This window comes from Gymnodinialimonas ulvae, from assembly GCF_037543845.1.
Lineage (GTDB): Bacteria > Pseudomonadota > Alphaproteobacteria > Rhodobacterales > Rhodobacteraceae > Gymnodinialimonas > Gymnodinialimonas ulvae.
Genome location: NZ_JBBIFX010000001.1, coordinates 731,432 through 786,737 on the forward strand (window position 1 = coordinate 731,432; position 55,306 = coordinate 786,737).

56 protein-coding genes and 1 tRNA gene (1 of these 57 only partly in view) are annotated in these 55,306 nt (G+C 63.7%); 39 read left to right on the plus strand and 18 right to left on the minus strand.

The annotated features are described in order from the left end of the window. From V8J83_RS03525 to mazG, 3 genes are all read right to left on the minus strand, one after another. Window positions 1-366: the beginning of an OmpP1/FadL family transporter gene (locus tag V8J83_RS03525; protein ID WP_339983536.1), read on the minus strand. 738 nt of this gene lie to the left of the window's left edge; the window shows 366 of its 1,104 coding nt (coding positions 1-366); it begins with the start codon at window positions 364-366; the stop codon falls past the left edge of the window. Window positions 367-520: 154 nt separating this feature from the next. Beyond that, a complete protein-coding gene (locus V8J83_RS03530) occupies window positions 521-1,417 on the minus strand; it encodes a DMT family transporter (RefSeq protein ID WP_339983538.1) in 897 nt (298 codons plus the stop codon). Between the two features lie 66 nt (window positions 1,418-1,483). Beyond that, the gene (gene mazG, locus V8J83_RS03535) at window positions 1,484-2,281 is read right to left on the minus strand and encodes a nucleoside triphosphate pyrophosphohydrolase (RefSeq protein ID WP_339983540.1); all 798 of its coding nucleotides are present in this window, start codon (window positions 2,279-2,281) and stop codon (window positions 1,484-1,486) included. Between the two features lie 130 nt (window positions 2,282-2,411). Here mazG and V8J83_RS03540 point away from each other — a divergent pair, with 130 nt between their 5' ends. Next, window positions 2,412-3,572 (plus strand): M20 aminoacylase family protein, encoded by a 1,161-nt coding sequence (locus tag V8J83_RS03540; protein ID WP_339983543.1) that lies wholly within the window; start codon window positions 2,412-2,414, stop codon window positions 3,570-3,572. A gap of 34 nt (window positions 3,573-3,606) precedes the next feature. Here V8J83_RS03540 and V8J83_RS03545 read toward each other — a convergent pair whose 3' ends face one another. Beyond that, window positions 3,607-4,113: a flavin reductase family protein gene (locus V8J83_RS03545; protein WP_339983545.1), complete on the minus strand. Its 507-nt coding sequence runs from the start codon at window positions 4,111-4,113 to the stop codon at window positions 3,607-3,609. Between the two features lie 132 nt (window positions 4,114-4,245). Between V8J83_RS03545 and speB the strand changes: the two genes are divergently transcribed. From speB to V8J83_RS03580, 7 genes are all read left to right on the plus strand, one after another. Further along, window positions 4,246-5,208, plus strand: coding sequence for an agmatinase (gene speB, locus V8J83_RS03550; protein ID WP_339983547.1), 963 nt, complete (start codon window positions 4,246-4,248; stop codon window positions 5,206-5,208). 89 nt (window positions 5,209-5,297) lie between these two features. Next, window positions 5,298-6,239: a lysophospholipid acyltransferase family protein gene (locus tag V8J83_RS03555; protein WP_339983549.1), complete on the plus strand. Its 942-nt coding sequence runs from the start codon at window positions 5,298-5,300 to the stop codon at window positions 6,237-6,239. Next, entirely contained in the window at window positions 6,239-7,051 is an 813-nt protein-coding gene (locus V8J83_RS03560; RefSeq protein ID WP_339983552.1) for a glutamate racemase, read from the plus strand. Before V8J83_RS03555 ends, V8J83_RS03560 begins: the two co-directional genes overlap by 1 nt. A 171-nt stretch (window positions 7,052-7,222) precedes the next feature. After that, complete coding sequence (gene argC, locus V8J83_RS03565) at window positions 7,223-8,251, plus strand: N-acetyl-gamma-glutamyl-phosphate reductase (protein ID WP_339983554.1); 1,029 nt, start codon at window positions 7,223-7,225, stop codon at window positions 8,249-8,251. Between the two features lie 12 nt (window positions 8,252-8,263). Then, window positions 8,264-8,710 carry a cytochrome c maturation protein CcmE gene (ccmE, locus tag V8J83_RS03570; RefSeq protein ID WP_339983556.1) on the plus strand — a complete coding sequence of 149 codons (447 nt, stop codon included), beginning with the start codon at window positions 8,264-8,266 and terminating at the stop codon, window positions 8,708-8,710. Between the two features lie 135 nt (window positions 8,711-8,845). Next, window positions 8,846-9,457 carry a holin-associated N-acetylmuramidase gene (locus V8J83_RS03575; RefSeq protein ID WP_339983558.1) on the plus strand — a complete coding sequence of 204 codons (612 nt, stop codon included), beginning with the start codon at window positions 8,846-8,848 and terminating at the stop codon, window positions 9,455-9,457. Further along, a complete protein-coding gene (locus V8J83_RS03580; protein WP_339983560.1) occupies window positions 9,448-9,993 on the plus strand; it encodes a holin family protein in 546 nt (181 codons plus the stop codon). Before V8J83_RS03575 ends, V8J83_RS03580 begins: the two co-directional genes overlap by 10 nt. Here the strand turns inward: V8J83_RS03580 and V8J83_RS03585 are convergent. Both V8J83_RS03585 and V8J83_RS03590 read right to left on the minus strand, forming a co-directional pair. Further along, window positions 9,990-11,357 (minus strand): M20/M25/M40 family metallo-hydrolase, encoded by a 1,368-nt coding sequence (locus V8J83_RS03585; protein WP_339983562.1) that lies wholly within the window; start codon window positions 11,355-11,357, stop codon window positions 9,990-9,992. The two genes, V8J83_RS03580 and V8J83_RS03585, sit on opposite strands and share 4 nt — an antisense overlap. Before the next feature lie 118 nt (window positions 11,358-11,475). Then, window positions 11,476-11,565 (minus strand) — tRNA-Ser (locus V8J83_RS03590). Window positions 11,566-11,752: 187 nt separating this feature from the next. Here V8J83_RS03590 and V8J83_RS03595 point away from each other — a divergent pair. The 8 genes from V8J83_RS03595 (at window position 11,753) to V8J83_RS03630 (ending at window position 19,511) form a co-directional block, all read left to right on the plus strand. Further along, complete coding sequence (locus V8J83_RS03595) at window positions 11,753-12,619, plus strand: hypothetical protein (protein ID WP_339983564.1); 867 nt, start codon at window positions 11,753-11,755, stop codon at window positions 12,617-12,619. A 270-nt stretch (window positions 12,620-12,889) separates the two neighbouring features. Further along, a complete protein-coding gene (locus tag V8J83_RS03600) occupies window positions 12,890-13,639 on the plus strand; it encodes a 50S ribosomal protein L21 (protein ID WP_339985968.1) in 750 nt (249 codons plus the stop codon). A gap of 6 nt (window positions 13,640-13,645) precedes the next feature. Then, the gene (rpmA, locus tag V8J83_RS03605) at window positions 13,646-13,915 is read left to right on the plus strand and encodes a 50S ribosomal protein L27 (protein ID WP_339983566.1); all 270 of its coding nucleotides are present in this window, start codon (window positions 13,646-13,648) and stop codon (window positions 13,913-13,915) included. Between the two features lie 231 nt (window positions 13,916-14,146). Beyond that, a complete protein-coding gene (locus V8J83_RS03610) occupies window positions 14,147-14,638 on the plus strand; it encodes a GNAT family N-acetyltransferase (RefSeq protein WP_339985970.1) in 492 nt (163 codons plus the stop codon). Between the two features lie 96 nt (window positions 14,639-14,734). After that, entirely contained in the window at window positions 14,735-15,769 is a 1,035-nt protein-coding gene (gene obgE / locus V8J83_RS03615; RefSeq protein ID WP_339983568.1) for a GTPase ObgE, read from the plus strand. Further along, on the plus strand, window positions 15,757-16,893 hold the full coding sequence (gene proB, locus V8J83_RS03620) for a glutamate 5-kinase (protein ID WP_339983570.1): 1,137 nt from the start codon (window positions 15,757-15,759) through the stop codon (window positions 16,891-16,893). The genes obgE and proB overlap by 13 nt, the downstream gene beginning before the upstream one ends. A gap of 68 nt (window positions 16,894-16,961) precedes the next feature. Next, a complete protein-coding gene (locus V8J83_RS03625; RefSeq protein WP_339983572.1) occupies window positions 16,962-18,230 on the plus strand; it encodes a glutamate-5-semialdehyde dehydrogenase in 1,269 nt (422 codons plus the stop codon). A gap of 90 nt (window positions 18,231-18,320) precedes the next feature. Then, window positions 18,321-19,511 (plus strand): trans-sulfuration enzyme family protein, encoded by a 1,191-nt coding sequence (locus V8J83_RS03630; RefSeq protein WP_339983574.1) that lies wholly within the window; start codon window positions 18,321-18,323, stop codon window positions 19,509-19,511. Here the strand turns inward: V8J83_RS03630 and V8J83_RS03635 are convergent. Next, entirely contained in the window at window positions 19,508-19,930 is a 423-nt protein-coding gene (locus V8J83_RS03635; RefSeq protein ID WP_339983576.1) for a hypothetical protein, read from the minus strand. The two genes, V8J83_RS03630 and V8J83_RS03635, sit on opposite strands and share 4 nt — an antisense overlap. 203 nt (window positions 19,931-20,133) lie before the next feature. Here V8J83_RS03635 and V8J83_RS03640 point away from each other — a divergent pair, with 203 nt between their 5' ends. From V8J83_RS03640 to phoB, 7 genes are all read left to right on the plus strand, one after another. After that, entirely contained in the window at window positions 20,134-21,171 is a 1,038-nt protein-coding gene (locus tag V8J83_RS03640) for an ATP-binding protein (RefSeq protein ID WP_339983578.1), read from the plus strand. A 126-nt stretch (window positions 21,172-21,297) separates the two neighbouring features. Next, entirely contained in the window at window positions 21,298-22,332 is a 1,035-nt protein-coding gene (locus tag V8J83_RS03645) for a substrate-binding domain-containing protein (protein WP_339983579.1), read from the plus strand. 51 nt (window positions 22,333-22,383) lie between these two features. Next, entirely contained in the window at window positions 22,384-23,874 is a 1,491-nt protein-coding gene (gene pstC / locus V8J83_RS03650) for a phosphate ABC transporter permease subunit PstC (RefSeq protein ID WP_339983581.1), read from the plus strand. Then, window positions 23,874-25,229 (plus strand): phosphate ABC transporter permease PstA, encoded by a 1,356-nt coding sequence (gene pstA / locus V8J83_RS03655; RefSeq protein ID WP_339983583.1) that lies wholly within the window; start codon window positions 23,874-23,876, stop codon window positions 25,227-25,229. Before pstC ends, pstA begins: the two co-directional genes overlap by 1 nt. A gap of 34 nt (window positions 25,230-25,263) precedes the next feature. After that, entirely contained in the window at window positions 25,264-26,052 is a 789-nt protein-coding gene (gene pstB, locus V8J83_RS03660) for a phosphate ABC transporter ATP-binding protein PstB (RefSeq protein ID WP_439649770.1), read from the plus strand. A gap of 20 nt (window positions 26,053-26,072) precedes the next feature. Then, window positions 26,073-26,783 carry a phosphate signaling complex protein PhoU gene (gene phoU / locus V8J83_RS03665; RefSeq protein ID WP_339983587.1) on the plus strand — a complete coding sequence of 237 codons (711 nt, stop codon included), beginning with the start codon at window positions 26,073-26,075 and terminating at the stop codon, window positions 26,781-26,783. A 3-nt stretch (window positions 26,784-26,786) separates the two neighbouring features. Next, window positions 26,787-27,473 carry a phosphate regulon transcriptional regulator PhoB gene (gene phoB / locus V8J83_RS03670; protein WP_339983589.1) on the plus strand — a complete coding sequence of 229 codons (687 nt, stop codon included), beginning with the start codon at window positions 26,787-26,789 and terminating at the stop codon, window positions 27,471-27,473. A gap of 13 nt (window positions 27,474-27,486) precedes the next feature. Here the strand turns inward: phoB and V8J83_RS03675 are convergent, their stop codons facing one another. The 3 genes from V8J83_RS03675 to V8J83_RS03685 all read right to left on the minus strand — a co-directional run bounded on the left by V8J83_RS03675 (window position 27,487) and on the right by V8J83_RS03685 (window position 30,824). Continuing rightward, window positions 27,487-28,470: an amidohydrolase family protein gene (locus V8J83_RS03675; RefSeq protein ID WP_339983591.1), complete on the minus strand. Its 984-nt coding sequence runs from the start codon at window positions 28,468-28,470 to the stop codon at window positions 27,487-27,489. A 114-nt stretch (window positions 28,471-28,584) separates the two neighbouring features. Beyond that, a complete protein-coding gene (locus V8J83_RS03680; protein WP_339983593.1) occupies window positions 28,585-28,926 on the minus strand; it encodes a RidA family protein in 342 nt (113 codons plus the stop codon). Continuing rightward, window positions 28,923-30,824 (minus strand): propionyl-CoA synthetase, encoded by a 1,902-nt coding sequence (locus V8J83_RS03685; protein WP_339983595.1) that lies wholly within the window; start codon window positions 30,822-30,824, stop codon window positions 28,923-28,925. Before V8J83_RS03685 ends, V8J83_RS03680 begins: the two co-directional genes overlap by 4 nt. A 108-nt stretch (window positions 30,825-30,932) precedes the next feature. On the opposite strand from V8J83_RS03685, the gene V8J83_RS03690 reads away from it, so the two are divergent. From V8J83_RS03690 to V8J83_RS03700, 3 genes are read left to right on the plus strand one after another with little or no spacing between them, the layout of a single operon-like run. After that, a complete protein-coding gene (locus tag V8J83_RS03690) occupies window positions 30,933-31,331 on the plus strand; it encodes a rhodanese-like domain-containing protein (protein WP_339983597.1) in 399 nt (132 codons plus the stop codon). A 59-nt stretch (window positions 31,332-31,390) separates the two neighbouring features. Continuing rightward, window positions 31,391-31,828: a type II 3-dehydroquinate dehydratase gene (gene aroQ / locus V8J83_RS03695; protein WP_339983599.1), complete on the plus strand. Its 438-nt coding sequence runs from the start codon at window positions 31,391-31,393 to the stop codon at window positions 31,826-31,828. 9 nt (window positions 31,829-31,837) lie between these two features. Beyond that, window positions 31,838-32,641 carry a helix-turn-helix transcriptional regulator gene (locus V8J83_RS03700; RefSeq protein ID WP_339983601.1) on the plus strand — a complete coding sequence of 268 codons (804 nt, stop codon included), beginning with the start codon at window positions 31,838-31,840 and terminating at the stop codon, window positions 32,639-32,641. 586 nt (window positions 32,642-33,227) lie between these two features. Here the strand turns inward: V8J83_RS03700 and tsf are convergent. The 3 genes from tsf to V8J83_RS03715 form a co-directional block, all read right to left on the minus strand. Then, entirely contained in the window at window positions 33,228-34,103 is an 876-nt protein-coding gene (gene tsf / locus V8J83_RS03705) for a translation elongation factor Ts (protein ID WP_339983603.1), read from the minus strand. 75 nt (window positions 34,104-34,178) lie between these two features. Continuing rightward, complete coding sequence (rpsB, locus tag V8J83_RS03710) at window positions 34,179-35,012, minus strand: 30S ribosomal protein S2 (RefSeq protein ID WP_339983605.1); 834 nt, start codon at window positions 35,010-35,012, stop codon at window positions 34,179-34,181. A gap of 244 nt (window positions 35,013-35,256) precedes the next feature. After that, complete coding sequence (locus V8J83_RS03715) at window positions 35,257-36,333, minus strand: Hint domain-containing protein (protein WP_339983607.1); 1,077 nt, start codon at window positions 36,331-36,333, stop codon at window positions 35,257-35,259. Window positions 36,334-36,504: 171 nt separating this feature from the next. Between V8J83_RS03715 and ppk2 the strand changes: the two genes are divergently transcribed. The 4 genes from ppk2 (at window position 36,505) to V8J83_RS03735 (ending at window position 40,073) form a co-directional block, all read left to right on the plus strand. Continuing rightward, the gene (gene ppk2 / locus V8J83_RS03720) at window positions 36,505-37,389 is read left to right on the plus strand and encodes a polyphosphate kinase 2 (RefSeq protein WP_339985973.1); all 885 of its coding nucleotides are present in this window, start codon (window positions 36,505-36,507) and stop codon (window positions 37,387-37,389) included. Window positions 37,390-37,470: 81 nt separating this feature from the next. Then, window positions 37,471-38,376, plus strand: a complete 906-nt coding sequence (locus V8J83_RS03725) for a PfkB family carbohydrate kinase (protein WP_339983610.1) — start codon at window positions 37,471-37,473, stop codon at window positions 38,374-38,376. Next, the gene (locus V8J83_RS03730) at window positions 38,373-39,281 is read left to right on the plus strand and encodes a pseudouridine-5'-phosphate glycosidase (protein ID WP_339983612.1); all 909 of its coding nucleotides are present in this window, start codon (window positions 38,373-38,375) and stop codon (window positions 39,279-39,281) included. The genes V8J83_RS03725 and V8J83_RS03730 overlap by 4 nt, the downstream gene beginning before the upstream one ends. A gap of 81 nt (window positions 39,282-39,362) precedes the next feature. Further along, window positions 39,363-40,073 (plus strand): DUF502 domain-containing protein, encoded by a 711-nt coding sequence (locus V8J83_RS03735; protein ID WP_339983614.1) that lies wholly within the window; start codon window positions 39,363-39,365, stop codon window positions 40,071-40,073. Between the two features lie 144 nt (window positions 40,074-40,217). On the opposite strand, the gene V8J83_RS03740 is transcribed toward V8J83_RS03735, so the two are convergent. Then, window positions 40,218-42,026, minus strand: a complete 1,809-nt coding sequence (locus V8J83_RS03740; protein WP_339983616.1) for an extracellular solute-binding protein — start codon at window positions 42,024-42,026, stop codon at window positions 40,218-40,220. A 290-nt stretch (window positions 42,027-42,316) separates the two neighbouring features. On the opposite strand from V8J83_RS03740, the gene V8J83_RS03745 reads away from it, so the two are divergent. The 4 genes from V8J83_RS03745 (at window position 42,317) to V8J83_RS03760 (ending at window position 45,243) form a co-directional block, all read left to right on the plus strand. Beyond that, window positions 42,317-43,102 (plus strand): 3-hydroxybutyrate dehydrogenase, encoded by a 786-nt coding sequence (locus tag V8J83_RS03745; RefSeq protein WP_339983618.1) that lies wholly within the window; start codon window positions 42,317-42,319, stop codon window positions 43,100-43,102. Window positions 43,103-43,132: 30 nt separating this feature from the next. Further along, on the plus strand, window positions 43,133-43,474 hold the full coding sequence (locus V8J83_RS03750) for a pentapeptide repeat-containing protein (protein WP_339983620.1): 342 nt from the start codon (window positions 43,133-43,135) through the stop codon (window positions 43,472-43,474). Beyond that, window positions 43,461-44,495, plus strand: coding sequence for a patatin-like phospholipase family protein (locus tag V8J83_RS03755; RefSeq protein ID WP_339983622.1), 1,035 nt, complete (start codon window positions 43,461-43,463; stop codon window positions 44,493-44,495). The genes V8J83_RS03750 and V8J83_RS03755 overlap by 14 nt, the downstream gene beginning before the upstream one ends. An 85-nt stretch (window positions 44,496-44,580) precedes the next feature. Then, on the plus strand, window positions 44,581-45,243 hold the full coding sequence (locus V8J83_RS03760) for an aquaporin (protein WP_339983623.1): 663 nt from the start codon (window positions 44,581-44,583) through the stop codon (window positions 45,241-45,243). Here V8J83_RS03760 and V8J83_RS03765 read toward each other — a convergent pair. After that, on the minus strand, window positions 45,240-45,881 hold the full coding sequence (locus tag V8J83_RS03765; RefSeq protein WP_339983624.1) for a helix-turn-helix domain-containing protein: 642 nt from the start codon (window positions 45,879-45,881) through the stop codon (window positions 45,240-45,242). The two genes, V8J83_RS03760 and V8J83_RS03765, sit on opposite strands and share 4 nt — an antisense overlap. 67 nt (window positions 45,882-45,948) lie before the next feature. Between V8J83_RS03765 and V8J83_RS03770 the strand changes: the two genes are divergently transcribed. Genes V8J83_RS03770 through V8J83_RS03790 form a run of 5 tightly spaced genes read left to right on the plus strand, consistent with a single transcriptional unit; the run spans window position 45,949 to window position 50,314 of the window. Next, window positions 45,949-47,430 (plus strand): class I adenylate-forming enzyme family protein, encoded by a 1,482-nt coding sequence (locus V8J83_RS03770; RefSeq protein ID WP_339983626.1) that lies wholly within the window; start codon window positions 45,949-45,951, stop codon window positions 47,428-47,430. Next, on the plus strand, window positions 47,417-48,073 hold the full coding sequence (locus tag V8J83_RS03775) for a DsbA family oxidoreductase (RefSeq protein WP_339983628.1): 657 nt from the start codon (window positions 47,417-47,419) through the stop codon (window positions 48,071-48,073). Before V8J83_RS03770 ends, V8J83_RS03775 begins: the two co-directional genes overlap by 14 nt. A 2-nt stretch (window positions 48,074-48,075) precedes the next feature. After that, window positions 48,076-48,552: a metal-dependent hydrolase gene (locus V8J83_RS03780; protein ID WP_339983630.1), complete on the plus strand. Its 477-nt coding sequence runs from the start codon at window positions 48,076-48,078 to the stop codon at window positions 48,550-48,552. Then, window positions 48,549-49,094 (plus strand): methyltransferase family protein, encoded by a 546-nt coding sequence (locus V8J83_RS03785; RefSeq protein ID WP_339983632.1) that lies wholly within the window; start codon window positions 48,549-48,551, stop codon window positions 49,092-49,094. Before V8J83_RS03780 ends, V8J83_RS03785 begins: the two co-directional genes overlap by 4 nt. Continuing rightward, entirely contained in the window at window positions 49,091-50,314 is a 1,224-nt protein-coding gene (locus V8J83_RS03790) for a multidrug effflux MFS transporter (RefSeq protein ID WP_339983634.1), read from the plus strand. Before V8J83_RS03785 ends, V8J83_RS03790 begins: the two co-directional genes overlap by 4 nt. Window positions 50,315-50,340: 26 nt before the next feature. Here the strand turns inward: V8J83_RS03790 and V8J83_RS03795 are convergent, their stop codons facing one another. From V8J83_RS03795 to V8J83_RS03805, 3 genes are all read right to left on the minus strand, one after another. Beyond that, on the minus strand, window positions 50,341-51,066 hold the full coding sequence (locus tag V8J83_RS03795) for a DUF2306 domain-containing protein (protein ID WP_339983636.1): 726 nt from the start codon (window positions 51,064-51,066) through the stop codon (window positions 50,341-50,343). A 109-nt stretch (window positions 51,067-51,175) separates the two neighbouring features. Further along, window positions 51,176-54,625 (minus strand): transcription-repair coupling factor, encoded by a 3,450-nt coding sequence (gene mfd / locus V8J83_RS03800; protein WP_339983638.1) that lies wholly within the window; start codon window positions 54,623-54,625, stop codon window positions 51,176-51,178. A gap of 65 nt (window positions 54,626-54,690) precedes the next feature. Then, complete coding sequence (locus V8J83_RS03805) at window positions 54,691-55,209, minus strand: component of SufBCD complex (RefSeq protein WP_339983640.1); 519 nt, start codon at window positions 55,207-55,209, stop codon at window positions 54,691-54,693. Window positions 55,210-55,306: the final 97 nt, after the last annotated feature.

Consider the following 55,306-nt stretch of genomic DNA (forward strand, 5'->3'; position numbering starts at 1 on the left):
CGCCGACACGCCGCTCAGCGTGGCGTTGAAGTTGCGGAACGGGAAGCCTGCGGCGGCGTCTTCGTAGCTGATGTCCGCGCCGAACGCGTCGTCATAGACAAAGGCCAGCGAAAGCTGATCGGTCAGGTCGGTGCGGTAGGCGAAGCCGAAGGTCGTGAAGTCTTCGGTCATGTTGCCCGACGACAGGGTTCCCGCGGCGTTGGTGCCGGAAACCTCGGGGCGCACGGCGCTGAAGCTGATCTCGGCGTAATCGCCATCTTCGAACAGCGGCGAGATGTTGAAGCCGTTGCGGTCGATGCCGCCGGCAGCTGCGATGGATGTGGTGGCCAGCAGCGCTGCGGCTGCGGTGATGGTGTAACGGGTCATGAATGCCTCCCCGACGTAATGTCCCAATCTCTCTTGCCCTCATCTAAGGCTGGAAAGGGCGGGCCCGGTCAATTCTTCCGCAACGTCAGACCGCCCGTGGCGCGCAGGTAGCGGAGGCCTGTGTCAAAGAAGTGACACAATCGGCAACGGCGCGTTAACGGATGATCGCGCGGCTGCGGCGATGTTCGGTCAGGATGTTGACGTAATTCGCCCCGAAGATCAGCGCGGCCCCCAGAACCACCGTCCATTCCAGCGGCTCCCCGTAGAGCACAAAGGCCAATCCGCCGATCACCGGCAGGCGGATGAAATCGATGGGCATCACCACCGATGCAGGCGCCAGCGCAATCGCACTGGTCAGGCTGAAATGCGCCACAAGCCCCGACACCGCCACCACCACGACCCAGGACCACGCGCTCAGCGCGGGCCAGGCCATCGCCCCATCGTACAGGCAAAACGCCAGACCCAGGGCCAGCTGGATCGCCGTCAGCCAGAACAGGATGCAGGTGATGGATTGGTCGCGCGTCAGCCGTTTGGTGAAGATCGCTGTGATCGCAAAGGCCAAGGCCGCACTCGCCGCCGCCACCATGCCACCCGACAGAGGGGCCGTGCCGGGCTGCACCACGATTAGCACGCCGATGAACCCCGCCAGGCCCGCCAGCCCCTTCACCCAGGTCAACCGCTCGCCGAGAAACACGGCCGCAAGCACCATCACCCAAAGCGGCGAGGTGAATTCCAACGCGAACACCTGGCTTAGCGGGATCACCCCAACCGCCCAAAACCACAGGTTCTGGCCGGTGAAATGGAACACGTTGCGCAGGGTGTGATCGCGCATCCGGTTCATCCTGATCTGCGACAGCGTTCCCGCCGCGGCCCCAATCACCAGCACCAGAACCATGCCGATGGCCGAACGGTAGGTCATCAATTCGAACGTGCTCAGCTCGGTCGACAATTCCCGCCCGGCAATCGCCATCGACGAAAACGCCACCACCGCGCCGGTCATCCAAAGGGCGGCAAGGGGGACATTGGATGGGGGGGCGGCAGGCGCGGACATGGGGGCACTCTATCTGCGCAGCCGCCACTGACCAGTGCCAAAGCGCGCCGCCGGTTGAAATGCGCGCTAAAGCCCGTCGCGCTTGGCGGCGTCCCAAAGCGCGTCCATCTCATCAAGCGTGCTGCGCTCGGGGCTGCTGCCACGGTCGGCCAGCGCGCGTTCGATATATTCGAACCGGCGCACGAATTTCGCATTCGCCCCGCGCAGCGCCACCTCCGGGTCGACCTTCAGGTGCCGCGCAAGGTTGGCCATCACGAACAACAGATCCCCCATTTCCTCGGCGATCTTCTCCTGCGGCAGGTGCGCACGCGCCTCGGCCAATTCGCGCGCCTCCTCGGAAATCTTGTCCAGGACCTGCCCGATCTCGGGCCAATCGAACCCGACCCGGCCCGCGCGTTTTTGCAGCTTTTCCGCCCGCATCAACGCCGGCAGGCCCAGCGCCACATCGTCCAGCACGCCGCCTTTCGCCTTGGCCGCACGTTCGGCGGCCTTCACACTTTCCCAATCGGCCACCTGCTGTTCGGCGGATTTCGCGTTGCTCTCATTGCCGAAGACATGCGGGTGGCGCGCGATCATCTTGTCGCCGATGGCGCGCGCGATGTCGTCGAAATCGAACAGGCCCGCATCCTGTGCCATTTGGGCGTGGAACACCGACTGGAACAACAAATCGCCCAGCTCGCCTTTCAATTCCTCCATATCGCCGCGCTCGATCGCGTCTGCGACCTCATAGGCCTCTTCGATCGTGTAGGGCGCAATGGAGGCGAATGTCTGCGCCACGTCCCAGGGGCAGCCATGCTCGCGGTCGCGCAGCCGCGCCATGATCGCGCGCAGACGGTCCATCGGGTCTTGGGGCAGATCATGCATGCAAGCGTGATGCGCCATGGCAAAGGCCGGGGCAAGTGGATTTCCGGGCGGCGGTGCAGTTGCATCCCGAGCCGCGCGGCGTGATGGTGCAGGCGTCGGTAACCGTACCCCCGCCCACAGGAGTCTTGTCATGCCCGTCATCAATTCCATCGCCGCCATGGCCGACGACCTCAAGACCTGGCGGCGGCACCTGCATACGATCCCCGAGCTGGAATTCGACTGCCACCAAACCGCGGCCTTCGTGGTCGCGCGGCTGCGCGACTTCGGCATCTCCGCGATCCACGAGGGCATCGCCACAACCGGCGTCGTGGCCATCATCGACAGCGGGCGACCCGGGCCCACCATTGGCCTGCGCGCCGATATGGACGCGCTCCCGATGCAGGAGGTCACCGGCGTGGACTATGCCTCGACGATCCCCGGCCGCATGCACGCCTGTGGCCATGATGGGCATACGACGATGCTTCTGGGGGCCGCGAAATACCTTTCGGAGACCAAGAATTTCTCGGGCCGCGTCGCGCTCCTGTTCCAACCCGCCGAAGAAGAGGGCGGCGGCGCCGAGGTGATGGTGCGCGAGGGCGTGATGGACCGCTTTGGCATCACGCGCGTCTTTGGCCTGCACAATGTGCCCGGCGCGCCTTTCGGGCAGATCTTCACCCGCCCCGGTCCGATCATGGCCGCCGTCGATACGTTCGACATCCGCCTGACCGGGCGCGGCGGGCATGGCGCGTATCCGCAGGATTGCCTCGATCCGATCCCCCCCGCGCTCGCGATCGCGCAGGCCATGTCGACCATCGTGTCACGCAACCATCGCCCCTCGGACGAACTGGTGATTTCCGTCACCCAGATCCATGCGGGCTCGGCCAGCAATATCATCCCCGAAGAGGCCATGGTGAACGGCACCGTGCGCACCTTCGACCCGGACGTGCAGGATATGGTCGAACGGCGCATCGGCGAAATCGTGGCAGGGACGGCGGCGGCCTATGGCGTGGAGGCGGTGCTGAGCTATGAGCGCGGCTATCCCGCGACGGTCAATGATGCCGAGCAAGTCGCCTTTGCCGCCGATGTCGCGCGCGGTGTGATGGGCGCGGAGCATGTTGTGGCCGATGCCGGCGCCGAGATGGGGGCCGAAGATTTCGCCTACATGCTGCAGGAGCGCCCCGGCGCTTATGTGTTTCTCGGCACCGGCGCGGGCGCGGGCCTCCATCATCCGGCGTTCGATTTCAACGACGATATCGCGCCCATGGGGGCAAGCTATCTGGCCAAGCTGGTCGAGACGGCCCAACCCGCCTGAACCTCGCCCGCCCGAACGCCGCCCGCCCGAACGCTCAATGGGCCTCCGCGCGCAGGTATCGCCGCATCCCGTAAAGCAGCGGATCGCCATCGGGGCTCACGCGCACCGCTTCGACCGCGCCGATGCAGATGTGGTGCGTGCCGTGCCGTTCGGCCGAGATCAGGCGGCAATCAAAGCTTACCAACGCCTCCGTCAGCCCCGGCGCGCCGGTGTCCATCACCGCCACCTTGACCGCGTTGAACTTGTCGCCACCCGGCGGCGGCCTGCGCGAGGAAAACACATCGGCAATATCCGTCTGCCCCAGGCGCAACACATTGATGCAGAAGCACTTGTTCTCCAGAACCAGCGGCAGCGCCGAGGATGACGCGTTCAGACACGTCAGCATCGTCGGCGCTTCGCCATCGGCCGAGATCGACGTCATCGCCGACACCGTCACCCCGCCACGCCCCGCAGGCCCATCCGTGGTCACCACCGACACGGAGGCCGCGGCCCGGCTCATACCTTCGAGAAATTCAGCCTTCAGATCGTCACAACTGCCCATAAACCTGCCCTTTGTTCGCGCGCCCACCGTATCACGCAGGGGCCTCGCGCGCACAAGATGGATCAATTCCCGCTTTCGTCCCGGGAAATCTGCGGTGTAGCAAGGCATACACAGCGCGGGAGGACGCAGCACATGGCATTGGAAGACGCAAAGACCGAGGTCGACGGGGCCTTCACGCGGCCCGATCTCAAGGGTGCGGCCTTTGAAAACACCTTCTCGGGGGCCACTTCGTTCCTGCGGCGGCGCTATACCAAGGACCTCGCGGGCGTCGATGTCGCGATCACCGGCATCCCCTTCGATCAGGCCGTCACCAATCGCCCCGGCACCCGCCTTGGCCCCCGTGCGATCCGCGAAGCCTCCGCGCTGCAACCCTATGATCCGCCCTATGGCTGGGACGGATATTCCCCGCTCGACGCGCTTGCCATCGCGGATTACGGCGACATGGCCTTCGATTATGCGCACACACCCGATGTCCCCGCCCGGATCAAAGCGCATATCGCCACCATCCTGAACGCTGGCGCCGCCGCGATCACGCTCGGCGGCGATCATTCCATCACGCTGCCCATCCTGCGGGCCCATGCCGCCGTCCATGGCCCGCTCTCCCTGATCCAAGTGGACGCCCATACCGACACATGGCCCGATGACGACGCGGCCCGCATCGACCACGGCACGTTTTGCTACACGGCTGTGCAGGAAGGCCTGATCGACGTCGCGCGCTCCTCGCATATCGGCATCCGCACCGTCGTCGAAGACAACCTCGGCATCCATATCCACGACGCGCGCGAGGTCCATGAGACAGGCCCCGCCGCCGTGGCCCAGGCCGCCAAGGCCCGCGCGGGCGACGCGCCCGTCTACCTCTCTTTCGATATCGACGGTCTCGATCCGGCCTTTGCACCGGGCACCGGCACGCCGGTCTGGGGCGGGCTCAGCTCGGGGCAGGCCGCGATCCTCCTGCGCGAACTGGCGGGCATCAATCTGGTCGGCGGCGACGTGGTCGAAGTTTCTCCGCCCTTCGACACCGCGGCGATCACCGCCGTTGCGGGCGCCCATGTCGCGATGGAGCTTTTGTGCCTCTGGGGCTGGACCCGGCGTTAACCAATGCACGCGCAAATGCGGTGGACCGGACCCGTCCCATGCCGTAGTCTCAGGCCCAGCAGACCGCACCAAGAGGCCTCCCTGAGCAGATGCCCAACCGTCGTCGACCCGACCGCGAAACCCGCGCTGTGGCGCGAGAGATTTCCTATGCCAATTCCGCCTCGACCAAGGGCGGCCGTGCGGTGATCCGGGTGATGGAAAACACCACCGGGCGCATGCGCTTGATCAAGCGCGCCGATGGCTACGACGAAGAGGTGCGCAAGGGTCGCGATTTCTGGGAGGTCATGGTCGAACGCTATGGCCTCGAGCTGAATATCGTCGGGGGCGCGCTGTCCAATATCCCCGCCGAGGGCCCCGTGGTCCTGATCGCCAACCATCCCTATGGCATCCTCGATGGGCTGATGATGGGCCACATCCTCAGCCAGGCGCGCGGTGATTTCCGCATTCTCGCCCATCAGGTGTTTCGCAAGGCCGAAGATCTCGACAAGATCATCCTGCCGGTCAGTTTCGCCGACACCAAGGCGGCGGTGGCCCAGAACCTCGGCACCCGCAAGGAGGCCCTGCGCTACCTCGCCGACGGCGGCGCCATCGGCGTTTTCCCCGGCGGCACGGTCAGCACGGCGGCCAAACCCTTCGGGCGTCCGATGGATCCGATGTGGCGTAGTTTCACCGCCCGCATGATTGCCAAATCGCAGGCCAGTGTGGTGCCGATCTTCTTCGATGGCCACAATTCGCGCCTGTTCCAGGTGATGAGCCACCTGCACAGCACCTTGCGCATGGGGCTTTTGATCAAGGAATTCAGGAAGCGGGTGAATTCGCCCGTCGATGTGGTGATCGGCGATCCCATTGCGCGGGCCGATCTCGATGCGCATGCGGGTGATGCGAAGGCGCTGATGGACCATTTGCGTCAGACCACCTATGCCCTGTCCCCACGCCCGCTCAACCCAACCGCACGCGGGTTCGAATTCGAAGACAAACATCGCGGGCCCGAGGAAAAATCGGCACGCAGGAACCTGAAGGATCGGTACTGATGACCGTTGGCATTTTCGATAGCGGATTGGGCGGGCTGACGGTTCTGGACGCGGTGCAAAAGCGCCTGCCGGACCTGCCGATCCTGTATTATGGCGACAATGCCCACACACCCTATGGCACGCGCGAGCCCGACGATATCTACAACCTGACCACCGAGGGCGTGCAGGCGATGTTCGACCGGGGTTGCGATCTGGTGATCCTGGCCTGCAACACCGCCTCCGCCGCCGCTCTGCGCCGCATGCAGGAGGGCTGGGTGCCCGAGGGCAAGCGCGTGCTCGGTGTCTTCGTGCCCCTGATCGAGGCGCTGACAGAACGCAATTGGGGCGACAATTCGCCCCCGCGTGAGGTCGATGTGAAGGAGGTCGCGCTTTTCGCTACCCCCGCCACCGTGTCGAGCCGCGCGTTTCAGCGCGAGCTGGCTTTCCGCGCCATCGGCGTCGATGTGGAGGCGCAGCCCTGCGGCGGTGTCGTGGATGCGATCGAGCAGGGCGATATGATCCTCGCCGAGGCGCTCGTGCGCTCCCATGTCGAGGCGCTCAAGCGGCGCATGCCGGAACCGCAGGCGGCGATCCTGGGCTGCACGCATTATCCGCTGGTCGAAGACGTGTTTCGCGATGCGTTGGGCGACGGCGTGGCGGTCTATTCGCAACCCTCCCTGGTGGCCGCCTCGCTCGCCGATTACCTCGACCGCCGCCCCGAGATGCTGGGGCGGGGGGAGGCCGCCTTCCTGACCACCGGCGATCCGAAATCGGTGCAGGCGAAGGCCACGCTTTTCCTGCGCCGCAAGATCGAGTTCGAAGGCGTGGGCTGACGCGCTGGAGTGCTGTCGCCCGCATTCCGAATGCACTACAAAAAAACGACAAAAAAACGACAGAAAAATTCACGCCATTTGCGCGGCTGATGCGACCATCACCACACATCATTTGAACGCGCCGCGCGTTTGGCTTAAACGGCCCAAAAGCCGCATGCTAAGGCCCTCGCCATGACCAAGAAAATCGCCATCCTCGGAGCCTCCGGCTACACCGGCGCAGAGCTGTGTCGCCTGATATCCGGGCACCCGGATATGACGATTGTGGCGCTGACGGGCGACCGCAAAGCGGGCCAATCCATGGCCTCGGTCTACCCGTTTCTGCGCGGCGCTGGTCTGCCCGATCTGACCCGTATCGAGGATGTGGATTTCTCTGGGGTTGATCTGGCGTTTTGCGCTTTGCCACATGCAACATCCCAAAGCGTTATCATAGACTTGCCGCGCGACCTTAAAGTTGTGGATTTATCGGCAGATTTCCGCCTGCGCGACCCTGAAATGTATCGCAAATGGTACGGCAAAAGCCATGACGCGCCCGCGCTTCAGGCCGAGGCTGTCTACGGGCTGACCGAGTTTTACCGCGACGAGATCCGCGCGGCGCGGCTGGTGGCGGGCACGGGATGCAACGCCGCCACCGGGCAGTTCGCGCTTCGGCCCGTGATTGCCGCGGGGCTGGTCGATCTTGACGAGATCATTATCAACATGGTCGTCGGCGTCTCGGGTGCGGGGCGCTCGCTCAAGGAAAACCTGCTCCACGCCGAGCTGAGCGAAGGTGCCAACGCCTATGCGCTTGGCGGCACGCACCGCCATTTAGGTGAGTTCGATCAAGAGTTTAGCCGTGCTGCGGGCCGCCCCGTCGACGTGCAGTTCACGCCGCATCTCGCGCCGTTCAATCGTGGCATCCTCGCGACATGCTACATCAAGGGCGAAGCCGACCCGCTCCACGCCGAGCTTACCACCGCCTATGCTCACGAAGCCTTTATCGAAGTGCTGCCAATTGGCACTGCCCCCTCGACACATGATGTGCGAGGTACCAACTATTGCCATATCGGCGTTGTGGCCGATCGCCGCGCGGGCCGCGCGCAGATCGTGGCGGCGCTGGACAATTTGTGCAAAGGTTCCTCAGGGCAGGCGATCCAGAACGCCAACCTGATGATGGGGCTGGAAGAGACGGCGGGGCTCAAGGGCCTTGGCGTGTTTCCGTAGGGAGAAACTGCGATGCGAAGTCTGAAACGCCAACGACGCATTCAGGTTATTCTGTTGGCCGCCGTGGCTTTGATCGGGTCCACCGGCCTGATCATCTGGGCGTCTCAGGATGCGTTCAACTTCTTCCGCCCCCCTGCCGAAATCGCCAGCGATCCGCCGCCGCCGAACGAGACGTTTCGCATTGGCGGGCTTGTGGAAACCGGCACTCTGGTACGCGGCGAGGGCGAGACGATCACCTTCAACGTGACCGACGGGGCGGCCTCGATTCCCGTGACGTATACCGGCATTCTGCCCGACCTGTTCAACGAAGGCGAAGGCATGGTGGGCACCGGGCGTCTGGTCGACGGCACGTTTCAGGCCACCGAAATCCTGGCCCGTCACGACGAGACCTACATGCCCGCCGAGGTGATTGACGCCCTTGAAGCACAGGGCGTCTACCGCGATCCGGGCGAGAGCTAGCCCCGCGTCACGCCTCAGGCCTTTCGGCGTTTTTCGCAACCGCTCTGAGCGGTCATCGGACCGCGTAACACTTCCTTAACCCCGCCATGGTGGATTCGTTGGCTCAGGACCAACAAGAGCATGGAGGGGCGAGCCATGCAGTCGGTTCGATCCATATCAGAAGACATCGTGGCCCGTGAGGGCGGTTTCGTGAACGACCCGGACGATCCGGGCGGTGCGACCAAACATGGTGTGACGATCCACACGATGCGGGCCCTTGGCCTCGACCTTGATCACGACGGCGATGTCGACGTGGCCGATGTGCGGCTGATCACGCGCGATCTCGCGACCGATCTGTTCATCGAGCATTACTTTACCCGCCCGCGCATCCACCTGCTGCCGCAGCCGTTGCAGGCGACGGTGTTCGACATGCAGGTCAACGCGGGCTCCAACGCTGTGCGCATCCTGCAGCGCCTGTTGCGGGATATGGGGCTCGATATTGCCGTCGATGGCGCGATCGGCCCGCAAACGGCGCGCGCGGCTCATGCGGCGCTCAAACAAGCGCCCGATCACCTGGTGGACGCCTACGGCATCGCGCGGCGCAATTATTACTACCGTCTGGCCGATCGCCGTGCGGCGAGCCGAAAATACGCCCGTCGCCGGGATGGCGGGAAGGGCGGCTGGATCGTGCGCGCCGAGGAATTCATTTCGCCCCGGTATCACCTGACCGAGGCACAGCATCGCGAAAGGACAGCGTCATGGGGTTGATGAGCAACGGCATCGGGCAGACGGTCGAGGGCATCGGCGACGCGGCAGAAGGGATTTCGGAGGTCTTCATCCCCAACGCCACCCGCGCGGCGGAACTGGCCGCAGATATTCACATGGCCACGCTGGAGGCCGCATCGGCGGAGTTTCAGCACGCGGGCGAGGGCCGGTTCGACCGGATGGTCAACGGGTTGAACCGCCTGCCGCGTCCGTTGCTGGCGCTTGGGACGTTTGGCCTGTTTGGCTATGCGATGGCTGATCCCTACGCGTTTGCGGCGCGCATGATCGGGTTGCAGGAAGTGCCCGAGCCGCTTTGGTGGCTTCTGGGTGCGGTGGTCAGTTTCTACTTCGGGGCGCGCGAATTGCATTATGCGCGGACGCCGGGTCTGCGCAGCCGGGCCCGACCGTCCGCGCAGACCGGCCCAATGCGGGGCCTTCGCGACCGTCTTGGCGGGTTGTTTGGGGGAAGAGCTGGCGCAGGATCGACCCCGCCCGCAGCGCCCGATAATCCCGCGCTCAGCGATTGGGAGAGCGATTAACGCCAATCGCGCGGGCGGGTGCCCGCGACCGATCCCATCAGGGCGCACATGAAACCGGTCGCCTCCACCAGCAGTGCCTTGGGCAAATGCTCATTCGGCGCATGTTGCGAGCAGCCCGGATAGGAATGCGGCACCCAGATCGTCGGAAGGCCAAGGGTGTCGCGAAAAATGTCATTGGGCAGCGATCCCCCCAGCGACGGGAGCACGGCAGGCGGATGGCCAAGGGCCTCCGTCGCTGTGGCCACGATGCGGCGCACCGCCGGGTGATCCACGGGCGTCGCGCTGGCGCGGAACGCGGGGCCGTCGGATGTGATTTCAATCTCGGGATATCCATGGGCATCGAGATGGGCGCGCAAAGCCTGCGTCAGGCGCGCATCGGGTGTGCCGGGCGCATAGCGCAACTGCACCCAGGCGCTGGCCTCCGGCGGGATCGCGTTGACCGGTTTCGGCGGATGGCCCGCGTGGAACGCCAACACTTCCGCCGAGGACCAGGCATGGAGCCTTTCCGCCGGGCTCAGCCCCGGCGCGCCCCAATCGGCATCGGTCGCGCCGCCGGCGGGCTCGATATCGCGCAATGCGGCTCGCGTCGCATCAGGCACATGACCGGGGGTCCAGTCCGGGATCTGCAGCGCGCCGTTGCGGTCGGTGATCGTGGTCAGCGCGTGGGCCAGCTCCAGCGCGGGATTGCGCAGCGCGCCGCCGAAATTGCCGGAATGCCGCCCGTCCGCCCGCCGCTTCAGTGTCAGGCGAAACGTCACCGCTCCGCGCGCGCCCAGAAACAGCGTCGGCGTCTGAGCGGCGACCCGAGGCCCATCGGAGGCCAGCAGCACATCCGCCGCAAGCCGAGCGCTTTCCCGTTCGCAGATCTCGGCCAGACCGGGAGAACCGATTTCCTCGCCCATTTCGATCAACCAGATCAGGTTGAACCCCAGCGCGCCCCGCGCGTCCAGCAGCGCTTCAACCGCCGTCAGATTGACCAGGAACTGCCCCTTGTTGTCGGCAATGCCGCGCCCGAACCACACTTCCCCGGCCTCCGACAGGGTCCAGGGGTCGCGCCCTTCGTCCCAATCGCCGGCCATACCGGGCACCACATCGCCGTGCGAATAGGTCAGGACATGCGGCAAGGCGTCGTCCTCGATCCGGCGTGCGATCAGGAACGGATGCCCGTCACACTCAACGCGGTGCATCTCGAAGCCAAGCCCGCCGAGCCAGTCGGAGATCTGATCAAGGCACGCTTGTGTCCAATGGGCCGCATCGGGGGCGCTCGCATCCGTGCGCAGAGCCGTCAGCGTGGCCATCCGGGCCTGAAACGCGGGCCCATCGGCATGGCGTTGCCCGATCTGCAGAAGGTCTCGCGGTATCATCAACACATCCCATTTTAACGCGGTTTCCTACGGATAGCGGGAAAAACGGAGCCGGGCCACAAGCTGTGAGAAACGTGTGGTGGTCCAATGTCGTGAGTTGGCCTTTCAGCGGGCCCGGTGGCGGAGAGACAGGGATTCGAACCCTGGGTGGGCTTGCACCCACAACGGTTTTCGAGACCGCCCCGTTCGACCACTCCGGCACCTCTCCGCGGTTCTGGACGTCGTCCGTGGGCGGCGGGATAACGACAAGCGATGCGCCGCGCAAGGCCCCATGATTGGAAAACGGGTTTGACCTCGGGCGGATTTCCGGCAGGATCGCCGGCGCGCGTCAGGTATTTGCGATGCGCCCGGGCCGAAGCATCGTCCGGTACCAGACGAACCACATCGGAGATCACATGATCCGTGCAGCCCTGATCGCCCTGTTCCTGCTTGTGCCCACAAGCCTTCCCGCGCAGGCCCAGACCTCTGTCACGGCTCCCGGCAGTGTCTACGCGACCGAGGCGCCGGCGCTTTACGCGATGTTCGAGGCGATGGGCCTCTACGAGGTGCTCGGCATCATGGCGCAGGAGCATTACCAGGGCGCGGAAGCATTGGAGGCCTCGATGTTTCCCGGCGAGGGTGGGGCAAGCTGGCAGGCTCAGATCGCCACCTTCTATAGCCATGACCGCCTGGTCTCGCTGTTTGAAGACAGTTTTCCGCGCGACGCCCTGAGTGCCGAGCATGTCACTGTGATCACCGAGTTCATGCGATCGCCCGTCGGTCAGCGGCTCATTGAGGGTGAAATCGCCGCGCGGCGCGCGTTTCTCGATGCATCGGCGCTGGAGCAGGGCAGTGCGGCCCTGGTCAGCGCCATGGAGGCCGAGGATGTGCGGCTTGAAACGTTGCTGGCCTTCAACGAGGTCAACGACCTGATCCATCGTAACGTGTCGGGGGCGATGAATGCGCGGTTTGCGTTTTTCCGTGGGCTGGTCGATGGCGGGGCCTTTGACGATGATATGGGCGAGGATTTCATGCTCGACGATGTCTGGTCGCAAGAGCCGGCTATCCGCCAGGACACCATCGAATGGCTGTTCTCGTTCCAGTTCACCGCCTATTCCGGCTTGGACAACGCCGATTTGCAGGCCTATGTCGACCATTCCCTGACCGATGCCGGCCAGGCGATCATCGCGGCGCTCTTCGTGGCCTTCGACGACATGATCGGCGCGCTCAGCTATGAGATGGGCTATGCTGCGGCGGGCTATATCGGCGGCGAAGACATCTAGGGCGCGGAGGGTCGTGCATCCGGCGCCCGGAATGCTGAAAAAGCCGTGCGATTTGGTGCGCGATATGGCTTGACATGACGCCCGCCCTGCAGCAGATAGCGGCCTCCATCCCCGCAGGGGCCTGCGACCGGGTGGCGATGATCAAGGTGGTCCGGCAAGGGCGCACCGCAACGAACGCTCCGAGAGGAGCGCGCTGTCCAAGGCGGGCACATGCCCCACAACGCTGCAATGATGCAGGGCCATCCGACGCGGGATATGAAGGAAAAGCCAATGTTCGCTGTCATGAAGACAGGCGGCAAGCAGTATAAAGTCCAGGCGGGTGATAAGCTTCGCGTGGAAAAGCTTGCAGCAGAGGCCGGTGAAACGGTCCAATTCAATGAAATTCTCATGCTCGGTGGCGACAGTGCCACCGTTGGCGCGCCGCTCGTCGAAGGCGCCGCCGTGCAGGCCACGATCGTTGATCAGGTGAAGGGCGAAAAGCTCATTCACTTCGTCAAGCGCCGTCGTAAGCATTCGTCCAAGCGCAAGAAGGGTCACCGTCAGCAGCTCACGCTGATCGAGATCACGGAGGTGCTCGCCAAGGGTGGCGACAAGACCGGTGTGAAAGCCGCGATTGGTGCAGGCTCTGTTGCTGGCGTGGCCGTTGCTGCCGCCGCTGCGAAGCCCGCCAAAGCCGCCAAGAAGGCCGCAGCCCCCAAGGCTGAAGCGCCGAAAGCGGAAAAGCCCAAGTCCAAGAAGGCAGAAGCCGCCCCCGAGGCGGCTGCAAGCGAGGGCACGCGCCCTGCGAACCTGCTGACCGAGGCGCGTGGCGGACAGCCCGACGATCTCAAGAAGATCTCCGGTGTCGGCCCCAAGCTTGAAGGCCTGCTGCACGAAAACGGTGTGTTCCACTTCGACCAGATCATGGAATGGGGCGCCTCCGAGATCGCCTTCATGGACGACAAGCTGTCGTTCAAGGGCCGCATCGAACGCGACAACTGGATTGAGCAAGCCAAGACGTTTGCCGCAGAACAGGAGTAACGACACATGGCACATAAAAAAGCAGGTGGTAGCTCCCGTAACGGCCGCGACAGCGCGGGCCGCCGTCTGGGCATCAAGAAATACGGCGGCGAAGCCGTGATCCCGGGCAACATTATCGCGCGCCAGCGTGGTAACAAGTGGTGGCCGGGTGAAGGCGTGGGCGAGGGCAAGGATCACACGATCTTCGCAACCGTCGAGGGCCACGTGTCCTTCCGTAAAGGCTTCAAGAACCGCACGTTCATTTCCGTACTCCCAGTCGCCGAGGCTGCCGAGTAACCGCCCGTCCCAAGGCGAAGGATTTTCGAGGGGGCCGGTGGAAACACCGGCCTCTTCTCATTTCTGTCACATCTCTTGTGCAGAACGACCCAAATGCCCACCTAAGCCGTAGGGAGAAGACGGCCAACAGGGCGCATCGGTTCGGAGGAGGACCGAGATATGAAACAGGAAGTCATTTATCGTCAGGCCCCGCAGCGCGGCCTTGCGCATACCCGGCTCGAGACGCCCCGCATGGTATTGCGTCCAATGCAGCATTCCGATTTCGGCCTTATCGCGCTTTATCATGCGGACAAACGCGTGGCTGAGATGACGACTTCCATTCCGCATCCGTTGCCGCCGGGCGCGACCGAAAGCTTCATGGGTAAATTCCTGCGCAATGATCAGGATTGCACCGCCTGGGTCATGGACGCCAGCCCGTTCGGCGGGGCCGAGGTCTTGGGGATCATTTCGCTTGAACAGATGGACCGGGGCCAATCCGAGATTGGCTATTGGGTGGCGCCCGCGATGTGGAACACTGGTTTCGCGTCCGAGGCCGTGCACGCGCTTATCGATGCCAACCCGCTGAAGAACAAGACGATTTTCGCGTCGGTTTTTCAGGACAACCCAAGTTCCGCGCGGGTCCTGACCAATGCGGGCTTCGACTATCTCGGCGATGCGGAAGCCTTTTCCGTGGCGCGCGGGGCGAAGGTTGCGACGTGGACTTACCTCAAGCGTTTGGGGTAGGAGGCAACCGTTCGGGCATGCGAGGGGCCAGCCCCTCGCGCTCCCCGAGGTTTTTAGGCAAGATGAAGGGGCGGGCGGCGTCGCGCGCAATATCGAATGAAGTTTCTTGATCTTGCGAAGGTGTATATCCGTTCCGGATCCGGGGGCGGGGGCGCGGTGTCGTTCCGGCGCGAGAAATACATCGAATACGGTGGCCCCGATGGCGGTGATGGCGGGCGCGGCGGTGATGTCTGGGTGGAGGTCGTGGACGGCCTGAACACGCTGATCGACTTCCGCTATCAGCAGCATTTTTTCGCAAAGAACGGCCAGCCTGGCATGGGCAAGCAGCGCACCGGCAAGGACGGCGATGACATCTTGCTGCGCGTGCCTGCGGGTACCGAGGTGCTGGAAGAGGATCAGGAGACGCTAATCGCCGACATGGATGTCGTGGGACAGCGGTTGTGCATCGCGCGCGGCGGCAACGGTGGCTTTGGCAACCTGCACTTCAAGAGCGCCACCAATCAGGCGCCTCGCCGCGCGAATCCGGGCCAGGACGGGGTCGAACGCACGATCTGGTTACGCCTGAAGTTGATTGCGGATGTGGGGCTTCTGGGCCTGCCCAATGCGGGAAAATCCACGTTCCTGTCGGCGACGTCCAACGCGCGGCCCAAGATCGCCGATTACCCTTTCACCACGTTGCATCCCAATCTGGGCGTCGTTGGTGTGGACGGCGCGGAATTCGTCGTGGCCGATATTCCCGGCCTCATCGAAGGTGCCAGCGAGGGCAGGGGCCTTGGCGACACGTTTCTGGGCCATGTGGAACGGTGTGCGGCGCTTTTGCATCTGATCGATGGCACGGCGGAGGATGTCGTGGCCGATTACATGACGATCATTGGCGAGTTGGAGGCCTATGGCGGCGCATTGGCGGACAAGCCGCGCATCACCGTGCTCAACAAGATCGACGCTCTGAGCCCCGAAGAGGTCACCGAGAAGCGCGCGGCGCTGGAGGCGGAGGCCGGTCCGGTGATGGAGATGTCGGGCGTTGCGCGCACCGGCCTGATCGAGGTGCTGCGGGTCCTGCGCGCCCGTGTCGATGCCGATCGCAAGGCCGAGCGCGAGGCAAAAGAGGATCCCGGGCCATGGCAACCCTGACGCTTGCGGGCACGAAACGGGTCGGCGCGCTGGCGGGCGCGAAGCGGGTCGTCATCAAGATCGGCTCGGCCCTGCTGGTCGACCGCGACAGCGGGGATTTGCGCGTTGAGTGGTTGACCGGGCTGGCCGAGGATGTGGCGGCGCTCAAGGCTGCGGGCACGGATGTGATCGTGGTTTCATCGGGTGCGATTGCGCTGGGGCGGGGCGCGTTGTCGCTTGGGACGGATGCGCTTGCGCTGGAAGAAGCGCAGGCCGCCGCTGCCGTCGGGCAGATCCGGCTGGCCCGCGCCTATGAGGAAGCCCTTGCGCCACATGACCTGATCTCGGCGCAGCTTCTCCTGACGCTGGACGACAGCAGCAATCGCCGCCGCTACCTGAATACGCGCGCGACCTTCGCAGCGCTTCTGGCGCGTGGCGTGGTGCCCATCGTGAACGAAAATGACACCATCGCCACCGATGAGATCCGCTACGGCGACAACGACCGTCTGGCCGCCAATGTGGCTGTGATGGCGGGTGCCGATATTTGCGTCCTGCTCAGTGACATTGATGGGCTTTACACGGCCCTGCCCGACACGCCCGGGGCGCGGCACTTGCCCCTGGTCAAAGAGATCACGCCGGAGATCGAGGCGATGGCGGGCGACGCGGGATCGGGCCTCTCGAAAGGCGGCATGAAGACCAAGATCATGGCCGCGCGGACCGCTACTGCGGCGGGCTGTGCGATGGTCATCACGCAAGGCGCAGTGCATCGGCCCCTTGCCGCGTTGCAAGACGGTGCGAGTGCGACCTGGTTCACCGCCACGCTGACCCCGCAGCAAGCGCGCAAGGCCTGGATCGGCGCAATGAAACCCAAGGGCGGTCTGCGCCTTGATGCCGGTGCGGTGGACGCAATGGGGCGGGGCAAGTCGCTTTTGCCAGCCGGTGTAACGGCGGTGGACGGTCGTTTCGGACGCGGTGAGCCTGTGCGCCTTGAAGGCCCCGATGGCGCAGCACTTGGGATTGGGCTGAGCCGCTACACCAGCGACGAGGCACAGGCCATCGCAGGCCACCGATCCAGCGAGATCGCGCCAATCCTCGGCTATCCGGGTCGCGCCGCTTTGGTGCACCGCGACGACATGGCGCTCTGACGCGATTTCGCTTCACCTTTTTCCAAATACTCATATCCTGCCCACTTCGATCCGCGATGAGGTGTCCCATGAAGGACCTGACCGACAATATCCCCGCCCTGATGGCCGACATGGGCGCGCGCGCGAATGCCGCCGCTGCGGAGTTGGCCTTTGCCCCATCCGAGGCGAAGGTGGCGGCGTTGCAGGCTGCGGCGGATGCCGTGCGGGCGCGCGGGGACGAGATCATCGCCGCCAATGCGCAGGACATGGCGTTCGGGCGCGACAAGGGGCTTTCGGCGGCCATGCTGGATCGGTTGATGCTGGATGCCGACCGGGTGGACAGCATTGTCGCGGGCCTGCGCGCCGTTGCCGAACAGGATGATCCGGTGGGGGCCGTGATAACCGAATGGGATCGTCCCTCGGGCCTGCATATTCAACGCGTCCGCACGCCCCTTGGCGTGATTGGCGTGATCTATGAAAGCCGTCCCAATGTGACGGCGGATGCCGGGGCGCTGTGTTTGAAATCCGGCAATGCGGTGATCCTGCGCGGTGGGTCGGAGAGCTTCCATTCCTCGGGGCTGCTGGCCGAATGCCTGAAGGACGGGTTGCGCGCGGCGGATCTGCCGGAGGACGCGGTGCAGCGGGTGCCAACGCGCGACCGCGCCGCGGTGAGTGAAATGCTGACCATGACCGAGGCGATTGACGTGATCGTGCCGCGCGGGGGCAAGGGGTTGGTGGGGCTGGTGCAACGCGAGGCACGCGTGCCGGTTTTCGCGCATCTCGAGGGCATTTGTCACATCTACCTCGACGCGGCGGCGGACCCGGAGAAGGCGTTGAAAGTGGTGTTGAACGCCAAGACGCGTCGCACGGGGATCTGCGGTTCGGCGGAATGCCTGCTGATCCAACGCGATATTTTCGAAACCATCGGCCAGGGCGTCGTCCGCGCGCTTCTGAATGCAGGTGTCGAGGTGCGTGGCGACGCGACCGTGCAGACCATTGAAGGCGTGACGCCTGCCGAAGACGACGATTGGGGGCGTGAATTCCTCGACATGATCATCGCGGCGCGGGTCGTTGACGATATCGACGCCGCGATTGCGCATATCCGCAGTTTTGGGTCCAACCATACCGATTGCATCATCACCGAGGATGACACGGCGGCGGCGCGTTTCTTTCAACGGCTCGACAGTGCGATCCTGATGCGCAACGCCTCCACGCAGTTTGCCGATGGGGCGGAGTTCGGGATGGGCGCCGAGATCGGCATTGCCACGGGCAAAATGCATGCGCGCGGGCCCGTGGGCGCGGAGCAGTTGACGTCGTTCAAATATCTGGTGACGGGTGACGGCACGGTGCGCGGCTGAGGGCGCGCCCTTGGTGTTGGTGGAGCGAGGGGCCAGCCCCTCGCGCTCCCCGAGGTGTTTTCAAAGCAAAGACAGACAGGAGAGCGCGGCATGGCGGATGGACGAAATGAGCGACCGAAGACCCTGGTGCGCCGTGCGGCCCTGCGCGAGGGGGTCAGCCGTCCGGTTGTGACGCCGATCCAGCCGTCGGTTGTTTATGCCTCGCCCTCGATCCAGACGCTGCATGCGCAATACGAGGGCGGCGCCCATGGCTATACCTATGCGCGCGAAGGCCATCCGAATGCCGAGCTTCTGGCGCGCAAGATCGATCAGCTTGAAGGCGCTGAGGGGGGCTTGGTGCTTGGCTCTGGCATGGCGGCGGTTTCGGCCACGATCCTGGGGCTGCTGGGGCAGGGTGATCATATCCTTGGCGGCAATCAGCTTTACGGGCGCTCGCTGCGGTTGATGCATCAGGATCTGGCGCGCTTCGGGATTGCCACGTCGGTGGCCGATCCGACCGATATGGAGGCAATGCGCGCGGCCCTCACGCCCGAAACGAAGATGATCTTGGTGGAGGCGATATCTAACCCCACGCTGCGGGTCGCGGATATGGTGGGGATCGTGGCGCTGGCGCGGGAGGCGGGCGTCATGCTGGCCGTCGACAACACGTTTACCACGCCGCTGGCCTATAAGCCGTTGGAGGCCGGGGCCGATATCGTGATCCATTCGGTGACGAAGCTGCTGGCTGGTCATTCCGATGTGACGCTTGGCTATGTCGCCGCGCGCAATCCGGATCAGATGCGCGCGATCTACGATTTCGCCGTGACCGTTGGCATGACACCGGCGCCGCAGGAATGCTGGCTGGCCGAGCGTGGGCTCTACACCTTTCCGCTGCGCTTTGCGCAGGCGCAGGCCAATGCCGCGGCTTTGGCCGATTGGCTGGCCGCACATCCCGCCGTCGCGCGCGTTCTGTATCCCGGGCGCGCCGATCATCCCGATCACGACAAGGCCCACGACCTGACCGATGGGGCCTATGGCAACATGGTGAGTTTCGAGCTGGTTGATGCAACCGAGGCGGCGGCCGACCGTCTGGTGCAGGGCGCGCCCGATCTGCCGTTCGCGCCGACGCTGGGTGATGTGGGAACAACGCTCAGCCACCCGGCCTCCTCCAGCCACCGGGGACTTTCGCCCGATGCGCGCGCCGCGCTGGGGATCAGCGATGGGTTTTTCCGGGTGTCCGTGGGAATCGAGCCGATCGAATTGCTGATCGCGGATTTTGACGCGGGGCTGGCGGCGATCTAGACCTCGTGCAGCGTGCTGTCTTCGCCAAGCGCCACGATATCGATGTTCAGCCGCTTGGTCGCGGCGGCCAGTTCGGCCCGGATCAGCGGAATATCGGGCATCTCCACCACGGCCAGAACAAGGTAGCGCCCGGCAAAGCCGATCCGTTCCAGCCATACGGCAAGGTCGATCACATCGAAATCCGGCGCAGAAAGCGGCGACAGCACCAGATCGGGTGCATCGCCTCCGATCAGGTCGCGCGCATAAAGATCGCCCATTTCAACGTGACGCACGCGGGCCGCGGGGGCCAGGATGTGACGTGGCAGGTTGTCCTGCAACAATTCCGGCACGCAGACCGTAACAATGCTGCGCGCTTCGCCCGAGGGGGCGTGGCCATCCGCGGGTAGAGACCAGTTTGGGGTCGTATTATTCAGGCTCACCGTCGTTCACCTAGTGCTTATCGGGGTGTCTGACGCCCCAGCTGAGCAATGATTGCGTTTGAAACTAACATGAAAGCACGGTCCCGACCAGCGCCGCTTTCGGACCGCGTGGAAATGGCGACATTGCGTCACGTGCAAGAATCAGGACAAAGCGCAGGCATGCGTCCCAAACCCCGGCAAAAGGCCGTGCGATGATTGACCCGATGATCGACCCCATCCTTGGCGCCGTGCCCGATCCGATGCTCTATATCGGCGCGGACGGGTTGGTGCGCCATGCCAATGGCGCGGCGCGTGCGATGTTGGGGGATTGGATCCTGGGTCGAAGCCATGATGCCGTGCTGCGCCAACCCGGTGTGCTGGCCCGGATCGAGGCGGTTCAGAACGGCGCGGACGCGGCGGAGGCCCTGTTCGAGCGCTCCGAACATGCGGGCCCGGTTGAATACAAGGTGCGCATCACCGCCATAGCAACCCCGTTGGGCCGCGCGCTTTTGCTGCATTTCACCGACATCACCCATTTGCGCGAAGCCGAAGAGATGCGGCGCGATTTTGTGGCCAATGTGAGCCATGAACTGCGCACGCCGCTCACCGCCGTTCTCGGGTTTCTTGAGACGCTGCGCGGATCGGCCCGCGATGATCCGGCGGCGCAGGATCGGTTTTTGGGCATCATGGAGGACGAGGCGAACCGGATGAACCGTCTGGTCGGAGATCTCCTGTCGCTGAGCCGGGTGGAGGCGGAGGCACGGGTGCGGCCGAACGATCGCGTCGACATGGCGGATCTGGCGCGCGCGGGCATCGCCGCCCTGCGGCCCCGGGCGGAGAAGACGGGTCATACGCTTGCGGTTGAGCTCGATGACAGCGCCGCTGCGGGCACGGATATCCAGGGCGACCGTGATCAGCTGTTGCAGGTGATCCTGAACCTGACCGAGAATGCGATGACGTACGGCGGACCCGACAAGCCGGTCACGCTTCGGCTCAGTCGCGGGGAAAGCCGTGGCATGCTGCGCGGGCCGGTGGTGCAGCTCGACGTGATCGACCGGGGGCAGGGCATTGATTCGCTGCATCTGCCGCGCCTGACCGAGCGATTCTACCGTGTGGACACCCATCGCTCGCGCGAGATGGGTGGGACCGGCCTTGGCCTTGCGATTGTGAAACACATCGTGAATCGCCATCGCGGGCGGCTCAAAATCACCTCCGAGACGGGGCAGGGCAGTACATTTTCGGTGATCCTGCCTGCCGCCTGAGGCGCTGTCATAAAAGTGTTACGCAGCCGTCACAAAAGCATTGCGAGCCGCCCCTAGGTCGGGCGCCAACGCAGGTCGCGAACATGGCCTGCGGGATGTCTGACAAACCAAGTGGAGAGAGTTCCAATGTCTTTCACAAAGCTCAGCGTATCGGGGCTGGCCCTTCTTGCCGTATCCGCCACCACCGCCGCCGCGCAAAGCCGCGACAATGTGCAGATCGCCGGTTCCTCGACCGTGCTGCCCTATGCGACGATCGTCGCCGAAGCCTTCGGTGAGAATTTCGATTTCCCGACCCCGGTTGTCGAATCCGGCGGGTCTTCCACCGGCCTGCGCCGCTTCTGCGAAGGCGTGGGTGAGAACACCATCGACATCGCCAATTCCTCGCGCTCGATCCGCGACAATGAGATCGAGACCTGCGCGGCGAATGGCGTGACCGACATCATCGAAGTGCGCTTCGGCTATGACGGTATCGTCTTCGCCTCCGACATTGATGGCAATTCCTTCGAATTCACGCCGTCGGACTGGTACCTGGCGCTGGCCGCCGAGCTGCCCGTTGATGGCGAAATGGTCGCCAACCCGAACACCAATTGGAACGAAGTGAACGGCGATCTCCCGGATCAGGAAATCTCCGCCTTCATCCCCGGCACCCGCCACGGCACCCGCGAGGTGTTCGACGAGCGCGTGATCCTTCAGGGCTGCGAAGACACCGGCTCCATGGCCGCGATGATGGAAATGGGCATGGACGAAGATGCAGCCGAAGAGGCCTGCATGGAAATCCGCGCAGATGGCGTGTCCGTGGACATCGACGGCGATTACACCGAAACGCTGGCCCGTATCGACGCGGACGCCAACGGGATCGGCGTCTTCGGCCTCGCGTTCTATGAGAACAACACAGACCGCCTTCAGGTTGCCACCATGAACGGCATCGTGCCCACCGTGGATGCGATCGCGACCGGCGAATACCCGGTCTCCCGCCCGCTGTTCTTCTACATCAAGGCGGCGCATCTGGGTGTGATCCCCGGCCTGCAGGACTACGCGTCGTTCTTCGTGTCCGACGACATCGCCGGCCCGTTCGGCCCGCTGGCAGCCTATGGCCTGGTGTCCGACCCGGAGCTTTCGGAAGTGCAGGCCACCGTCGCCTCCGGCGCGACGATGAACTGAGCGCACCGCGCTTTGTGAACCACGCTTGAAGACAACAGGCGGGGCCGCTAGATGGCCCCGTCTGCCAACCTTACGAACCGGAACCACCCGATGCTCTGGATCCTTCTTGCCCTGATCTTTCTTGGAGCGCTTGGCTACGTGCTGGGGCGTCAACGGGCGATGGCAAGCGCGGGCGGTGACCGGCGCGACCTGCACTCGCTGCCGAATTATTACGGGCTGAACGTCACGCTCCTGACACTGGTGCCTGCGCTTCTGGTCCTCGGTTTGTGGCTCATCGTGCAGCCCATCGCCGTTGAGCGCCTGGTGGAGCAACAGATCCCCGACGCCTACATGGAGCAGGTCGAAAACCCGACCCTCCTGATGACCGAAATCCGCCGCCTGGCAGGCGGCATCGACACCGCGGTCGCGCGTGGCGCGCTGAGTGCGGAGGATGCCACAAACCTCGCCTCCGACACCGATATTCGCGCGCAATTGGCCGATGCGGGCGTGGCGCTTGGCGCCGATGTCAGCGAAACGGTTCTGCAAGCCGCGCAAAGCTTCCGCGCGATGAATGCGACCGCCGCCACCTGGATGGTGATCGTCGTCTTCGCCCTCGCCCTGGCCGGGCTCGCCTATGCCTATGTCCGCACGCACAAGGACCTGCGCGCGCGCAACCGGGTCGAATATGCCATCCTGTCGATCTTGATGGCGGCGTCGACCATCGCGATCCTGACCACCGTTGGCATTGTCCTGTCGATGCTGTGGGACACGGCGAATTTCTTCCAGTTGCACCCGTGGCAGGACTTCTTCTTCGGCCTCGAATGGCGGCCCTCGTTTGAAGGCAATTCCGAACTGGGTCTGATCCCGCTTCTGTGGGGCACGCTCTATATCTCGTTCATCGCGCTGCTGGTCGCCGTGCCAATTGGGCTTTTTGCGGCGATCTATATGGCGGAATACGCGACCAAACGGGTCCGCTCCGTCGCCAAACCGCTGATCGAGGTGCTGGCGGGCATTCCGACCATCGTCTACGGCCTCTTCGCGCTGATCACCGTGGGCCCGATGCTGCGCGATTACTTTGCGCAACCGCTCGGCCTTGGCGACAGCTCGTCATCGGTGATGACGGCAGGCATCGTGATGGGCATCATGCTCATCCCGTTTGTCTCCTCGCTCAGCGACGACATCATTAACTCGGTCCCGCAATCCTTGCGCGATGGCTCCTACGGGCTGGGGGCAACGCAATCGGAAACGGTCAAGCAGGTGATCCTGCCTGCCGCCTTGCCCGGTATCGTCGGCGCGGTGCTTCTGGCCGCCTCGCGCGCCATTGGCGAGACGATGATCGTTGTCCTTGGGGCAGGGGCCGCGGCCCGGCTTGACCTCAACCCGTTCGAGGCGATGACCACCGTGACCGTGAAGATCGTCGGTCAGCTGACCGGTGACACCGATTTCTCTTCGCCCGAGGCGCTGGTTGCCTTCGCCCTCGGCCTGACGCTCTTTGTCATTACGCTTGGGCTCAATGTCGTGGCCCTCGGCATCGTGCGCAAGTATCAGGAGCGCTACGACTGATGACTGATATGCCCCTCTCCACCGCGCCCAAGCGCAGCCTTTATGCGCAAGACGCCCGGACGAAGAAACGCAACCGGTCCGAGGCGCGTTTTCGCCTTTACGGCATGGCTGCGGTGATCACCGGGATCATCGCGCTGATCGTTCTGCTCACCTCGATCCTCGGCAATGGCCTCTCGGCCTTCAAGCAGACCTACGTGTCTTTCCCGGTCGATCTCGTCGCCGAACGCCTCGACCCGCAGGGCAACCGCGACCCCGAGGAAATGGCAGCCGTCACCACCTTCGGCTACCTGCCGATTCTCGCGGAAAGCTTCGCCGCATCGCTGGAGGCCGAGGGGATCGACCCCGGCATGGGCATCCGCGAATTGGCCGCGATGCTCTCGGAAGAGGCCCCTGCGCAGGTCCGCGCCATGGTGCTGGCCAATCCCGAACTGGTCGGCACCACGCTGGAGGCGCAGATCCTCGCGGGCGGGCGCATCGACGGCTTTTTCAAAGGCCGCGTGACGATGGAAAGCGCCGAGCGCGACCGCAACGTCACGCCCGCGCAACTTCAATTGGCCGATCAACTCGTCGCTGCCGGCATGATGGAGACGCGCTTCAACTGGGAATTCATCACCTGGCCCGATGCCTCCGGCTCGCGCCCCGAGGCGGCCGGCCTTGGCGTGGCGATCATCGGCTCGTTCTACATGATGCTTGTGGTGCTGGTGTTGGCGCTGCCCATCGGCGTGGCCGCCTCGATCTATCTTGAGGAATTCGCCCCGAAAAACCGCCTGACCGACCTGATCGAGGTGAATATCTCCAACCTCGCCGCCGTGCCGTCCATCGTCTACGGCATCCTTGGGCTGGCCGTGTTCATCAACTTCATGAATTTCAACCAATCCTCGCCGCTCGTCGGGGGGCTGGTCCTGACGCTTATGACGCTGCCCACGATCATCATCGCCACCCGCGCCAGCCTGCGCGCCGTGCCGCCTTCGATCCGGCAGGCCGCACTTGGCCTCGGCGCGTCCAAGATGCAGTCGATCTTCCACCATGTCCTGCCGCTGGCGATGCCCGGCATTCTGACCGGCACGATCATCGGCCTGGCGCAGGCGCTGGGGGAAACCGCGCCGCTTCTGCTTATCGGGATGGTGGCGTTCGTGCGCGAATATCCCGATTTCCTGTCCAGCCATTCCAACACCTTCCCGCTGATGGGCGACGGCGCCACTGCGCTGCCGGTGCAGGTCTTTAGCTGGACACAGCGCTCTGACCCTGCCTTTGTGGAACGAGCCTCGGGCGCGATCATCGTGCTTCTGGTGTTCCTTTTGATGATGAACCTGATCGCCATTCTCCTGCGGCGCCGGTTCGAGAGACGGTGGTGAGAGCAGATCCATGGAAGGCTCAAACATGAACGATATGTCCCAGATCGACCAAGGCGTCGCCGTTGACAGGCTCAAGATGCAGGCCCGCGGGGTGGATGTTTTCTACGGCGACAACCACGCGATCAAGGCGGTCGATGTCGACATCGCCGACAAGACCGTCACCGCCTTTATCGGGCCGTCGGGCTGTGGCAAATCCACGTTCCTGCGCGTCCTGAACCGGATGAACGACACGATCGACATCTGCCGCGTGACCGGCACGACCACGCTGGAAGGCGAGGATATCTACGACGCGAAGGTCGACCCGGTGCAATTGCGCGCCAAGGTCGGCATGGTGTTTCAGAAACCCAACCCGTTCCCGAAATCGATCTTCGACAATGTCGCCTACGGGCCCCGCATCCACGGACTGTCGCGCAACAAGACCGAGCTTGAAGGCATCGTCGAGACATCCCTGCGTCGCGCAGCCCTTTGGGACGAGGTCAAGGACCGCCTGCATGCGCCGGGCACCGGCCTTTCGGGCGGTCAGCAACAGCGCCTGTGCATCGCACGCGCCGTCGCCACCTCGCCCGAGGTGCTCCTGATGGACGAGCCGTGCTCGGCGCTCGATCCCATTGCCACCGCACAGGTCGAGGAACTGATCGACGAATTGCGCAGCCAGTATTCCGTCGTCATCGTGACCCATTCGATGCAGCAGGCCGCTCGCGTCAGCCAGAAGACCGCGTTCTTCCACCTCGGTAACCTTGTGGAATTCGACGACACCGACACGATTTTCACCAACCCCAGCGATCCGCGCACGGAAAGCTATATCACCGGCCGGATCGGCTGATCACAGGGCAGGGCACCGCAATGCCGAATTCAGAACACATCGTCTCAAGCTTCGACCGCGACCTCGAAGGCATTCAGGCCAAGATCATGCGCCTTGGCGGGCTCGTGGAAGAAGCCATCGCCAAATCCGTCGAGGCGCTTGAAACCCGCGACGCGGAGCTTGCCCGGACCGTGCGACAGGCCGACAAGGCCGTCGACGCGCTCGAAGAGCAGGTCAATGAGGACGCCGCGCGCATCATCGCGTTGCGCCAACCCATCGCCAGCGACCTGCGCACCGTTTTGACCGTGTTCCGCGTCTCCGCCAACCTTGAGCGGATCGGCGATTATGCCAAGAACATCGCCAAGCGCAGCCAGTCGGTGATCGAGCTTGATGACATCCCCGGCACGGCCGCCTCGCTCAAGCGCATGGCACGGCAGGTGGAACTGATGCTCAAGGATGTGCTCGACGCCTATATCCAGCAAGACGCCGATCTGGCCGAAGATGTGCGCCAGCGCGATCTCGAAGTCGATCAGATGTATTCCGCCCTGTTCCGCGAATACCTCACCCACATGATGGAAGATCCGCGCAACATCACCTCCTGCATGCATCTGCATTTCATGGCCAAGAACATCGAACGCATGGGTGATCATGTGACCTCGGTGGCCGAGCAGGTGATCTACCTTGTGACCGGCGAAATGCCCGACGAAGACCGTCCGAAAGAGGACAAGACACCCTATATGCAGGGGGCCTGACCCATGGCTGGCGAACCCGTCGTTCTGGTGGTGGAGGATGAGCCGGCACAGCGCGAGGTGCTGGCCTATAACATTCGTGCCGAAGGCTTCGACGTGCAGACTGCCGCCGCGGGCGACGAGGCGTTGCTGGCGGTGCGTGAAACTCCGCCCGATGTCATCGTGCTGGACTGGATGCTGCCCCATGTCTCGGGGATCGAGGTGTGCCGGCAGCTCAAGATGGCCACCGAGACGTCGAAAATTCCGATCATCATGCTCTCGGCCCGCTCGGAAGAGACGGACAAGGTGCGCGGTCTGGAAACCGGGGCTGATGATTACGTTACGAAACCCTATTCCGTCGCCGAATTGCTGGCCCGTCTGCGCACGCAGTTGCGCCGCGTGCGGCCCGCGACCGTGGGCGAGCGGCTGGAATACGAGGATATCATGCTCGATCTGACCGAGCATCGCGTGTACCGCGACGGGGTCGAATTGTCCCTTGGGCCGACCGAATTTCGGCTTCTGAGCGCCTTCATGGAACGCCCGGGCCGGGTTTGGAGTCGCGAACAACTGCTCGACCGGGTCTGGGGACGGGACATCTTTGTCGACAGCCGAACCGTCGATGTCCATGTCGGCCGCCTGCGCAAGGCGCTCAAGGCGTCGGACCAAGGCGACCCGATCCGCACGGTGCGCGGCGCGGGCTATTCGCTGGGATAGAGGGCCTAAGCGCTTACATGAGCTTTATCCCGTAAGCCTTTGATGCCGTGTTTATAAACACGTCTTCACGGTAGCGTTCCGCAAGGTATGCCGCCACGGTTTCAAGACAGGTCGTATAGGGCGTTGCAAGTTTTTCGACGGGAAAGTTGCTACCCCACATGATCCGTTGCGGCCCGAAATTCAGCAGGAGGTCAAACATATACGGACCGATCAACTGCGCCTGAACCGCGGCCCAATGCGGCGCATACATGCCCCACCCACTCAGCTTGATGAAGGTATTGGGGCGCGCTGCAAGCATTTCGACCGACTTGAGCCATCGCTTGTAGGCCGGATCATCGCGCGACCAGACGTCCAATTCACCTTCGGCATCAATATCTTCCGGGGCGTATGTGATGTGATACGGGCACAGCGCGTGGTCGATGACAACTGTCAGGGCAGGGGTCGCCGATAACGCGTCAAGCGCCGCCTCGGCCTGTTCGGGATACATCTGCAGATCGAAGCTGAGCCCTTTGTTTTCAAGCCGTTTCAAGCCCTCGCGCCATTTTGGGTCCGTGAGGTAGTCGCGCGGCGCGAAGCTCAGCTCCGGCCGATGCTTCAAACGCCCGACAATCTGGCGTACACCGCAGAAATCGCGGCTTTCGGCGTGCCGTGACAGGGTCTCGGGCAGGTCATCGGCGCTCAGGTCGGCAAGAGCGACAATCCTGATCCCGTGGCCGTAGCGATCCGCTTCGGCTTGCACGAACCGCGTCTCGGCTACCGGGTCCGGCAGCGCGCCATCGGTCTGCACATGCACCGACGTGCGCGGCGGCGTCGCGGACTCGGCCAGGAATTCCTCCATCAGGTAGTCGCGCTGGATCGGGGTCGGGTCGCCGAACGGCTTCGGCGCACCGATATCGCGCAACCAGCCATAGCCGATTTCCTCACCACGGCTTTGCGGTGCCCAAACGTGGTGATGGGTGTCGACATAGCCCTGGGGCAGAAGATCACTCAGCGTCATAGCACGCATTCCTTTTCGCCAGTAATCTTGATTATGTTAAATAAGCGACGGTTGCCACTAAGCGCATTGTGCCTGCTGATCAAGTACTTAACCCAGCTGCTCACGCGTGAGCAGCTAGGCCACCGCTGCTGTGACGATCATTTCCACCTTCAGAACGTCGCGCGCCAGCTTTGCCTCGCCGCAAGCTCGCGCCGGTGAATGGCCCTCGGGCACCCAGGCGTTCCAGACTTCGTTCATCGCCGCGAAGTCGCTCATGTCCGCCAGCCAGATCGTCACTTGCAGCAGATGCTCGCGTGACGATCCCGCACGCTCCAAAAGCGCATCGACCCGGCGCAGGCATTCCACCGTTTGCTCGGTGATATCCGCGCCTTCGCCAACCTGACCGGTCAGATACGCCACGCCGTTGTGCTTCACGATCTTCGACGATCGCACGCCCGGCTCAATCCGTTCAATCATCCGACCAATCCCTTCGTTGTCAGCACATCCTTGATCTCGTCCAAGATCGCGGGATCATCGATCGCCGCCGGCATCCTGTAGCTTTCCGCATCCGCGATTTTCTGCATCGTGCCGCGCAAAACCTTGCCCGACCGTGTTTTCGGCAAGCGATTCACGCCCACGGCCATCTTGAACGCGGCCACCGCGCCGATTTCCTCGCGCACCATCTTCACCAACTCGCCACAGATATCGGCCTCGGCCCGGTTGACGCCCGCCTTGGTCACGAAGAATCCCAACGGCATCTGGCCTTTCAACGCATCCGCTTTGCCCACAACGGCGCATTCGGCCACGTCCTTGTGATGCGCCAGAACCTCTTCCATCGCGCCGGTCGAAAGTCTGTGACCGGCGACGTTGATGATATCGTCCGTGCGCGCCATGATATGCAGATACCCATCTTCGTCGAGGATCCCCGCATCAGAAGTGGCGTAGAATCCCTTGAAGTCGTTCAGATAACTGGACTTGAAACGCTCTTCCGCATTCCAAAGTGTCGGCAAGCAGCTTGGCGGCAGCGGCAGTTTCACCACGATGTTGCCAAGCGTCCCGTTCGGCACCGGTTGCCCTTCGTCGTCGAGCACCTGTACGTCATAGCCCGGCATCGGAACGCCCGGTGAGCCGTGTTTCACAGGCAGTGCTTCGATCCCCATCGGCACGGATGAAATCGCCCATCCCGTCTCGGTCTGCCACCAATGGTCGATGACCGGCACGCCAAGGTGTTCTTCCGCCCATTGCAGCGTCGCGGGGTCCGACCGTTCGCCCGCCAGGAACAGCGATTGCAACCCGCTCAGGTCGTAATCCGCCATCAACGCCGCCTCCGGATCCTGCCCTCGGATCGCCCGGAACGCGGTCGGCGCGGTGAACAGGACCTTGACGTCATAATCCGCGATCACGCGCCAAAACGCACCCGCATCCGGCGTGCCAATCGGCTTGCCCTCGTAGATCACGCTGGTGCAACCCGCCAGCAACGGCGCGTAGCAGATATACGAATGACCAACGACCCAACCCACGTCCGACGCGGCCCAAAACACGTCGCCCGCATCGACGTTGTAGATGTTCTTCATGGTCCAGTTGACCGCCACCATGTGTCCGCCTGTGTCGCGCACCACGCCCTTGGGCTGACCGGTCGTGCCGGAGGTGTAAAGGATATAGGCCGGGTCGGTCGCCTTGACCTCGGCGCAATCCGCCCGCCGCCCCTCGGCGCGGGCCTGTGCCATCGCGTCCGCCCAGTCGAGATCACGCCCCTCAACCAACTCACAGCGCTGCACATCGCGCTGCAGGATCAAACAGCCGCCGGGCTTTACTGTCGCAATATCAATAGCTTCACTGAGCAACTTCATGTAGTCGATCACCCGCCCCGGCTCGATCCCGCAGGACGCACTGATCACTGCCTTTGCGCCCGCATCGTCGATCCGCGTTGCCAGCTCCGGCGCGGCAAAGCCACCGAAGACGACCGAATGGACCGCCCCGATCCGAGCGCAGGCCAGCATCGCGATCACCGCCTCGGCCACCATCGGCATATAGATGATCACGCGATCCCCCTGCCCCACGCCCATACCGCTCAGCACCGCACCGAGCGTCGCGACCTCATCTTGCAGCTCTGCATAGGTGATCTGACGCTTGGTGTTCGTGACCGGGCTGTCGTAGATCAGCGCGAGCCGGTCGCCATGCCCGGCCTCCACATGCCGGTCGACCGCATTCCAGCAGGTGTTGCAGGTTCCGTCGACGAACCATCGCCCGTAGACGTCTGCATCCGCATCGAAGACCGTCTGCGGGGCTTCGATCCAGTCGATACCCTTGGCCGCGTCGGCCCAGAAATCTTCCGGCGCCGCACGCCAGGCCGCGTAGATGTCTTTGTAGCTCATTGCTGGTCCCTTCCCTCGCCCGCAGGCGCATCCTTCGCCCGATATGTTGCAACCGGCGCGCGAGGGGGTCAATCTGCGTTACCGCGAACTGTGACGAAAGCGACCTCCATGGCCCTGACCCGTACCGCCGCCGAGATGGTGGCCGCCGCCCGCGCCCGCATTGATGAGGCCGAAACCGCAGACCTGATCGCGCAACTCGACGATCCCGATCTGGTGGTGGTTGATATCCGCGACATCCGTGAACGCCAGCGAAGCGGCTTCATCCCCGGTTCGGTCCATGCGCCGCGCGGCATGATCGAATTCTGGGTCGACCCCGACAGCCCGTATCACAAACCGATCTTCGCGCAGCCCGGCAAACGCTATGTGTTCCACTGCGCCTCGGGCTGGCGCTCGGCGCTGACGGTGGCGACGTTGCAGGACATGGGGTTTGCAGCCGCCCACCTGCGGGATGGCTTTTCGACCTGGGCCGAGCACGGCGGACCGGTCACACAGGACACCCGCGATTAACCACGCTTTGACGTGGCCCGGCACTTGACTGTAGAGTGCCGCGAAAGGGACAGGACATCATGAAGATACTGGTGCTCAACGGCCCCAATCTCAACCTTTTGGGCGAGCGGGAGCCAGAGATCTACGGCGCAAAGACGCTCGCCGACATCGCGGCAGATTGCACGGCTCTGGCTGGGGATCTGGGCTGTGAGGTTTCGTTCGAACAGTCCAACCACGAAGGTGGCCTTGTCGATGCGCTGCATGCTGCGCGCCGCGATCATCATGGCGTTATCATCAACGCCGGCGCTTATACCCATAGCTCGATCGCTTTGCGCGACGCCATTAGCGGCGTCGCCCTGCCCACGGTCGAGCTTCATATCTCCAACACCCACGCGCGCGACGGGTTTCGCCACCATTCGATGATTGCGGGCGTTTGCCTTGGCGTCATCGCGGGCTTCGGCACCGATGGCTACACCCACGCCTTGCGTGCCCTTCACTCCCACCTGTCCAAGCGCTGAGGATCCTTCATGCACCGCCTCCGCCCCTATCTGCAGATGACCACGGTCGAAGACCTCTGGGCCCATCACACACAGGTACTTTCCGGCTTCGGTTTTGACCGTGTGTTCTACGGATTCAACGCGTTTCGCGGCGCCGGGCTCTATGACAACCCCGAAGATGCGCTTCTGCTGACCAACATGCCCACCGATTATGTCGAGGCCTACGTCGACGGCGGCATGTTCCGCAACGGTGTGATGATGCGGTGGGCGATCAACAATACCGGGGCCGCCTCGTGGCGCGACGTTTACACGGCAATGGCCACCGAAGAGCCCTCCGCGGGTGAGCTGGCGATGCGCGCGCTCAACGAAAAGCACGACATAACCGCCGGGTACACGATCAGCTTTCCCATGGCGATCAAGAACGCAAATGCCGGGATCGGCATGGCCGTCCGGAAGGGCATGGGCCAGGATGAGGCCGACGCGATCTGGGAAGAACATGGCGCGGATATCGAAACGATCTGCCATGTCGCGCATCTGTGCATCCTGCAATTGCCCGCCACCGGACAGCGCAAGCTTCTGACGCCGCGCCAATCGGAGGTGCTGGAACTGGTGGCCGACGGCAAAACCATGGCCGATATCGCGCTGCTGCTGGAGCGCAACGTCGCGACGGTCGAAAAGCACCTGCGCGGCGCACGCGATGCGCTGGGTGTCGAGACCACGGCGCAGGCTGTGCGCAAGGCCTCAATCCTCAACCAGATCTTCCGCCTTGACGAAAGCGAAGACACCACGCCGCGCCTGCCGAAAATGAGCGGCTCCGTCGGGGATGCCCGCTAAGCGCTTGGTTTCAGGCTGATTTCGCAAGCGCCGATCCGACAAGCCGACCCAAAAAAGTCGGCCCCGGTCACCTGTGTTTTCGGCGTGAGGATCCGCCGAAATCCCCCTCCTCCGCAACAAGTTTACCAAAGGGTAAGGATTCCCGTATCTATCTTGCGCGGCCGTGTCGTGGCACATTGAACCTGTTCCGTGAGTGATGGCAATTAACGCCAGGAACACCGGGCCCGATGGCAGTTTTTTTTCCCGTCATCGGGTCCACCTGACGACCGTGTATCTGGTCGGACGGATGCGAAACGGGCGGCGTGTTTATTCTGCGCCATTGGCCGTTTTGACCCGGACGGACCGCCCTCTTGTCCCTCGGGCGGCCCGTTCAACGCCCCGGCGCACCCCCTATCCCTCGCGCCGGGGTAATTTCGGAAGAAGCGGCGGTGCCATGTCCCTTGGCAACGCCGCTTTTTCGCGTCTAGGGGGGGCGTTGCGGGCTCACCGCACCCGTTCCCCCCCAACTGGCGTTACACTGCACACGAAAACGGGGCAGAGGATTGCGCCCCTGCCCCGTCTCTGTCCCTCGCCGGTGGTTCGATGATCAGCCCTGAGCTGCCTTCGCCACTTCTTCCGCGAAGTTTTCTTCTTTCTTCTCGATGCCTTCGCCGACTTCGAGGCGCACGAACCCGGTGATCTCGGCCCCGGCCTCTTTCGCCGCGTCGCCCACCGTCAGGTCGGGGTTCACCACGAAGGCCTGGTTCACCAACGTGACTTCGGCCATGTACTTCTTCATACGGCCCACGATCATCTTTTCGATGACCTGCTCGGGCTTGCCGCTTTCGCGTGCAATGTCCATCTGGACCTGCTTTTCTTTCTCGACCACGGCCGGGTCCAGATCCGCTTCCGACAAAGATGCCGGGTTCACGGCGGCCACATGCATCGCGACCTGCTTGGCAAAGCCCGCATCGCCACCCTTGGTGGCAACCAGAACGCCGATCTTGCCCATGCCGTCGGCGGCTGCGTTGTGCACATAAGACACCACGTTGTCGCCCGACAGCTTGGCCAAGCGCCGCACCGACATGTTCTCGCCGATCGTGGCAACCTTGGCGGTCACGGTGTCGGCGACCGATTTGCCGCCCATGTCCGCGGCCAGCAAACCGTCCAGATCGCCTGCGCCCAATGCGACGCCTGCGATGCCTGCGACCATCTCTTGGAATTCGGCGTTCTTGCCGACGAAATCGGTCTCGGAATTCACCTCAACGGCGACGCCCATGCCACCGTCAACGGCGACGGCCACAAGACCCTCGGCGGCGGTACGGCCGGATTTCTTCGCCGCTTTCGCCAGACCCTTGGTGCGCAGCCAATCGACCGCGGCTTCCATGTCGCCATCGGTCTTGGTCAGCGCCTTCTTTGCGTCCATCATGCCTGCGCCGGTGGTGTCGCGCAGCTCTTTCACCATGCTTGCGGTGATAGCCATGTCATGTCTCCTGAAATGGGGAATGTCGGGCCGGGGCATGCCCCCGACCCTCATGTCAGTCTTGTCGCTCGGGCCTTAGCTCTCGGCGGGCGTTTCTTCAGCAGCGGCTTCGGCAGGCGCTGCCTCTGCGGGGGCCGCCTCTGCAGGGGCCTCTTCGGTCAGCGCCTCTTCAACGGTGCCCTCTTCCAGCGAGCCCAGATCGACACCGGCGGATTCCATCTGCGTGGTCATACCGTCGAGCGCCGCACGGCTGATCAGATCGCAATACAGTGCAATCGCGCGCGCCGCGTCGTCATTGCCGGGGATGATGTAATCCACACCATCGGGCGAGCAGTTTGTGTCAACCACGGCCACAACCGGAATCCCCAGTTTCTTGGCTTCGGCAATCGCCAGGTCTTCCTTGTTGACGTCGATCACGAAGATCAGGTCCGGCAGACCGCCCATTTCACGGATGCCGCCAAGCGAGGCCTGCAGCTTGGCCTGATCGCGCTCCATGCCGAGACGCTCTTTCTTGGTCAGACCTTCGAGCGAGCCATCGGCCTGCTTTTCGTCGATCTCTTTCAGGCGGCTGATCGAGTTGGACACGGTCTTCCAGTTCGTCAGCGTGCCACCGAGCCAGCGGTGGTTCATGTAATATTGCGCGCAACGCTCCGCGGCATCGGCGATCGGCTTTTGCGCCTGACGCTTGGTGCCCACGAACAGGATGCGACCGCCCTTGGCGACGGTTTCGCGTACGGCGATCAAAGCCTGCTCCAGCATCGGATGCGTCTGCGTCAGGTCGAGAATGTGAATGCCGTTGCGATCCCCGTAGATGAACTCGCCCATACGGGGGTTCCAACGTTGGGTCTGGTGGCCGAAGTGAACGCCAGCTTCAAGAAGCTGCCGCATGGAGAAATCAGGAAGCGCCATGCTTGTTTTCCTTTTCCGGTTTGAACCTGAGCGAGGGATCAGAGGCGCATGCCTCAACCGGTGGACGCAACGGGGATGTCTCCCCCGAAAGCCCGCCCTCGCCTGTGAAGTGCGCGCCGTTTAGGGGGTTTTGACCAAAGGTGCAAGGGGCAATGGCGCGTCCGCGCGCGCGCGATGCGATGCGCTTGGTGCGGCCCGTGTCGCCGCAATGTGGCAGCGCGTGGCGACCGGGGGCAATCCGGGTTCAGGCCGCGGCGACGCTGCGCAGGTTCACACCCTGCGCGGCCCCCAATTGACGGATCGCCCGAGGCCTCAGGACTCTGCGCGCGAGAGGGCCGTACTTCAAAATGCGCAACGCCGCGATGGACGGTGTCAACGCGCAGCCGAGCGCAGCTGAAGGAACGCGGGCCTCAAGGTCGCGTCGCTCCTGAGCGGACAGAACCGATAGGCTCTGCGGTCCGGGATAGAAGGTTTCGACCCCCATCCCGTTTGCGAAGATGATTTCATGGCGTGACGTCATCAACGTATGATAGGTCACGATGCGTTTGCCGCGCATGATGCGGATGCCGTGCTGACCGGCAAGCGCCTTGGCCGCCCCGAATACTTCGCGCCCATCGCTTTGGGCGCACCCGCCACGCGGGTCGAGCAATATCCGGTGCTGCGGCGACACCACGAGATCCGCCTCTGGGCACCCCGGCCCGAGGCTGTCGCGTTTCAGAAGGATTGGTTTTTGACCTTCGTTTTCGGGGCCGAGGTGCAACCTGCGCGCGCTGCGCCAGATGATCGGCTGCGCGCCGTGGTCCAACGTCGTTATGGGATCGCCGATGGCGAGCGTTTCGACATCGCGCGGTCCGTCGGGCGTGTCGATGAGGGTTCCGGTCGCAAAACAGACGTATTCCGAATAGGTAAACGCACCGGGCGAGTTGGCCGGGGTACTCGATCCCCAGCCCCTCAGGATATAGGTTCGGCCCGCCACGAGGGGCACTTCCGACAGGGTGTACCCGCCGGCCGCATCCCCGCTTGCGATATTGAGCTGAATGACCGAGAACCTCTGTCCGGTCACGCTGTCTTCGATCAGGAACCCTGCCCCCGCATCGACATCCGAACCCGTGGAGGTCAGCCCGTTGATCGTTGCATTTGCCGTTGCGCTGTCGTTGCTTGAAAGGACCTCGCCGTTGGTGCCGGTGCCATTGTCGGTGACGTCCATACTGCCGGTCGCGGTGTTTGATCCGGTGTAGGTGAACGTGGTGCCCGGTTGTCCGAAAATGAACCCGTTGTCGAAGGGCCGGCCCTCGTAGAAATCGACACTATGCGTGGCCATCCGTTTTCCTCTTGAAAGCGCTCCGGTCATCCATAGAGCTCAGGGATTAAGATGGTGTTGCCGGATGCGCAGCGCGACAGCGGCCGCATCGCGGCACCCTTGATCCACATCAACGCCCCGCGCCGCACCTCCTGCTATGCTCTGCGTCAGCCGCAACAGGAGGACATGGCGATGGCAAAGGACACAGCCGAGATCACAACGACGACCACACCCGCCGAGATCGCCGGCTTCGACACCGGGGATTATCCCTACCCCACCAAGCTCGCCACCAGGACCTACGAGGCCGAAAAGGCCGCGTTGCAAGTCGAATTGCTCAAGGTGCAGCACTGGGTCGAGGAAACCGGCCAGAAGATCGTCATGCTGTTTGAGGGGCGCGATGCCGCTGGCAAGGGCGGTACGATCAAGCGCTTCATGGAGCATCTGAACCCGCGTGGCGCGCGTGTGGTGGCGCTCAACAAACCCTCCGACGAAGAGCGCGGCCAATGGTTTTTTCAGCGCTATATCAAACACCTGCCAACCGCCGGTGAGATCGTCCTTTACGACCGGTCGTGGTACAACCGCGCGGGCGTGGAGCGGGTGATGGAGTTCTGCGAACCCAACGAATACCTCGAATTCATGCGCCAGACCCCCGACCTGGAACGGATGCTGACCCGGTCTGGCATCAAACTTTACAAATACTGGTTCTCGGTCACCCAAGAAGAACAGCGCCGCCGTTTTCAATCGCGCGAGACCGATCCGCTCAAGCAATGGAAGTTGTCGCCCATCGACCGCGCCAGCCTCGACAAATGGGATGATTACACCGAGGCGAAGGAGGCGATGTTCTTCTACACCGACACCGCCGATGCGCCGTGGACCCTGATCCGATCGAACGACAAGAAACGCGCGCGGCTGGGGTGTTTGCGGCATTTTCTGGCAAGCCTGGATTATCCCGGAAAGGACCTCGGCGTCGTGCAGGATCCCGACCCGCTCATCGTGCTCCAGGCGCAGAATGTCGTCCATGAGGCCGACCATATCCTGGCCAGCTCGCTACACCCCAGGGCCCGGAAGGGCGGCTAAGGCACCACACCTGCGCCACGTCCGTTTCCCCACATCACGTGCCGTCTTGCCAATGCGGGACGGGCGCGCGATTGGAGATGCATGGCACCACCCACCGAAACCCCGCCTCCCGACATCCTGTGCATTGGCGCAGTCCTTTGGGATATCATCGGCCGCTGCACGACCCCGATGCTGTTGGGCAATGACAAGCCCGGGCAGATCACGCGCCTGCCGGGTGGTGTGGCGCTGAATATCGCGAACGCCTTGCGTCAGTTCGGCCTGCGGCCGGCGCTTTTGTCGGTGGTGGGACAAGATGCCGAGGGCCGCGACCTTTTGGCGGCCTGCGAGGCGCTTGGGCTGGAGACGTCGTTCATCCATGTCGATCCGAACCTGCCCACCGACCGCTACATGGCGATCGAGGCGCATGGCGGTCTGGTGGCAGCCATCGCCGATGCGCAGACACTGGAGACGCTGGGGGACCGGATCCTGACCCCGCTTGCCGATGGCACACTTGGCGCGCCGGGGGCGCCGTGGTCCGGGCCGGTGGCGCTCGACGGGAACCTCAGCGAGGCGCTCCTGATCGAGATTGCGCGCAGCCCGCTGTTTGCCAACGCCGATCTGCGCATTGCGCCCGCCTCTCCGGGCAAGGCCGAACGCCTGCGCCCCTTCCTCGGACAGCGCAACGCCACCTTTTACGTCAACCGCGAAGAGGCCGGCCTGATCACCGGCACCCAGCCCGCCAATGCCGCCGCTGCCGCAGAGGCGCTTCTGCGCGCAGGCGCCGGTCGCGCGCTTGTCACCGAAGGCGCGCAGATGGCCGTGGATGGCAGCCGGACGCACACACTGAGCCAAACCCCGCCCCCGGTTGAGGCGATCCGCATCACCGGGGCGGGCGATACCTTCATGGCCGCCCATATCGCGGCCGAAATCGCGGGCGAGCCGCGAGAAACCGCGCTGCGCCTGGCCACTGTCACCGCTGCCAATTACGTCGCTGGAGACCAACCATGACCCTGCCCCTTACCCTGTCGCCCGATGTGGCCAAGGCCCGCGCGGACGGCACCGCCATCGTGGCGCTTGAAAGCACCATCATCACCCATGGTATGCCCTATCCGCAAAACGTCGAGACCGCCCGCCGGGTGGAGGCCGAGGTGCGCGCCTCCGGGGCCACGCCCGCCACCATCGCGGTGATGGACGGGACCATCCACATCGGCCTGACCGACGCGCAGCTGGAGACGCTGGCCAAGGCAACGAATGTCGCCAAACTTTCTCGCGCTGATCTGGCCGCCTGCCTCGCCACCGGCGGGATCGGGGCAACGACCGTGGCCGCGACGATGATCTGTGCGCATCTCGCCGGGATCGCCGTGTTCGCCACCGGCGGCATCGGCGGCGTTCACAAGGGCGCGCAGGAGAGCTTTGACATTTCCGCCGACCTGCATGAACTGGCCGCCACCCCCGTCACGGTCGTGGCCGCGGGCGCCAAGGCCATCCTCGATCTGCCCAAAACGCTCGAAGTGCTGGAAACTCTTGGCGTGCCGGTCATCGCGCATGGTCAACCCGCCTTCCCCGCGTTCTGGAGTCGCGACAGCGGACTTGCCGCGCCCCTCCGTCTTGATGATCCCGCCCAGATCGCCGCCGCCCATGCGATGCGCGCGCGTCTTGGCCTGCCCGGCGGTCAACTGGTGGCCAACCCGATCCCGGTCGAGGCCGAAATCCCCGCAGCCACGCTCGCGCCCCTGATCGCGCAGGCCCAGGCCGAGGCCGATGCGCATGGGATCACGGGCAAGGGCGTCACCCCCTTCCTCCTGCAACGCCTGTTCGAGCTGACCGAGGGCAACAGCCTCAGCGCCAATATCGCACTCGTGCTCAACAATGCGCGTGTCGCCGCCCGGATTGCCCAACATTTGCTCGGCTGAGGCCCCGCCACGACCTGCGCGCTTGTGCGTCTGCCCGCGCAGCCCTAGATAACGCACAGGAACGGAAGCATCTGACGGCCCATGAAACTGCCCGAACTCGAAAAACCGCCGCGCCGCGGAATGTTTGCCTCACTGAGGTCGAACTTCCTGACCGGTTTGATCGTGATCGCCCCCATCGGCATCACGATCTGGTTGCTGTGGTCTCTGACCGGCTGGATCGACAGCTGGGTGCTGCCGTTCATCCCGACCCGCTACAACCCCTCCGTGCTGATCAATCAATGGACAGGCATCGAGGTCAATATTCGCGGCATCGGCGTCGTGGCGTTCTTTGTCTTCACCATGATCGTGGGCTGGATCGCCAAGGGCCTGATCGGGCGCTCGATGATCCGGTGGGCCGAAGGGCTGGTGTTGTCGATCCCGGTGGTCCGCTCGGTCTATTCCGGCCTCAAGCAGATCGCTGAAACGGTCCTCAAGCAGGATCAGCAGAATTTCGACAAGGCCTGCCTCGTGCAATACCCGCGCGAGGGCATCTGGGCGATTGCCTTCATTTCCACCTCCACAAAGGGTGAAATCGCCGAGAAGGTGCCCGAAGACATGGTCTCGGTCTTCCTGCCCACGACGCCGAACCCGACCTCGGGATTTCTCCTGTTCGTGCCGCGCCGCGATGTAAAGATCCTCGACATGAGCGTGGAAGACAGCGCGAAACTCATCATCTCCGCCGGTCTTGTCTATCCCGACGGCAAGGACGCGAACAAGGCGGTCGAGACACCGGTTCAGGACGCCGCCGAGTAATCAAACCCGCGTGCCGTTCAGCGCTCAGGCGAGCGCCCTCTTTGCTTTTCAAATACCTCGGGGGTTTGGGGGCTGGCCCCCAAGTGAGCCGGGGATTGGGGGCTGGCCCCCAATCCAACCCAGCCAGTAACGCCGGGGCCGCAATCATTCCTCGACCCACCAGACATCGGGCTGCCAGCCAATCCAATCTCCGTAAATCGGGATGTAATCGGGGAACTCCAGCTCGCTGTTGAACGCCAGACGGCTGATCGGGTTGTGGTGGAACGGCACCACGTAGCGCTGCGAAATCAGCACCCGGTCCAACGCCCGCACGGCGGCGCGGTAATCGTCTTGGCTGGCAGCCGACAGCATCGTGTCGACCATCGCCTCGATCGCCGGATGGCACGCCCCCATCAGGTTGCGCGACCCTTCCGCCTCGACCGTTTCGCAGCCCCAATACAGCCGCTGCTCATTGCCCGGGCTCAGGCTCAGGCCGCGCCGGTAATAGGTCATGTCAAAGTCGAACACATCCGTCCGCTCGCGATATTGCGCGCTGTCGACCCGCGTCACCGTCACGTCGATGCCCACCCGGCTCAGCGCCTCGACATAGATGTTGGCAATGGAATCGTTTTCGGACGATCCGGTCTGCAACAGGATCTCGAACGTCACCGGCGCGCCGTCGGCCCCGGTCATCACACCTTCTTCCACATTGTATCCCGCCTCTTCCATCAACGCGATGGCGGCCCTGATCCCGTTGCGGTTCCGCTCCGATCCGTCCGACACCGGCAAGACATACCCCTCCAGCGCGCCGGGCAGCAGATCGGCCTCGAACGGCGCGAGGAATTCGGCCACGCGCCCTTCGGCCGTGCCGGGCTGCATCGATAGCGGCGAGTTGGAGAAATACGAGGTGATCCGCGGATCGACCCCACCGTTAATCGTCTGGTTGATGAATTCGAAGTTGAACGCCTGGATCATCGCCTCGCGCACGCGCCAGTCGCTGAACAGGGGATTGCGGGTGTTCATCACGAAGCCGGTGATGCCCGAGGGCCGTTGATGCGGGATCTCTGCCAGCTCGACCTCGCCGTTCTGCACACGCGGGAAATCGTAATTGTCCGCCCAGGCCTGCGCGGAGGTCTCGCGCTGCGTGGTGATCAGGCCGCTGGTGAAGGCCTCGCGCATCGCGTTGCCGTCGCCGAAGAATTCCATGCGGATCTCGTCGATTACGTTGGTGCCGCGCCGGAACGGCACGTCGACGCCCCAGTAATCGGGGTTGCGGCGCAGGCTGACGAAACGCCCGGCCTCGAAATCGTCGATGATGTAAGGCGCCGTGGTGATCGGGACATTGGTCAGCCCGCTTTCGGTGAAATCGGCGTCCTCCCATTGCGCGGCCTGAAGGATCGGACGCAGGCCCATGATCATAGCCAATTCGCGATCGTTTTCGGCCAGGGTGATGCGCACGGTCCGCTCGCCGACGGCCTCGATCCCCTCAACGCGCGTCCACGAGCCGAGGTAGCGCGGGTGCCCATCTGTCCCGAGTGTCTCGAACGACCAGATCACATCCTCGACCGTGACCGGGCTGCCGTCAGAGAATGCCGCCTCTCCGCGCAGAGTGAATTCGACCCAGGAATGGTCCTCGGCGATCTCGACGGTTTCGGCGAGAAGTCCATACAGCGTGAATGGCTCGTCATACGACCGACCCAAAAGCGATTCGTAGGCCAAGAATCGCAGCTGCCACGGCACCGATCCCTCGCGGATATGCGGGTTCAGCGAATCGAACGAACCGACCTCGCCGGTGACGATTCGTCCGCCCGTCGGCGCGTCGGGATTGGCATAGGGAAGGTGCGTGAAATCCGCGGCAAGCGCCGGCGCGCCATACATCGCGACCCCGTGGGATGGCTCAGCAATGGCAGGGCTGGCCAGTGCCAGTGCCAAGGCCACAACACCTGCCCTTTTGATGAAACAATGCGTCTGCATTTGGGAACAATCCTCCAACCACCCGTATTCGTTGCCCGCCACGCTACCGGCCCGCGAATGCAAGGGCAACTTTTCGGTTGGACTCGGGCCAAGTCATTGCTTATAAAGGGGTCACTGCTCGATAGGTTTCTTGCCTGTATGAAACCTGCCTCAATGACTTAACCCTGGCCTTGTGCCAGGGTTTTTTTTGTCTGCGGCGCAGATCCGCGCAACAGGCCCGTGCAGCCCCTGTTCTTTTCGCACTCGCAGCATTAGCGTCTGCGCAGATACGATTGAGCGGAGATTTCCCCATGGCCCTGACCACCGACCTTTCCGGCAAGACTGCCGTCATCACCGGCTCGAACTCGGGCATCGGCCTGGGCGTGGCGCGCGAACTGGCGCGGGCAGGCGCGAATGTCGTCCTGAATTCCTACACCGACCGCAAGGAAGACCACGCGCTGGCCGAAGAAATCGCCGAGAACTTCAGCGTCGAGGCGCGCTACATCAAGGCGGACCTGTCCAAGGGCGACGAGGCGCGCGCGCTGATCGAACAGGCCGGTACATGCGATATCCTGATCAACAACGCTGGTATTCAACATGTCGCGCCGATCGAAGATTTCCCGGTCGAAAAATGGGACGCGATCATCGCGATCATGCTCAGCTCGGTCTTTCACACGACCGCCGCCGCCTTGCCGATGATGCGCAAGGCGGATTGGGGCCGCATCGTCAATATCTCCTCGGCCCATGGGCTGACTGCCTCCCCCTACAAATCGGCTTACGTATCGGCCAAGCACGGCGTTGTCGGCATGACCAAGGTGGTCGCGCTTGAAACCGCGCAGGAGCCGATCACCGCCAACGCCGTCTGCCCCGGCTACGTGTTGACGCCGCTGGTGCAGGCCCAGATCCCCGACACTGCGAAGAAATACGACATGAGCGAAGAAGAGGTGACGCAGAAAGTCATTCTTGAGCGCCAGCCGTCGAAGGAATTCGCCACGACCGAACAATTGGGCGGAACGGTCGCGTTCCTGTGCTCACCCGCCGCCGATCAGATCACCGGCACAACGATCAGCGTCGATGGTGGTTGGACGGCCCTGTAACCCGCGCCTGCCGCACAAAAGGTGACCTCCATGTCCGAGACCCCGGAAGCTGGCCGCGACAAGCTCGAGATGCACAACATGTACTTGTGCGGCTCGACCTTCACCGCCGTGAGCCTGAAAGACGCCAGATTTCGCGACACCCATCTGATGGGGGCGCTGCTCGATGACGTGAACGCGTCGGAGATGCGGTTTCACAATGTGAACCTGACCGGGTCGACGTTCGAGAACGTGAACTTGAGCGAGGTCACGATCCGGCAGGCGAACCTGCAAGGGCTTGCGATCACGCAGGCCGACATCACCGACATGACCGTCGACGGCATCACGCTGAGCGACATGATCGCATTGTGGGATGAGACACATGGCAAAGGCTAAGCGCATTAACCTCGCCCTGCAGGGCGGCGGCGCACATGGCGCCTACACCTGGGGTGTGCTGGAGGCGATCCTGGCCTGCGAAGAGCTTGAGATCGCCGCCATGTCCGGCACATCGGCGGGCGCACTGAACGGGGCGGCGGTGAAATGCGGGCTCAGCCGCGGCTCACGCACGTTGGCGAGCGAGGCGCTGGCCAAGGTGTGGGAACAGGTTGGCGCCATCACCGACGAGGCCTTCGCGCCGTGGCTTAACATGATCTCGCCGCAGGCCGTCAGCTTCGCGCTTGAGACCTCCCTGCCCTTCGCGATGGGAGACGCCGTCAGCCGCATGGTCAGCCCCTATGCCAGCGGGCCGTTTTACCGCAATCCGCTGGCTCCGATCGTGAGGGATTTCGAATACGATCACATTTGCTGCGACGCGGGCCCGGATTTCTACATCTGTGCCACGAATGTGCGTTCTGGCAAGATCCGCATCTTCACCGGCGACGAGATCACCCCGCAGTCGATCATGGCCTCGGCCTGCCTGCCGACCATGTTCCGCGCGATCGAGATCGACGATCCGGTGACCGGCGAGACGGAGGCCTATTGGGACGGCGGCTATACCGGCAATCCGGCGCTGTTCCCGCTCTTCGGGCCGGATCTGCCGCGGGACATCCTGATCGTGAACATCAACCCGCTCTACCGCGAGGAGGTGCCGACCTCGGCCAGGTCGATCCAGAACCGGATCAACGAGATCAGCTTCAACACATCGCTCCTGCGCGAATTGCGTGCCATCGAATTCGTCCAGCGCCTCCTCCACAAGGGCGCGCTGCAGGACAATGCGATGAAGGATATGCTGATCCATATGATCGCGGATGACGATTTGATGCAGCAGCTTTCGGTCGCCACAAAGTTGATCGCCACGCCGCAGATCCTGCACCAATTGCGCGAAGCCGGACGCGCCTCGGCGGAGGCATTCCTGTCGGAGCATTTCGACAAGATCGGCGAAGACAGCACCGTCGATCTGCGCGCCATGTTCGAATAACGGAACCCGGTGGCGGCCGTCCCGGCGTTGCCCTGTCATCGTTTCTTCACTTGAACCGCAGGTCGTGCGGCGGCACTACGCGTTCATGGATACTCTGCCCCGCCGCCTTCTTGCCGAAGCCCTCGGCACTTCGTTTCTCCTCATCGCCGTTGTCGGCTCCGGCATCATGGCCGAGGCGTTGAGCGGCGGAAATACGGGCGTGGCGCTTCTGGCCAATGCAATTGCGACGGGCGTGGCGCTTTACGTCCTGATCACATTGTTCGGCCCGGTGTCTGGCGCACATTTCAATCCGGCGGTTACGCTGGTTTTCGCGTTACGACGTGAAATCAGTATCTTACATGCCTTTCTTTATGTAATTTGCCAGGTTCTGGCCGGCATCATCGGGGTCTGGCTGGCCCATGTCATGTTCGAACTGCCGGTGCTGCAGGCCTCGACAACCGCCCGCACGGGCAGCGGGCAATGGGTGGCAGAGGTCATCGCGACCTTCGGGCTGCTCTTCACCATCCTTGGCGGAATACGCCACGCGCCTGCTCAGGTCCCCGCCCTTGTCGCAGCCTATATCACCGGGGCCTATTGGTTCACCGCCTCGACCAGCTTTGCAAACCCCGCCGTCACCATTGCGCGTGCGTTCAGCGACACCTTCGCCGGTATTGCGCCGGGCGACGTGGCCCCCTTCATCGTGGCACAGATCATCGGCGCGGTACTGGCGTTGAGCGTTGCGGGCGCGCTTTACGGGCGCCGCGCTTAGCCGATCGACGTGACCCACAGGATCGTGGCGTCGTCATCGGAAATCGAGATCACATTGTGCCCCATCGCGGCGTCGTAATAGGCGCTGTCGCCGCGCACCATGTCGATGGGCTGGTAGAACTCGGTCAGCAGGCGGATGGCCCCGGTCAGCACATAAAGGAACTCTTCCCCCTCATGGCGCACCCATCCGTCGAATTCGTCGAAACTGCGCGCCCGGATCCGCGCGCGATAGGGCAGCATGGACTTTTGCGTCAATTGATCGGCCAGAAGCTCGTGCTCATAGGTCGTCGTGGCATGCGCCGCGCCCTCGCCGCGTTTCGTCGAAACCAACCGCCCGCCGCCTTCGGGGGAGGCCTTGGGCGTGAACAATTGCGGCACTGAAATGCCCAGGCCCGTTGCAAGCTTTTTGACCGCTGCGTAGGTCGGCGACATCTGCCCGTTCTCGATCTTTGAAAGTGTCGAGCGGGCCAACCCGGCCTCCTGTGCGGCCTGCTCCAGCGTCCAGTTGCGCGCCTTTCGCAATTCACGCACCCGCACCGCCAGATCCACGGGCACTTCGCTGCCCGAGGCGCGGGCCAGCCGGATCAGGCTGGGTTCGGGGGCACCTTTGGGACCAAGGTCGGGTGACACATCGCTCATGGCTCGTGAAGTAGCGCAGGCCGGGCCGCGCTTGCAACCGGGCGCGGCCTTGCATAGGCCCCGTTCCATGAAATTGCCCCCCGATCCCTTCAACCTTGCGGATTACGTGCTGGCCAAGGCCGCAGCACAGCCCGAGAAGATCGCGCTGGCCACGCTTGGGCCCTCGCGGGCGGACCGGTGGTCATACGCGCGTCTCGCCGATGCGGTGGCGCGCGCAGGCGGTGGGTTGCGGCGCGCGGGCCTCGCCCCGGGCGACCGCCTGATGCTGCGCATGGGCAATTCCGCCGCCTTCCCCATCGCCTTTCTCGGCGCGATCCGGGTGGGCATTGTGCCGATGCCGACACCGGCCGCCCTGACCGCACCCGAGATCACGCGCCTTGCCCATAGCCTGCCACCGCAGGCGGTACTGGCCGAACCGGGTATTGCCCTGCCCGACATCGCCAGCCCGGTGCTTGGCGTTGACTTGCTTGATGGACCGGAAAGCGCGCTGGAACGGACCCACGCCGATGATCTGGCCTATGTCGTGTTCACCTCCGGCACGTCCGGGCGGCCCAAACCTGTCGCCCATGCCCATCGCGCGATCTGGGCGCGGCGGATGATGTGGCGCGATTGGTACGACCTGCGCTCCGATGACCGGTTGATGCACACGGGCGCGTTCAACTGGACCTATACGCTTGGCACCGGGCTGCTGGATCCGTGGGCGGCAGGCGCGACGGCGCTGGTGCCGGCCGAGGGGACCGATCCCGCGATGCTTGGGCTTCTGGCCAAGCGCCATGATGCCACGATTTTGGCCGGCGCCCCCGGCATCTTCCGCAAACTTCTGGCCCGCGAGCTGCCCGCCCTGCCGAAACTGCGCCATGCGCTCTCCGCCGGAGAGGCCTTGCCGCCCTCGATCCGAACGCGCTGGCACGCGGCGACAGGCACCGACATCCATGAGGCGCTCGGCATGTCCGAATGCTCCACCTTTCTCAGCGGTGCGCCCACCCGGCCCGCGCCCGAGGGCTGCATCGGCTTCGCGCAGACCGGGCGTCGCTTGGCGGTGCTGGACGAGGGCGCGGCCGTCATCGCTGACGATACGCAGGGCCGCCTTGCGATCCACCAATCCGATCCGGGGCTGACCCTTGGATATCTGGACCGGGACGGGCGGCCTGACCTGCCGCTGACCGGTGATTGGTTCGTCACCGGCGATCTGGTGACGCGCCGTGCCGACGGGGCCTATACCTATCACGGACGCGCCGATGATATCCTGACCGCAGGCGGGTTTCGCATTGCTCCGTCAGAGATCGAGGCGGCCTTTGACGGCGTGGCGGAGGTGAACGATTGTGCCGCGCTTGTGATCCGCCCCAACCCCGAGACCACGATCCTCGCCCTTGCCTATTGCGGCGCGGCCAGCGAAAGCTACCTGCAACAGCACGCCACTCACCACCTCGCCCCACACAAGCGCCCGCGCGCCTGGTTGCGCCTTGACGGCTTGCCGCGCGGGGCCAACGGAAAGCTGAACCGTCGCGCCCTTCGCGACCTTCTGGAGACCCCGAATGATCAAGCTTGATATCCTGTCGGACCCGATTTGCCCGTGGTGCTATATCGGCTGGTCCAACCTGGCTCGCGCGATGGAGGCGCGGCCCAACCACCCGTTTACCATCGAATGGCATCCGTTTCAGCTCAACCCCGGCATGGCGGCGGAGGGAATGGATCGCCGCGCCTATCTCGAGGGCAAGTTCGGCGGCAAGGAAAACGCCGTGCGCGCCTATGCGCCGGTCTCGGAAAAGGCCGAAGAGGCGGGGCTCAAGCTCAACCTTGAAGGCATCACGCGCACGCCCAACACGCTCAATGCGCACCGCCTGATCCATTGGGCCGGGATCGAGGGGCGTCAAACGCCGGCCGTTCTGGCGCTGTTTCGGGCCTATTTCGTGGACGGGCGCGACATCGGCGATATCCCGACGCTGATCGACATTGCGCAAAGCGTCGGGCTCGACCGTGACATGATCGCCAAGCTCTACGATGGCGACGCCGACATGCAAAGCATCCGAGACCGTGACACCCATGCCCGATCGCGCGGGGTGCAGGCCGTCCCGACCTTCATCGTCGCCTCGCAACATGCCGTCCCCGGCGCGCAGCCGCCCGCCCAATGGGAGGCGATCATCGACGACCTGAATGCGCAATTGGCCAAGGTGCAGGCGCAGGAGGCGTAGGGATGATCACCGCCCACCTACCCGCTGGCTACGTCCTGGCCCGCACGCAGGATTGGCGGGGTCCGGTGCTGTGGGCCGCACTTCTGGGCGCGATCTTTCCCGATTTCGACCTGCTGTTTTTCTACTTCATCGATGACCGCGCCATCCATCACCATCGGTACTGGGTTCACGCGCCCGCCTTTGCGCTGGCCTGCAGCGGTGCAGCCTATCTCCTGGCAAGTCGCGTCGCCAAGGCCTGGACAGACGCAATCGTGGCATTCGGCGCCGCATGGATGGTGCACATCGTCCTCGACAGCGTCACCGGCGGTATCATGTGGCTGTGGCCCGTGTCGGGCGATCTTTACCGTTTGATCGAGGTGCCCGGGCGCGCGGGCGTGCATTTCCTCGTCGCTTTCCTCACCCATTGGACGATCGTATTTGAAATCGCGATCTGGATCGCCGCACTCGGGTTTGCGTGGCGCCAAAGGCAGTTCACATGATCTTCGGCCTGATCCTCGGTCTCGGGGCCTGCGCGACCTGGGGCCTTTTGTTGTGGTGGTCGGAACGCGACGCCATGACCGGCCCGTGGCCGCCGCAACAGGGCAACTGGCCCACCGCCGCGTGGTCCTGGGGGCTGACGATCCTGATCTACGTGGGCCTGTTCCAGACCTGGGTCGTGCCGACGGGGCCTTGGGCGTGGCTGATCTGGACCATCGGCCTGGGCATCGGTTTCGCAGGCAGCGCGTTACAGACCTGGGGCATGGCGAACTTGCGGTTTTTCGGGACCAGCGGTTGGGACGTCGGGGTCTCAACACATGGGGCCTATGCCTGGTCGCGCCACCCGCAATATGTCGGACAGGCTGCCGGTTTCCTGGGCTTTGCCATCATCCTTGGCCACCTGCCCGGCTGGATCATCGCGCTTTCGGCGATTGCCACACTCACTGCCGCCGCGATGGTGGAGGAAGCCGCCCTCACCGCCCGCCACCCCGAATATGCCGCCTACCGCGCCCGCGTGCCGTTCCTGTTGCGGCGCCCGACATGAGCGCGACTGACACCCCCGGCCCGATTGCGCGGCTCTCGACGGGCGAATTCATCGCCCTGATGGGCATGATGTTTGCCACCATCGCCTTTTCCATCGACGCGATGCTGCCCGCCCTGCCCGACATCGCGGCACAGCTTTCGCCCGAAACGCCCAATTACGCGCAACTTGTCATCACCAGCTTTGTGATGGGCATGGGCGTGGGCACACTTGTGACCGGCCCGCTTTCGGATGCGTTCGGGCGCAAACCGGTGATCTTGGCCTTTGCGGGGCTGTACATGCTTGGCGCGGTGCTTGCCTGGGCGGCCTCGTCGATGGAGCTTCTGATCGCGGCGCGCATCATTCAGGGCCTTGGCGCGGCGGGCCCGCGCGTGGCCTCCATGGCCCTCATCCGCGACCTCTACACGGGCCGCGAGATGGCGCGCATCATCTCCTTCGCTATGCTGGTCTTCACCGTCTTTCCCGCCGTCGCGCCCCTGATCGGTCACGGCATTATCGAGCTGTTCGGCTGGCGTGCGATCTTCATCAGCTTTCTTCTGTTCTCCTTGGTCTCCGTGGGTTGGCTGACCGTCCGGCAGGCCGAAACTCATCCCCCCGCAAACCGTCGCAAACTGAATGCGGCCGAGCTTTGGTCCTCCACGATCGAGGCGCTTTCGCTGCGGCAGATGCAGCTTTCGATCCTTGTCCAATCCATGATCTACGGGCTGCTCTTCGGAACCATCACCTCCATCCAACCCATCTTCGACCGCACCTATGGCTGGGGCGAGCATTTCCACTGGTTCTTCTTCTTCATCGCAGTGCTGTCCGCTCCGGCGGCCCCGCTGAACGGGCGGTTTGTGATCCGGCTGGGAATGCGCCCGCTGATCCGTCGTGCGCTTTGGGCGCAGACGGTGTTTTCAAGCCTCTTCGTGGCGCTGCTCCTGAGCGGGGCGGCCGGCATGTCTGAGATCTGGTTCTACTTCGCCTGGTCCGTCACGGTCTTTGCCTTGATGGGCTTCACCATTGGCAACCTGAACGCGCTGGCGCTGGAGCCGTTGGGCCATATCGCGGGACTTGCCGCGTCGCTGATGGGGGCGCTGGCAACCGTTGCCGGGGCCCTATTGGGCACCGGGATCGGGCAGCTCTACAACGGCACAGCCATGCCCCTTGCGGCGTCGGTTCTGGTGTTGTCGCTGACGGGGGCGATTGTGATGCGCTACATGCCGCGCGAGGGCCGCGACTAGGGTGCTTTGCCGGATGCCGGGCGGACCTATTCTGCGGGCTGCACCGCAGGGGCTTTGCGTGCACTGCGCCACCACCAGATCGCAACCACGATCACGTTTGGCACCCAGCAGGTCCAGCCGAGATATGGGAACACCACGTCCATATCCCAAAACAATCGCAGGATCGGCAATTGCAGGCGGAACGACACCGCGCCGAAGCTGAGCGCCGCCATCATCACCATCCAGCGTTTGTGCATCTCGAAATTGCGCTGCCGGATGTGCCAGATCCCCATCACCAGCGCCCCGAACCAGGCCACGGACCCAAGCGCAAAGCCCGCCTCCGACCACAGCGGATAGTCCATGTTGAAGCTGATCGGCGGGGTGGTCAGCGCCGCGATCGTCACGATCGGCACCAGCGCCCACCCCAAATACACATGCTTGCGCCGATCCCCGCGCCGCCATGCCCGGCTGACCTGCACGGGCGTCAGGATCACCGCAAGACCGCCGAAAATCATGTGAACGGCCAGCGTCGATCCGACGTTTTCAATGTGATAGGCCACGTGATCCGCGCCCCGTTCGATTCCTTCGAACACGAACCGCGCCCAGGATCCGCCCTCGACGAAGACACCGTGGATCAGGCCGGGCGGCACAAATTTGAAAGCGGAAATCGCCGAAAGCGCCGAGAAAAACAGGAATGCGTACCAGCCCCATTTCGGCATTTCGCGGCGGGTCTTTTGTGTGTCGGACATCTGCTCGGGGCCTTTTGCGTGCATGACCTTCGTCCTTTCGGGGCTTTTACCGCAAAACGGCGGCGCGCATCAATGCGCCTGGCTGACATCGCCGCGTTCTGTCGGCCATCGTGTGCGGCGTTATCCTGCGGTCTCAGGCCTTCGCGGGCGCCTTTCCCTCGGCATGCATCGCAAGGTCACGCGCAATCGCGAAGGCACCTTTGATCTTGTCGCTGTCCTTGGCCCAGTCCCGGCGCACGACGATCTTATTGTCGCGCACCTTGGCCAGCCCGTCTTGGGCTTGCACAAAATCCACAAGGCCCGCGGGGCTGGGAAATTTGTCGTTGTGGAATTGGATCGTCGCGCCCTTGGGCCCGGCGTCAAGCTTGGCGATATGGGCGCGTTTGCACATCGCCTTGATCCGCACGACCAACAACAAGGTGTTGACCTCTTTCGGCAATTTGCCGAACCGGTCGATCAACTCCCCCGCGAAGCCTTCCAGATCGACCTTTGTTTCCAATTGACTCAGCCGCCGGTAAAGCCCCAGCCGCACGTCGAGGTCGGGCACATAGGCCTCGGGGATCAGGACCGGCACACCAAGGTTGATCTGCGGCGACCACTGCCCGTCATCGCCCAAAACCCCCTCCGCCTCGCCCGAACGGATCTTGGCAATCGCCTCCTCCAGCATGCTTTGGTAAAGCTCGAAGCCCACCTCTTTCACATGGCCCGATTGCTCCTCGCCCACGATGTTGCCCGCGCCGCGGATATCGAGGTCCTGGCTTGCAATCGTGAAGCCCGCGCCAAGGCTGTCGAGGCTGCCCAACACGCGCAGACGTTTCTCGGCCGTAAGCGTCAGCTTGCCGCGCGGTTTCGTCGTCAGGTAGGCATAGGCCCGCGTCTTGGCACGCCCCACCCGGCCGCGGATCTGATACAATTGCGCCAGTCCGAACATGTCGGCGCGGTGGATGACCATCGTGTTCGCGGTCGGGATGTCGATACCGGATTCCACGATCGTCGTCGCCAGCAAAACGTCGTATTTGCCGTCGTAGAACGCCACCATCCGGTCGTCCAATTCGCCCGCCGCCATCTGCCCGTGGGCTGTGATGAACGTCACCTCTGGCACGTGTTCGCGCAGGAAATCCTCGATCTCGGGCAAGTCCTGAATGCGGGGCACCACGTAGAAGCTCTGTCCACCGCGGTAATGCTCGCGCAAGAGCGCCTCGCGGATCGTGACCGCGTCGAATTCGCTCACATAGGTGCGGATCGCCAAGCGGTCGACCGGCGGCGTTCCGATCATCGACAGGTCGCGCACGCCGGACAGCGACATCTGCAACGTGCGCGGAATCGGCGTGGCACTCAGGGTCAGGACATGCACATCCGAGCGCATTTCCTTCAGCCGCTCCTTGTGCGTCACCCCGAACCGTTGTTCCTCGTCGATGATCATCAGGCCGAGGTTCTTGATCTTCACCTGTTTCGCCAGGACCGCATGGGTCCCGATCACCAGATCGACCGTTCCATCGGCCAGGCCCTTGCGCGTGGCAGCGGCCTCCTTCGCGCCCACGAACCGCGACAATTGCCGTACCGTGACCGGAAAGCCGCGAAACCGGTCCTGAAACGTCTTGGCGTGCTGGCGTGCCAACAAGGTCGTAGGCGCGATCACGGCCACCTGCATGCCTGATGCGGCCGCCACAAATGCCGCGCGCATCGCGACCTCGGTCTTGCCGAACCCCACATCCCCCACCACCAGCCGGTCCATCGGCCGCCCCAGCGTCAGGTCGTCGAGAACGTCCGCAATGGCCGAAAGCTGATCGTCGGTCTCCTCATAGGGGAAGCGCGCGTTGAACGCCTCCCACATGTCGCCGGGCGGCTCGTAGACCGGCGCAGAGCGCAGCTCGCGTTCGGCGGCGATCCGGATCAGCTTGTCGGCGATCTGCCGGATGCGCTCCTTGAGCTTTGCCTTCTTCGCCTGCCACGCGCCACCGCCCAGTTTGTCAAGCAAACCTTCATCGTGGCCGTAGCGGCTGAGCAGTTCGATATTCTCGACCGGCAGGAACAGCCGATCCCCGCCGGAATATTCCAGCGCCACACATTCATGCGGTGCGCCCGCGGCTGTGACGGTTTGAAGCCCGGTGTACCGCCCCACGCCATGATCGACATGCACCACCAGATCGCCGGGGCTGAGGCTTTGCGCCTCGGTCAGGTAATTCTCCGCGCGCTTGACCCGGCGCTTGGGCCGGATCAACCGATCCCCCAGCACATCCTGTTCCGAAATGACCGTCAGGCCCCCGCCCGAATACCCCTCTTCAAGCGGCCAGACGGTCAGGTTCACACTGCCCGGCCCACCAATCTCGCGCGCATCCGACACGCGCTTGATATCGCTCAGGCCCTCGTCATGCAAAAGCCCTTCCAGCCGCTCGCGCGCGCCCTCCGACCAGCTTGCGATCAGAACCGCGCTGTCTTCACGTTTTGCACGAACATGACCCGCCAGTGCCCCGAAAAGGCTTAGGTTTTCCTGCTGTCGCTCAGGCGCGAAACTGCGCCCGATCCGCCCGCCTGCATCGATCACACCGGGCCCCAGCGCTGCCGTGTGTACCGACAATTGCATCACGCGGTGCCCGGCCACTGCGGTGTCCCATGCCGCATCATCGAGATACAGCAACTCCGGCGGCGCGGGCTTGTAGACCGTATCGAGCCGCCCCTTTTGCGTCAGCGCCGTTTTGCGGGTGTCGTATTGGTCGGTGATGCTGTCCCACCGCGCCACGCGCTGCGCGTCGGCCTGATCATCCAGCGTGATCGTAGCCCCCGGCAGGTAGTCGAACAGCGTCTCCAACCGCTCATGGAAGAACGGCAGCCAATGCTCCATTCCTTGCGCCTTACGTCCCGCCGTGACCGCCTCATAGAGCGGATCCTCCGATCCACCCGCCCCGAATTCGACCCGGTAATTCTGCCGAAACCGCGCAATCGCCGCCTCGTCAAGGATCACTTCGGAGACCGGCGCCAATTCCACTCGGTCAAGTTTTTCTGATGTGCGCTGGCTGACCGGATCAAACCGCCGCGCGCCGTCCAGAACGTCGCCAAACAGGTCAAGACGCACCGGCTGCGCCTCGCCGGGGGGCCAGACGTCAATGATTCCGCCACGCACAGCGTAATCGCCAGGCTCTGTCACAGTGGGTGCCTGCACATAGCCCATTCGTACCAGGAAGGTGCGCAACGCGTCTTCGTTGATGCGCCCGTTGACCGTGGCCACAAAGGCCGAGCTTGCCAACAAATCGCGCGGCGGCACGTATTGCGTGGCCGCGTTCAGCGTCGTCAGCAGGATGAACGGTCCCTCGAGGCCCCCCGCCAAGTTTGCGAGCGTGGCCATGCGTGCGGCCGAGATTTCGGCCTGCGGGCTGACGCGATCATAGGGCAGGCAATCCCATCCGGGGAATTCCAGCACCGGGACAGTAGGGTCGAAGAATTGCAACGCCTCCGCCATGGCGCGCAGGCGCTTGTCATCGCGCGCCACATGCACGACCGCGCCCTGCGCCGCCTCGCGCAGGACCAACGTCGCATCGAACCCTTCCGGGGCTCCGCCGCACAGGATGTGATCGGGATCAGCCATGGAGCGCCTGACCTACGCCGCGCGCGCCCCGTGTCAAGGCGTGCATCGCGCCGCGCGGTCCCGCATCAGCCGAGCGGACCGACATTCATGTTCTGATACATGCCCCAGAAGGCGGTGATGAAGATGAAGACCACGCCCATCATCTGCACGATCAAACGGTGCTGGCGCAGCATGCCGGGCACGTTGGCGTAATCGCTGTCGTGCAAGCGGCGCGAGGTCCAGATGCCAAGCGCCAGGACCAGCATCGATGGGCACAGCAACAGGAATATCGCCTGGCTGAACTCCACCCCGTAGATCCAGCCGGTGATTGCCAATCCGGTCAGAAGGAACGTCGCGAAGGCCATCGCCGGCACGCCCGAGGATTGCGCGTATTGCAACATGCGTTCCGCGTTCATCCGGCTCAGCACCATCATGTCCGCCTCCGCCCGCGCATCCCCGCGTTTGGCGCGGCTGACAAGGTGGTACGGCACGCCAATGGTCCAATGGCTCAACGACGACCACAGGATCGCCAAAACGATCCAATACCACATGTTCGAAAACGACCTGAGGTTGATCACTTCGGTGACGAGATCGAGAAAATCCAAGGGGTGCTCTTGTTCGCTATCGGCAGAATTGCGCCGTTATAGGCACGCCATTCGTCAGTGGCCAGCCCCCCGCGCGGCGCTTGCGTGACGGGCGTTG

Excerpts from the sequence above, each read along its gene's own strand:
- V8J83_RS03730 (WP_339983612.1), top strand. The coding sequence starts at position 38,373 with ATGACCCTGCCCCTTACCCTGTCGCCCGATGTGGCCAAGGCCCGCGCG.
- V8J83_RS03680 (WP_339983593.1), bottom strand. The coding sequence starts at position 28,926 with ATGATTGAACGGATTGAGCCGGGCGTGCGATCGTCGAAGATCGTGAAG.
- V8J83_RS03645 (WP_339983579.1), top strand. The coding sequence starts at position 21,298 with ATGTCTTTCACAAAGCTCAGCGTATCGGGGCTGGCCCTTCTTGCCGTA.
- V8J83_RS03610 (WP_339985970.1), top strand. The coding sequence starts at position 14,147 with ATGGTATTGCGTCCAATGCAGCATTCCGATTTCGGCCTTATCGCGCTT.
- V8J83_RS03675 (WP_339983591.1), bottom strand. The coding sequence starts at position 28,470 with ATGACGCTGAGTGATCTTCTGCCCCAGGGCTATGTCGACACCCATCAC.
- V8J83_RS03715 (WP_339983607.1), bottom strand. The coding sequence starts at position 36,333 with ATGGCCACGCATAGTGTCGATTTCTACGAGGGCCGGCCCTTCGACAAC.
- V8J83_RS03575 (WP_339983558.1), top strand. The coding sequence starts at position 8,846 with ATGCAGTCGGTTCGATCCATATCAGAAGACATCGTGGCCCGTGAGGGC.
- V8J83_RS03725 (WP_339983610.1), top strand. The coding sequence starts at position 37,471 with ATGGCACCACCCACCGAAACCCCGCCTCCCGACATCCTGTGCATTGGC.
- V8J83_RS03760 (WP_339983623.1), top strand. The coding sequence starts at position 44,581 with ATGGATACTCTGCCCCGCCGCCTTCTTGCCGAAGCCCTCGGCACTTCG.
- V8J83_RS03600 (WP_339985968.1), top strand. The coding sequence starts at position 12,890 with ATGTTCGCTGTCATGAAGACAGGCGGCAAGCAGTATAAAGTCCAGGCG.
- phoB (WP_339983589.1), top strand. The coding sequence starts at position 26,787 with ATGGCTGGCGAACCCGTCGTTCTGGTGGTGGAGGATGAGCCGGCACAG.
- ccmE (WP_339983556.1), top strand. The coding sequence starts at position 8,264 with ATGCGAAGTCTGAAACGCCAACGACGCATTCAGGTTATTCTGTTGGCC.
- V8J83_RS03700 (WP_339983601.1), top strand. The coding sequence starts at position 31,838 with ATGCACCGCCTCCGCCCCTATCTGCAGATGACCACGGTCGAAGACCTC.
- tsf (WP_339983603.1), bottom strand. The coding sequence starts at position 34,103 with ATGGCTATCACCGCAAGCATGGTGAAAGAGCTGCGCGACACCACCGGC.
- argC (WP_339983554.1), top strand. The coding sequence starts at position 7,223 with ATGACCAAGAAAATCGCCATCCTCGGAGCCTCCGGCTACACCGGCGCA.
- V8J83_RS03750 (WP_339983620.1), top strand. The coding sequence starts at position 43,133 with ATGTCCGAGACCCCGGAAGCTGGCCGCGACAAGCTCGAGATGCACAAC.
- V8J83_RS03755 (WP_339983622.1), top strand. The coding sequence starts at position 43,461 with ATGGCAAAGGCTAAGCGCATTAACCTCGCCCTGCAGGGCGGCGGCGCA.
- phoU (WP_339983587.1), top strand. The coding sequence starts at position 26,073 with ATGCCGAATTCAGAACACATCGTCTCAAGCTTCGACCGCGACCTCGAA.
- V8J83_RS03585 (WP_339983562.1), bottom strand. The coding sequence starts at position 11,357 with ATGATACCGCGAGACCTTCTGCAGATCGGGCAACGCCATGCCGATGGG.
- V8J83_RS03625 (WP_339983572.1), top strand. The coding sequence starts at position 16,962 with ATGAAGGACCTGACCGACAATATCCCCGCCCTGATGGCCGACATGGGC.
- pstB (WP_439649770.1), top strand. The coding sequence starts at position 25,264 with ATGTCCCAGATCGACCAAGGCGTCGCCGTTGACAGGCTCAAGATGCAG.
- V8J83_RS03745 (WP_339983618.1), top strand. The coding sequence starts at position 42,317 with ATGGCCCTGACCACCGACCTTTCCGGCAAGACTGCCGTCATCACCGGC.
- V8J83_RS03545 (WP_339983545.1), bottom strand. The coding sequence starts at position 4,113 with ATGGGCAGTTGTGACGATCTGAAGGCTGAATTTCTCGAAGGTATGAGC.
- V8J83_RS03540 (WP_339983543.1), top strand. The coding sequence starts at position 2,412 with ATGCCCGTCATCAATTCCATCGCCGCCATGGCCGACGACCTCAAGACC.
- V8J83_RS03775 (WP_339983628.1), top strand. The coding sequence starts at position 47,417 with ATGATCAAGCTTGATATCCTGTCGGACCCGATTTGCCCGTGGTGCTAT.
- V8J83_RS03765 (WP_339983624.1), bottom strand. The coding sequence starts at position 45,881 with ATGAGCGATGTGTCACCCGACCTTGGTCCCAAAGGTGCCCCCGAACCC.
- obgE (WP_339983568.1), top strand. The coding sequence starts at position 14,735 with ATGAAGTTTCTTGATCTTGCGAAGGTGTATATCCGTTCCGGATCCGGG.
- V8J83_RS03640 (WP_339983578.1), top strand. The coding sequence starts at position 20,134 with ATGATCGACCCCATCCTTGGCGCCGTGCCCGATCCGATGCTCTATATC.
- V8J83_RS03790 (WP_339983634.1), top strand. The coding sequence starts at position 49,091 with ATGAGCGCGACTGACACCCCCGGCCCGATTGCGCGGCTCTCGACGGGC.
- V8J83_RS03780 (WP_339983630.1), top strand. The coding sequence starts at position 48,076 with ATGATCACCGCCCACCTACCCGCTGGCTACGTCCTGGCCCGCACGCAG.
- V8J83_RS03630 (WP_339983574.1), top strand. The coding sequence starts at position 18,321 with ATGGCGGATGGACGAAATGAGCGACCGAAGACCCTGGTGCGCCGTGCG.
- pstC (WP_339983581.1), top strand. The coding sequence starts at position 22,384 with ATGGCCCCGTCTGCCAACCTTACGAACCGGAACCACCCGATGCTCTGG.
- ppk2 (WP_339985973.1), top strand. The coding sequence starts at position 36,505 with ATGGCAAAGGACACAGCCGAGATCACAACGACGACCACACCCGCCGAG.
- V8J83_RS03770 (WP_339983626.1), top strand. The coding sequence starts at position 45,949 with ATGAAATTGCCCCCCGATCCCTTCAACCTTGCGGATTACGTGCTGGCC.
- aroQ (WP_339983599.1), top strand. The coding sequence starts at position 31,391 with ATGAAGATACTGGTGCTCAACGGCCCCAATCTCAACCTTTTGGGCGAG.
- V8J83_RS03685 (WP_339983595.1), bottom strand. The coding sequence starts at position 30,824 with ATGAGCTACAAAGACATCTACGCGGCCTGGCGTGCGGCGCCGGAAGAT.
- V8J83_RS03795 (WP_339983636.1), bottom strand. The coding sequence starts at position 51,066 with ATGCACGCAAAAGGCCCCGAGCAGATGTCCGACACACAAAAGACCCGC.
- V8J83_RS03740 (WP_339983616.1), bottom strand. The coding sequence starts at position 42,026 with ATGCAGACGCATTGTTTCATCAAAAGGGCAGGTGTTGTGGCCTTGGCA.
- speB (WP_339983547.1), top strand. The coding sequence starts at position 4,246 with ATGGCATTGGAAGACGCAAAGACCGAGGTCGACGGGGCCTTCACGCGG.
- V8J83_RS03580 (WP_339983560.1), top strand. The coding sequence starts at position 9,448 with ATGGGGTTGATGAGCAACGGCATCGGGCAGACGGTCGAGGGCATCGGC.
- V8J83_RS03530 (WP_339983538.1), bottom strand. The coding sequence starts at position 1,417 with ATGTCCGCGCCTGCCGCCCCCCCATCCAATGTCCCCCTTGCCGCCCTT.
- proB (WP_339983570.1), top strand. The coding sequence starts at position 15,757 with ATGGCAACCCTGACGCTTGCGGGCACGAAACGGGTCGGCGCGCTGGCG.
- mfd (WP_339983638.1), bottom strand. The coding sequence starts at position 54,625 with ATGGCTGATCCCGATCACATCCTGTGCGGCGGAGCCCCGGAAGGGTTC.
- V8J83_RS03595 (WP_339983564.1), top strand. The coding sequence starts at position 11,753 with ATGATCCGTGCAGCCCTGATCGCCCTGTTCCTGCTTGTGCCCACAAGC.
- rpsB (WP_339983605.1), bottom strand. The coding sequence starts at position 35,012 with ATGGCGCTTCCTGATTTCTCCATGCGGCAGCTTCTTGAAGCTGGCGTT.
- V8J83_RS03735 (WP_339983614.1), top strand. The coding sequence starts at position 39,363 with ATGAAACTGCCCGAACTCGAAAAACCGCCGCGCCGCGGAATGTTTGCC.
- V8J83_RS03785 (WP_339983632.1), top strand. The coding sequence starts at position 48,549 with ATGATCTTCGGCCTGATCCTCGGTCTCGGGGCCTGCGCGACCTGGGGC.
- rpmA (WP_339983566.1), top strand. The coding sequence starts at position 13,646 with ATGGCACATAAAAAAGCAGGTGGTAGCTCCCGTAACGGCCGCGACAGC.
- mazG (WP_339983540.1), bottom strand. The coding sequence starts at position 2,281 with ATGCATGATCTGCCCCAAGACCCGATGGACCGTCTGCGCGCGATCATG.
- pstA (WP_339983583.1), top strand. The coding sequence starts at position 23,874 with ATGACTGATATGCCCCTCTCCACCGCGCCCAAGCGCAGCCTTTATGCG.
- V8J83_RS03555 (WP_339983549.1), top strand. The coding sequence starts at position 5,298 with ATGCCCAACCGTCGTCGACCCGACCGCGAAACCCGCGCTGTGGCGCGA.
- V8J83_RS03560 (WP_339983552.1), top strand. The coding sequence starts at position 6,239 with ATGACCGTTGGCATTTTCGATAGCGGATTGGGCGGGCTGACGGTTCTG.
- V8J83_RS03690 (WP_339983597.1), top strand. The coding sequence starts at position 30,933 with ATGGCCCTGACCCGTACCGCCGCCGAGATGGTGGCCGCCGCCCGCGCC.